Source organism: Amycolatopsis sp. FDAARGOS 1241 (genome assembly GCF_016889705.1).
Lineage (GTDB): Bacteria > Actinomycetota > Actinomycetes > Mycobacteriales > Pseudonocardiaceae > Amycolatopsis.
The window spans coordinates 4,908,267-4,965,937 of record NZ_CP069526.1; the positions used below are offsets into that span (position 1 = coordinate 4,908,267).

Annotated in this window: 50 protein-coding genes and 3 pseudogenes (1 of these 53 only partly in view); 26 read left to right on the top strand and 27 right to left on the bottom strand. The window is 68.5% G+C overall.

What is annotated here, in order from left to right:
* From I6J71_RS24165 to I6J71_RS24195, 7 genes are all read left to right on the top strand, one after another.
* On the top strand, positions 1-593 hold the end of the coding sequence (locus tag I6J71_RS24165; RefSeq protein WP_204088946.1) for an ABC transporter substrate-binding protein. Its footprint begins 952 nt before the window's first position; only the last 593 of its 1,545 coding nucleotides appear in the window; the start codon falls outside the window, past its left edge; it ends in the stop codon at positions 591-593.
* A gap of 5 nt (positions 594-598) precedes the next feature.
* Positions 599-1,552: an ABC transporter permease gene (locus I6J71_RS24170; protein ID WP_204088947.1), complete on the top strand. Its 954-nt coding sequence runs from the start codon at positions 599-601 to the stop codon at positions 1,550-1,552.
* Positions 1,549-2,400: an ABC transporter permease gene (locus tag I6J71_RS24175; RefSeq protein ID WP_204088948.1), complete on the top strand. Its 852-nt coding sequence runs from the start codon at positions 1,549-1,551 to the stop codon at positions 2,398-2,400. Before I6J71_RS24170 ends, I6J71_RS24175 begins: the two co-directional genes overlap by 4 nt.
* The gene (locus I6J71_RS24180) at positions 2,397-4,205 is read left to right on the top strand and encodes an ABC transporter ATP-binding protein (RefSeq protein WP_204088949.1); all 1,809 of its coding nucleotides are present in this window, start codon (positions 2,397-2,399) and stop codon (positions 4,203-4,205) included. Before I6J71_RS24175 ends, I6J71_RS24180 begins: the two co-directional genes overlap by 4 nt.
* On the top strand, positions 4,202-5,542 hold the full coding sequence (locus I6J71_RS24185; protein WP_204088950.1) for a sulfatase: 1,341 nt from the start codon (positions 4,202-4,204) through the stop codon (positions 5,540-5,542). Before I6J71_RS24180 ends, I6J71_RS24185 begins: the two co-directional genes overlap by 4 nt.
* On the top strand, positions 5,539-6,675 hold the full coding sequence (locus tag I6J71_RS24190) for an ROK family transcriptional regulator (RefSeq protein WP_204088951.1): 1,137 nt from the start codon (positions 5,539-5,541) through the stop codon (positions 6,673-6,675). The genes I6J71_RS24185 and I6J71_RS24190 overlap by 4 nt, the downstream gene beginning before the upstream one ends.
* A 325-nt stretch (positions 6,676-7,000) precedes the next feature.
* On the top strand, positions 7,001-7,435 hold the full coding sequence (locus I6J71_RS24195) for a hypothetical protein (RefSeq protein WP_204088952.1): 435 nt from the start codon (positions 7,001-7,003) through the stop codon (positions 7,433-7,435).
* Positions 7,436-8,227: 792 nt separating this feature from the next.
* Here I6J71_RS24195 and I6J71_RS24200 read toward each other — a convergent pair.
* The 3 genes from I6J71_RS24200 to I6J71_RS24210 form a co-directional block, all read right to left on the bottom strand.
* Entirely contained in the window at positions 8,228-8,605 is a 378-nt protein-coding gene (locus I6J71_RS24200) for an MmcQ/YjbR family DNA-binding protein (protein WP_204088953.1), read from the bottom strand.
* Between the two features lie 233 nt (positions 8,606-8,838).
* The gene (locus I6J71_RS24205; protein ID WP_239153875.1) at positions 8,839-10,041 is read right to left on the bottom strand and encodes a hypothetical protein; all 1,203 of its coding nucleotides are present in this window, start codon (positions 10,039-10,041) and stop codon (positions 8,839-8,841) included.
* A 436-nt stretch (positions 10,042-10,477) separates the two neighbouring features.
* Entirely contained in the window at positions 10,478-10,795 is a 318-nt protein-coding gene (locus I6J71_RS24210; protein WP_239153876.1) for a DUF305 domain-containing protein, read from the bottom strand.
* Between the two features lie 826 nt (positions 10,796-11,621).
* Here I6J71_RS24210 and I6J71_RS24215 point away from each other — a divergent pair.
* The 4 genes from I6J71_RS24215 (at position 11,622) to I6J71_RS24230 (ending at position 18,523) form a co-directional block, all read left to right on the top strand.
* Positions 11,622-14,687: a Pls/PosA family non-ribosomal peptide synthetase gene (locus I6J71_RS24215; RefSeq protein WP_204088954.1), complete on the top strand. Its 3,066-nt coding sequence runs from the start codon at positions 11,622-11,624 to the stop codon at positions 14,685-14,687.
* A gap of 337 nt (positions 14,688-15,024) precedes the next feature.
* Positions 15,025-16,029, top strand: coding sequence for a TauD/TfdA family dioxygenase (locus tag I6J71_RS24220; RefSeq protein WP_204088955.1), 1,005 nt, complete (start codon positions 15,025-15,027; stop codon positions 16,027-16,029).
* Positions 16,030-16,342: 313 nt separating this feature from the next.
* Positions 16,343-17,932: an acyl-CoA ligase (AMP-forming), exosortase A system-associated gene (locus I6J71_RS24225; RefSeq protein ID WP_204097217.1), complete on the top strand. Its 1,590-nt coding sequence runs from the start codon at positions 16,343-16,345 to the stop codon at positions 17,930-17,932.
* 291 nt (positions 17,933-18,223) lie between these two features.
* Positions 18,224-18,523 (top strand): acyl carrier protein, encoded by a 300-nt coding sequence (locus tag I6J71_RS24230; protein ID WP_204088956.1) that lies wholly within the window; start codon positions 18,224-18,226, stop codon positions 18,521-18,523.
* Between the two features lie 865 nt (positions 18,524-19,388).
* Here I6J71_RS24230 and I6J71_RS24235 read toward each other — a convergent pair.
* The 4 genes from I6J71_RS24235 to I6J71_RS48735 form a co-directional block, all read right to left on the bottom strand.
* On the bottom strand, positions 19,389-19,730 hold the full coding sequence (locus I6J71_RS24235; RefSeq protein ID WP_204088957.1) for a hypothetical protein: 342 nt from the start codon (positions 19,728-19,730) through the stop codon (positions 19,389-19,391).
* A gap of 285 nt (positions 19,731-20,015) precedes the next feature.
* On the bottom strand, positions 20,016-20,237 hold the full coding sequence (locus I6J71_RS24240; protein WP_204088958.1) for a hypothetical protein: 222 nt from the start codon (positions 20,235-20,237) through the stop codon (positions 20,016-20,018).
* A 556-nt stretch (positions 20,238-20,793) separates the two neighbouring features.
* Positions 20,794-21,141, bottom strand: coding sequence for a hypothetical protein (locus tag I6J71_RS51015; RefSeq protein WP_370541962.1), 348 nt, complete (start codon positions 21,139-21,141; stop codon positions 20,794-20,796).
* A 312-nt stretch (positions 21,142-21,453) separates the two neighbouring features.
* On the bottom strand, positions 21,454-22,248 hold the full coding sequence (locus I6J71_RS48735) for a SulP family inorganic anion transporter (RefSeq protein ID WP_370541963.1): 795 nt from the start codon (positions 22,246-22,248) through the stop codon (positions 21,454-21,456).
* A gap of 180 nt (positions 22,249-22,428) precedes the next feature.
* Between I6J71_RS48735 and I6J71_RS48740 the strand changes: the two genes are divergently transcribed.
* On the top strand, positions 22,429-22,515 hold the full coding sequence (locus I6J71_RS48740; protein WP_239155420.1) for a hypothetical protein: 87 nt from the start codon (positions 22,429-22,431) through the stop codon (positions 22,513-22,515).
* Positions 22,516-22,574: 59 nt separating this feature from the next.
* On the opposite strand, the gene I6J71_RS24260 is transcribed toward I6J71_RS48740, so the two are convergent.
* Positions 22,575-22,727, bottom strand: a complete 153-nt coding sequence (locus tag I6J71_RS24260) for a hypothetical protein (protein ID WP_204088960.1) — start codon at positions 22,725-22,727, stop codon at positions 22,575-22,577.
* A 1,031-nt stretch (positions 22,728-23,758) separates the two neighbouring features.
* On the opposite strand from I6J71_RS24260, the gene I6J71_RS24265 reads away from it, so the two are divergent.
* From I6J71_RS24265 to I6J71_RS24275, 3 genes are read left to right on the top strand one after another with little or no spacing between them, the layout of a single operon-like run.
* On the top strand, positions 23,759-24,556 hold the full coding sequence (locus tag I6J71_RS24265) for a helix-turn-helix transcriptional regulator (protein WP_204088961.1): 798 nt from the start codon (positions 23,759-23,761) through the stop codon (positions 24,554-24,556).
* A 31-nt stretch (positions 24,557-24,587) separates the two neighbouring features.
* Positions 24,588-25,703, top strand: a complete 1,116-nt coding sequence (locus I6J71_RS24270) for a sialidase family protein (protein ID WP_204088962.1) — start codon at positions 24,588-24,590, stop codon at positions 25,701-25,703.
* Entirely contained in the window at positions 25,700-26,005 is a 306-nt protein-coding gene (locus I6J71_RS24275) for a MoaD/ThiS family protein (RefSeq protein WP_204088963.1), read from the top strand. Before I6J71_RS24270 ends, I6J71_RS24275 begins: the two co-directional genes overlap by 4 nt.
* 828 nt (positions 26,006-26,833) lie before the next feature.
* Here the strand turns inward: I6J71_RS24275 and I6J71_RS24280 are convergent.
* Entirely contained in the window at positions 26,834-27,907 is a 1,074-nt protein-coding gene (locus tag I6J71_RS24280) for an IS630 family transposase (protein ID WP_204088964.1), read from the bottom strand.
* Between the two features lie 81 nt (positions 27,908-27,988).
* On the opposite strand from I6J71_RS24280, the gene I6J71_RS24285 reads away from it, so the two are divergent.
* Positions 27,989-28,411: a hypothetical protein gene (locus tag I6J71_RS24285; protein WP_204088965.1), complete on the top strand. Its 423-nt coding sequence runs from the start codon at positions 27,989-27,991 to the stop codon at positions 28,409-28,411.
* Between the two features lie 93 nt (positions 28,412-28,504).
* On the opposite strand, the gene I6J71_RS24290 is transcribed toward I6J71_RS24285, so the two are convergent.
* Positions 28,505-29,254: a LysR substrate-binding domain-containing protein gene (locus I6J71_RS24290; RefSeq protein ID WP_239153877.1), complete on the bottom strand. Its 750-nt coding sequence runs from the start codon at positions 29,252-29,254 to the stop codon at positions 28,505-28,507.
* A gap of 21 nt (positions 29,255-29,275) precedes the next feature.
* Positions 29,276-29,407, bottom strand: a pseudogene (locus I6J71_RS51020) (LysR family transcriptional regulator); the annotation flags it as partial.
* Between the two features lie 75 nt (positions 29,408-29,482).
* Between I6J71_RS51020 and I6J71_RS24295 the strand changes: the two are divergent.
* Entirely contained in the window at positions 29,483-30,547 is a 1,065-nt protein-coding gene (locus tag I6J71_RS24295) for a 1-aminocyclopropane-1-carboxylate deaminase/D-cysteine desulfhydrase (RefSeq protein ID WP_204088967.1), read from the top strand.
* Positions 30,548-30,988: 441 nt separating this feature from the next.
* Here I6J71_RS24295 and I6J71_RS24300 read toward each other — a convergent pair whose 3' ends face one another.
* Positions 30,989-31,342 carry a hypothetical protein gene (locus I6J71_RS24300; protein ID WP_204088968.1) on the bottom strand — a complete coding sequence of 118 codons (354 nt, stop codon included), beginning with the start codon at positions 31,340-31,342 and terminating at the stop codon, positions 30,989-30,991.
* A gap of 406 nt (positions 31,343-31,748) precedes the next feature.
* Between I6J71_RS24300 and I6J71_RS24305 the strand changes: the two genes are divergently transcribed.
* A complete protein-coding gene (locus I6J71_RS24305) occupies positions 31,749-32,957 on the top strand; it encodes a cytochrome P450 (RefSeq protein ID WP_204088969.1) in 1,209 nt (402 codons plus the stop codon).
* 322 nt (positions 32,958-33,279) lie between these two features.
* Here the strand turns inward: I6J71_RS24305 and I6J71_RS24310 are convergent, their stop codons facing one another.
* A complete protein-coding gene (locus tag I6J71_RS24310; protein ID WP_204088970.1) occupies positions 33,280-34,230 on the bottom strand; it encodes a LysR family transcriptional regulator in 951 nt (316 codons plus the stop codon).
* A 49-nt stretch (positions 34,231-34,279) separates the two neighbouring features.
* Between I6J71_RS24310 and I6J71_RS24315 the strand changes: the two genes are divergently transcribed.
* From I6J71_RS24315 to I6J71_RS24325, 3 genes are all read left to right on the top strand, one after another.
* A complete protein-coding gene (locus I6J71_RS24315; protein WP_239153878.1) occupies positions 34,280-35,074 on the top strand; it encodes a sulfite exporter TauE/SafE family protein in 795 nt (264 codons plus the stop codon).
* Positions 35,075-35,119: 45 nt separating this feature from the next.
* A complete protein-coding gene (locus tag I6J71_RS24320) occupies positions 35,120-35,683 on the top strand; it encodes a hypothetical protein (protein WP_204088971.1) in 564 nt (187 codons plus the stop codon).
* A 795-nt stretch (positions 35,684-36,478) separates the two neighbouring features.
* Positions 36,479-37,696, top strand: coding sequence for a PD40 domain-containing protein (locus tag I6J71_RS24325; protein ID WP_204088972.1), 1,218 nt, complete (start codon positions 36,479-36,481; stop codon positions 37,694-37,696).
* Between the two features lie 406 nt (positions 37,697-38,102).
* On the opposite strand, the gene I6J71_RS24330 is transcribed toward I6J71_RS24325, so the two are convergent.
* Both I6J71_RS24330 and I6J71_RS24335 read right to left on the bottom strand, forming a co-directional pair.
* Positions 38,103-38,465 (bottom strand): hypothetical protein, encoded by a 363-nt coding sequence (locus tag I6J71_RS24330; protein ID WP_204088973.1) that lies wholly within the window; start codon positions 38,463-38,465, stop codon positions 38,103-38,105.
* A gap of 65 nt (positions 38,466-38,530) precedes the next feature.
* Positions 38,531-39,405 (bottom strand): IS5 family transposase gene (locus tag I6J71_RS24335; protein ID WP_204088974.1). Its coding sequence is split into 2 segments (ribosomal slippage): positions 38,531-39,012 and positions 39,012-39,405, totalling 876 coding nucleotides; the frame shifts between segments, so codons are not numbered across the junction.
* 157 nt (positions 39,406-39,562) lie between these two features.
* On the opposite strand from I6J71_RS24335, the gene I6J71_RS49885 reads away from it, so the two are divergent.
* From I6J71_RS49885 to I6J71_RS24350, 4 genes are all read left to right on the top strand, one after another.
* Positions 39,563-39,688 carry a hypothetical protein gene (locus I6J71_RS49885; RefSeq protein ID WP_255569963.1) on the top strand — a complete coding sequence of 42 codons (126 nt, stop codon included), beginning with the start codon at positions 39,563-39,565 and terminating at the stop codon, positions 39,686-39,688.
* 24 nt (positions 39,689-39,712) lie between these two features.
* Positions 39,713-39,901 (top strand): universal stress protein, encoded by a 189-nt coding sequence (locus tag I6J71_RS48745; protein WP_239153879.1) that lies wholly within the window; start codon positions 39,713-39,715, stop codon positions 39,899-39,901.
* A 1,266-nt stretch (positions 39,902-41,167) separates the two neighbouring features.
* Complete coding sequence (locus I6J71_RS24345; protein ID WP_204088975.1) at positions 41,168-44,011, top strand: alkaline phosphatase family protein; 2,844 nt, start codon at positions 41,168-41,170, stop codon at positions 44,009-44,011.
* Positions 44,012-44,322: 311 nt separating this feature from the next.
* Positions 44,323-44,778 carry a hypothetical protein gene (locus tag I6J71_RS24350; RefSeq protein ID WP_204088976.1) on the top strand — a complete coding sequence of 152 codons (456 nt, stop codon included), beginning with the start codon at positions 44,323-44,325 and terminating at the stop codon, positions 44,776-44,778.
* 1,670 nt (positions 44,779-46,448) lie between these two features.
* Here I6J71_RS24350 and I6J71_RS24355 read toward each other — a convergent pair.
* Together I6J71_RS24355 and I6J71_RS24360 are read right to left on the bottom strand one after the other, a co-directional pair.
* Positions 46,449-46,922 (bottom strand): cupin domain-containing protein, encoded by a 474-nt coding sequence (locus tag I6J71_RS24355; RefSeq protein WP_204088977.1) that lies wholly within the window; start codon positions 46,920-46,922, stop codon positions 46,449-46,451.
* Between the two features lie 23 nt (positions 46,923-46,945).
* The gene (locus I6J71_RS24360; RefSeq protein ID WP_204088978.1) at positions 46,946-47,866 is read right to left on the bottom strand and encodes an NADP-dependent oxidoreductase; all 921 of its coding nucleotides are present in this window, start codon (positions 47,864-47,866) and stop codon (positions 46,946-46,948) included.
* Positions 47,867-48,221: 355 nt separating this feature from the next.
* On the opposite strand from I6J71_RS24360, the pseudogene I6J71_RS24365 reads away from it, so the two are divergent.
* Positions 48,222-48,968: pseudogene (locus tag I6J71_RS24365) on the top strand (transposase family protein).
* 346 nt (positions 48,969-49,314) lie between these two features.
* Here I6J71_RS24365 and I6J71_RS24370 read toward each other — a convergent pair.
* The 10 genes and pseudogenes from I6J71_RS24370 to I6J71_RS24410 all read right to left on the bottom strand — a co-directional run bounded on the left by I6J71_RS24370 (position 49,315) and on the right by I6J71_RS24410 (position 57,491).
* On the bottom strand, positions 49,315-49,674 hold the full coding sequence (locus tag I6J71_RS24370; protein ID WP_204088979.1) for an MmcQ/YjbR family DNA-binding protein: 360 nt from the start codon (positions 49,672-49,674) through the stop codon (positions 49,315-49,317).
* Between the two features lie 468 nt (positions 49,675-50,142).
* Positions 50,143-51,072: a polysaccharide deacetylase family protein gene (locus I6J71_RS24375; protein ID WP_204088980.1), complete on the bottom strand. Its 930-nt coding sequence runs from the start codon at positions 51,070-51,072 to the stop codon at positions 50,143-50,145.
* 89 nt (positions 51,073-51,161) lie between these two features.
* On the bottom strand, positions 51,162-52,592 hold the full coding sequence (locus tag I6J71_RS24380; protein ID WP_204088981.1) for an MFS transporter: 1,431 nt from the start codon (positions 52,590-52,592) through the stop codon (positions 51,162-51,164).
* A gap of 37 nt (positions 52,593-52,629) precedes the next feature.
* Positions 52,630-53,001, bottom strand: a complete 372-nt coding sequence (locus tag I6J71_RS24385) for a cupin domain-containing protein (RefSeq protein WP_204088982.1) — start codon at positions 52,999-53,001, stop codon at positions 52,630-52,632.
* 20 nt (positions 53,002-53,021) lie between these two features.
* Positions 53,022-53,756, bottom strand: a complete 735-nt coding sequence (locus tag I6J71_RS24390) for a FadR/GntR family transcriptional regulator (protein ID WP_204088983.1) — start codon at positions 53,754-53,756, stop codon at positions 53,022-53,024.
* A gap of 163 nt (positions 53,757-53,919) precedes the next feature.
* Complete coding sequence (locus tag I6J71_RS24395) at positions 53,920-54,165, bottom strand: hypothetical protein (RefSeq protein ID WP_204088984.1); 246 nt, start codon at positions 54,163-54,165, stop codon at positions 53,920-53,922.
* Positions 54,166-54,259: 94 nt separating this feature from the next.
* Positions 54,260-54,438 (bottom strand): annotated as a pseudogene (locus I6J71_RS48750) (leucine zipper domain-containing protein); the annotation flags it as partial.
* A gap of 125 nt (positions 54,439-54,563) precedes the next feature.
* Positions 54,564-55,022, bottom strand: a complete 459-nt coding sequence (locus I6J71_RS24400) for a carboxymuconolactone decarboxylase family protein (protein WP_204088985.1) — start codon at positions 55,020-55,022, stop codon at positions 54,564-54,566.
* Positions 55,023-55,101: 79 nt separating this feature from the next.
* Complete coding sequence (locus I6J71_RS24405; RefSeq protein ID WP_204088986.1) at positions 55,102-55,473, bottom strand: cupin domain-containing protein; 372 nt, start codon at positions 55,471-55,473, stop codon at positions 55,102-55,104.
* A gap of 1,379 nt (positions 55,474-56,852) precedes the next feature.
* Entirely contained in the window at positions 56,853-57,491 is a 639-nt protein-coding gene (locus I6J71_RS24410; RefSeq protein WP_204088987.1) for an HD domain-containing protein, read from the bottom strand.
* Positions 57,492-57,671 lie beyond the last annotated feature (180 nt).

The window sequence follows — 57,671 nt, forward strand, 5'->3', positions numbered from 1 at the left end:
CGGTCACCAGCCTGCCGTGGCCGGTGAGCTCGCCCGCCTACCGCGCCGACCTGGCCGCCCATTACGCCCACGACCCCGCCCGGGCCCGCGAACTCCTGGCAGCGGCCGGCGGACCGGGCGCCCGGCTGCAGCTGGCGTACAACTCGTCGCTGCCCGCCACGGGCTACATGGCCCAGCTGATCCAGTACGACCTCGGCGGGCTGGGTGTCGACATCGAGCTCCTCCCCTTGCTGGGCAACGACTTCGGCACGCGGCTCTCGTCGGGCGACCTCCCCGCGCTGTGGCTCAACTCGCACGGGTTCGCCCAGCTGAACCCCGCTTCGCTGGTCACCGGCGCTGCGCCATTCCGCTACACCAAGAACACCTCCGGGTTCACCGACCCGGCCTACGGTGCCGCCGCCGTCCAGGCCTGGACCACCACCGGAACCGCGGCGCGGCAGGCGTACGACGAGCTGTCGCGGATCCTGCTGGACCAACAGTTCGTGATTTCGATGGTCAACACGGGTGCGACCATGACGGCGACCACGCGGTTGCACGGGCTGACCTGGACCATGTTCGACTTCCTCGTCCTCGACCAGGCCCGGCTGGGGTGAAGCCGATGCTCCGCTACGCGCTGCGGCGCATACCGTCCATGCTCCTGACCCTGTTCCTCGCCTCGGTGGCGATCTTCGGCCTGACCCGCCTGGTGCCGGGCAGCACCGTGACGGCCATCGCGGGCTCCAACGCCACCCCCGCCACGATCCAGGCCATCACCCGCGACCTCGGACTCGACCGGCCGCTGCCGGAGCAGTACTGGCGCTGGCTGCACGGCCTGCTGACCGGCGACCTGCAACGGTCGGCGGTGCTCGGCCAGCCGATCGGGCAACTCATCGCAAGGGGGCTCGGCGCCACCGTGGAGCTCACCGTGGCAGCCGCCGTCCTCGCCGCGCTGCTCGCGTTCGTGCTCGGCGTGCTGGGTGCCACGAGCCGTCGGGCGTTCGTGCGAGGCGCCGCACGCTCGGTGATGACGTTCGCGCTGGCTGTGCCGCCGTACGTGTCGGGCACCGCGCTGATCGTGGTCTTCGGAGTGCTGGTGCCGGTGTTCCCGGTCGGCGGCCGGGTCTCCCTGCTGCAGGACCCGGAACTGGGCTGGCAGTACCTCGTGCTGCCGGCGCTGTGCCTGGCGCTGCCGGTGTCGGCCGTGCTCGGCCGGTTCCTGGCCGACGGGCTCGACCAGGCGTTCACCGAGGACTTCACCCGCACCGCGACCGCACTGGGCGTGCGGCGTGGGCGGCTGATCACGGTGCACGCGCTGCCGAACGCCTTACCGCCAGTGCTCACCGTCGCCGGGATCCAGCTGGGCAACCTGCTCGCCGGCTCGGCGATCGTCGAAGCACTGTTCGCGTGGCCCGGCGTCGGCCAGCTGCTGATCCAGGCCATCACCAACCACGACTACCTGCTCGTGCAGGACCTGCTCCTGATCGCCGTCACCGCGTTCCTGGTCCTGCAGCTGCTGACCGACCTCGGTCAGGCCGGGCTCGATCAGCGGACCAGGCTGGGAGGCCGATCATGACCGTACTCGCCGTGGCGGTCCCCGCGCAGCGCCGCACGGGGGTGCTGCATTCGGCTCGCGCCCGGGTGGCGCTGGGCGTGATCGTGGTGCTCGGGCTGGCCGGGGCCTTCGCCGGGCTGCTGTCCCCCGAGGACCCGCGCGCCCAGACTGCGCAGCTGCTCACCGGGCCGAGCGGCGCGCACTGGCTCGGCACCGACGAGCTCGGCCGCGACCTGCTTTCCCGGGTCCTGCACGGTATCCAGGTCGACCTGGTCGTGGGCGTCGCCGGGGTCGCCGTGGCCGGACTGCTCGGCGTGCTCGCCGCGGTGCTCTCGGCCCGCTGGGCGGCGGCCGACGTGGTGGCGCAACGGGTCATCGACGTGCTGCTGGCCTTCCCGTCGCTGATCCTGGCCGTCGCCGTGGCCGCCGTGCTCGGGACGGGCATGGTGTCGATCACGGTGGCGATCGTGCTGTCGCAGGCGCCGATCTGCTGCCGGGTGGTGCGCGCCGGCCTGCTGGCGCAACGCGATCGCGACTACGCCGTGGCCGCGCGGCTGTCGGGTGTCGGCCCGTGGCGGGTGTTGTTGCGCCACCTCCTGCCCACTGCGTTGGACGCGCTGGTGGTGCAGCTGGTGCTGTCGCTGTCGACGGCCGTGTTCCTCGAAGGCGGAATGAGTTTCGTCGGCATCGGCGTGCGCCCGCCGGACCCATCGCTGGGCAACATCCTGCAGGAATCCGTGCAGTACCTGACTGTGCGGCCGAGTTTCGTCGTCGGGCCGCTGGTCGCCATCACCGCGCTGGTGCTCGGGTTCACCGTGCTCGGCGACGCGCTCAACAACGCGGCACGACAAGGCGGGAGCCAGACATGAGCGACGCGGTGCTCGAGGTTCGCGACCTGCGGATCGGGTTCGGCGCCCGTACGGCGGTCGACGGGGTCGACTTCGCGGTGCGGCCGGGCGAAGTCCTCGGCATCATCGGCGAATCGGGCTCCGGCAAGTCCAGCGTCGCCCTCGCCGCGCTGCGGATGCTGCCGGCGACGGGCCGCGTGACCGGCGGGGCGGTGCTCCTTCGCGGCACGGACATCGCGGCGCTGAGCGAGAACGAGCTTCGTGAGTTGCGCGGCGGGGAGATCGGACTGGTGTTCCAGGATCCGATGTCCTCGCTCAACCCCATGCTCTCGATCGGCCGGCATCTCGACGAAGCGCTGCGTGCGCACGGCAAGGGTTCGGCGGCGCAGCGGCGGACGAGGGCGAAGGAACTGCTCGAGCTGGTGGGCATCCCCGACCCCGATCGGCGGCTGCGGGAGCGGCCGCACCGGATGTCCGGCGGGCAGCGGCAACGGGTGATGATCGCGCTCGCCCTCGCCGCCGAACCCGCGGTGCTCTTCGCGGACGAACCGACCACCGCCCTCGACGCGACCACCGCCGTCGGGGTGCTTGCGCTGCTGAAGCGGGTGGCGCGCGAGCTGGACACCGCGGTCGTGCTGATCACCCACGACATCGGGGTGGTCGCCGCGACGTGCGAACGCGTCGTGGTGATGCGCACCGGGCAGGTCGTGGAACACGGCGCAGTCGAGGACGTGCTGCTGCGGCCGCAGCACCCGTATACCCGGGCCTTGCTCGCGGCAGTGCCCCGCCTGGACACACCGCTGCCGAAACACTCCGGTGTGGACGGATCGGCCGAGCCGCTGCTGCAGGTCTCCGGCCTCACCAAGACCTACCGCGGCCGCCACGGACAGCGGTTCACGGTGCTCGACGACGTGAGCCTGAGTGTCCGACCGGGCGAGACACTGGGCATCGTCGGCGAGTCGGGCAGCGGGAAGTCGACGCTGGCGCGGGCCGTCGCGGGAGCGCACGCCCCCACTTCGGGTGCGCTCCGGTTCCGCGGCGAAGAGCTGACGGCGAAGCGTTCGGCACAGCTGCGCCGGGCAATCCAGCTCGTGTTCCAGGACCCCTACGCGTCACTGCACCCGCGGATGCGCATCGGCACCGCACTCGAGGAACCGTTGCGCGCGCACGGTCTTCGGGACCGGCGCGCACGAGCCGACCGCGTTGCCGAGCTGCTGCGCGAAGTCGGCCTGGATCCCGACGTCGCCCACCGGCGGCCCGCCGAGTTTTCCGGGGGACAGCGCCAGCGCATCGGCATCGCCCGCGCCCTCGCCACGGAGCCGGACCTGTTGATCTGCGACGAACCCGTGTCGTCGCTGGACGTCTCGGTGCAGGCGCGGATCCTGGACCTGCTCGTCGCATTGCGGGAGCGCCTCGGGCTGACGATGCTGTTCATCTCGCACGACCTCGCGGTGGTCCGGCAGGTGAGCCACCGGATCGCGGTGCTGTACTCGGGTTCGTTGATGGAGCTCGGCCCGGCCGGCCCCCTCACGGACCGGCCGCTGCACCCCTACACCGTCACGCTGCTGTCCGCCGCGCCGTCCCCGGACCCGTCAGCCGACCGGCGTCCCGAGGCGCTGCTGCTGCGCGGCGCGGCGAACGGGCAGCCCGTGCGCGCAACCGGCTGCCCGTTCGCGGACCGGTGCCCCATCGGCCCGGTCGTGCGCGACGGCCGCGGGATCTGCCGGGACCGGCGCCCGGAACTCAGCGAGCACGAACCCGGCCGGTTCGCCGCCTGCCATTTCGCCGGTACCCTGACCCGGCCGACGACCGAGGAGAGCGCATGACCGAACCCTCTCGGCCGAACATCTTGCTGGTGCACTGGCACGACCTGGGTCGCCACCTCGGTGCCTACGGCCATCCCGGTGTGCCAAGCCCGAACGTGGACCGCTTGGCGGAACAGGGACTGCGCTTCGACAACGCGTTCGCCACCGCTCCCCTGTGCTCCCCCGCGCGGGGCTCGCTCTTCACCGGGCGGTACCCGCACGACAACGGCCTGCTCGGCCTCGCGCACCTCGGCTGGGAATACCGCGCCGGCGTGCAAACCCTGCCGGCACTGCTCGGCGACGCCGGCTACCGCACCGCGCTCGCGGGCATGCAGCACGAGAGCAGCGATCCGTCGACACTGGGCTACCAGGAGTTCTTCGCGCTGCGCACCACCTACCTCGAACGCGAGTACTGCGACGGCGTCACGGACGCGGCGACGGCGTGGCTCGCCCGCGCGGCGCTGGAGGACCGGCCGTTCTTCCTCAGCGTGGGCTTCGAGGAGGTGCACCGCCCCTACCCCACCGACCGCTACGCGCCCGACGACCCGGCGAGGGTGGAAGTGCCGCCGTTCCTGCCGGACAACGCGTGGACGCGCGACGACCTGGCGTCCTTCCAGGGCTCGATCCGCGCGGCCGACGCCGCCGTCGGCCGGCTGCTGTCCGCTGTGGACGAGCTGCGCCTGACCGCCGACACCTGGGTCGTGTTCACCACCGACCACGGGGTGGCGTTCCCCCGCGCCAAGTCCACTTTGTACGATCCGGGCACCGGCGTGGCGCTGATCATGCGGCCACCGGCTGCCTGGCCGTCGCCGCGCGGGGCCACCGACCGCCTGTTCAGCCACGTCGACTTCGTGCCCACCGTCCTGGATGCGCTCGGCCTGCCCGTGCCGCCCGAGGTACAGGGCGTGAGCCACGCCCAGTGGTTGCGCGGCGGTGACCCGGCACCGTCGCGCGAGCACGTGTTCACGGAGAAGAACTTCCACGACATCTACGATCCGCTGCGCGCGGTTCGCGACGCGGAGTTCAAGTACCTCCGCAACTTCGAGCCCCGTCCACTCCTGCCGCTGCCAGGTGACCTCGAGTCGAGCCCGACGCGGTACGGCTACGGCGACGCGCACCTGGCGCACCGGCCCGCCGAAGAGCTCTACGACCTGCGTGACGACCCGTGGGAACAGCGCAACGTGGCCGCGGACCCGCGGTACGCCGAGGTGCGGGCGCGGCTGTCCTGCTCCCTCGAGTCGTGGCAGCAGGACAGCGGCGATCCGCTGCTCAAGGGACCGCTGCCGGCGCCGCCGTGGCCGCGGCAGCCGCGCTACGGCGCACTCGTGGCTGACGAAGGCGGCCCGTGGGCGAGATGAGCGAGCCGAACCCGGTGCGCGCGCGCAACACCGCTGTGGTGCTGGGCCTGCTGCGGGCGCACCGGACGATGTCGCGCACCGAACTGGCGCGCCGGTGCGGCCTGAGCCTGCCCACGGTGATGGAGATCGTCGAGCAGCTCTTGGCCGACGGCTACGTGCGGGCGGCCGGCAGCGGCCCGGCGACCGGCGGGCGGCCGTCGCGATTGTACGAGTTCGACCCGAGCGGACGCTTCGCGATCGGCGTCAGTCTGGGCACGCACACGGCATCGGCCGTGCTCACCGATCTCGACGCCGCCGTCGTCGACGAGGCGAGCGAACCGTCCGAGCTGCTCGTCGGCCCGGACGCGACCGTAGCCCAGACCCGGCGGCTGATCGACCGCGTGCTCCCGGCGCCACGGCGCGATCGTATCCAGGGCATCGGACTGGGCGTCGCGGCGCTCGTCCTCGACAGCGAAGACCGAGCACTGCGGCCGCACGCCGACTGGCCCGCCGTGCCGCTGCGCAGCCTGATCGCCCAGCACTACGGGCTCGGCGCGGAGATCGAGAACTACGCGAAGGCCGTCTCGGTGGGTGAGCACCGCTTCGGCGCCGGCCGCGGAAGGCGCAACATGCTGTGCGTCGTCCTGCAGGACGGGGTCGGCGCCGGGCTGATCTCCGACGGCGAGCTGTACCGGGGCGACGACGGCGCCGCGGGCCGCTTCGGCGCCACCCTCGTGCACCTGCCGGGGCGGCCGCGGGTGCCACTCGACGAGGTCGCCGGCGCCGCCGGGATCGAGGCGTTGGCCAACGCGCGGACGCCGGGCCGCAAGTGGCGCGCCGCCGAGGTGTTCGCCGCAGCCGAAGCCGGAGACCCCACCGCACGGGCGGTGGTCGGCGAGGTCGGCGCCGCGCTCGCCGAAGCCGTCTACAACGCGGTCGTACTGGCCGCCCCGGACCTCGTCGTCCTCTCCGGCAATGTCGCCTCGGCCGGCGGCGCGCTCCTTGCGGACCCGGTCCGAGACCTGCTCACCCGTGCCCACACCCGCGGCCGCACCCCCTCCGTCGTCCCGGGCACCCTCGGCGAGCAGGCGGGCGCCATCGGTGCGGCGGCGTTGCTGCTCCAGAACACGTTCGTCGACCCCGTGGTGCTTTAGCCACTCCCCCGTCACCCGCGGCGAACACCACGGGTCGCGCCGTTCTCATCAACGGTCAGGTGCACGCGTCTGTCAGTGCCGTTTTCTCCGGCCCTCATGGTGACCGCAAGGAACTGGTGGGCAACCTCGGCGAGCGCGACGCGAAATGGGGTGCGACTGTCCGCTTGCCTTCCGATTACTTGAGGCTTTCCGGGTAGGCCAGGTGAAATCCGGCGACGTCCGGCCGAAAATAGCGCAGGGGGCATGTTCGCAGCAGCGAATATTCGGTGACGAAGAGGAGGCAGAACGCCTCTAAGGCAAACATACACCTGCGAATACCACAACAGTGCAATCAACGCTCGGCGACCTGACGATCACGCCCACCGCGCCCTCCGCGCCCACCGCGCCCTCCGCGCCCACCGCGCCCTCCGTGACTCCGGAGCAGATCATTGCCGCGTGGCAGAAGCTGCCAGGTGCCCAGCCTGTCAGCAGCGTCGGAGACGCCGCGGTGTACGCCAGTCAGGGGCACGGCACCATCCCTGGGGCCGCCAAGCAAACCAGCGAAACCACCGTCGCCGTGACGTACACCGGCCCTAAAACGGCACAAGGCAAGCTGGCCACTCTGGTCCGCACCGCCATCAACGGCCGCTGCGCGCATCCCGCCACCCTCTGCTGGCGAAGCCTGTGCAACGCTCGTGCGAGCGGTCAGAAGATTTCCGCGCTGAGTGGCGATTGCACATGCACGTGCGGTCATCAGGAAGCATGTAAACGCGGGAAATGACCCCCGTACACCGGTCACAAGCTTGGCAGCCGGGTACGGGGCCATTCTCATGCGCTGTTGTGGGTATTGGCCACGGAAACTCCGATGTCAGGGACACGCCTGTCCGGTCGGAAAATACAAGGCTCTTCGGGGCGGAGGGGAAGCCGACCAAGCGAAGGGGTTGGCAGGGCCGCAGAAGGAATAGCCACCGATGGTTATTCGGTCGCCGCGGGGTACCCGCGTCTGCACGCGGCGCAGCAGGCTGCGGCACGCTGATAGTCAGCGGAGATGTCGATGGACACAGGCCCGTGCCGGAACTGCCGATAGGGCTCGTTGTGGTCGAGCTGGCCGTATCAACGCAGCGGCCGTCTACGACCTCACGGCAAGCCACTGCTTGAGCACGACGAGGGGCGCCACGGTCGCAGGCCACACTTGCACCCGTACCTGCTCCATGGTTGCGGGGTCTTCGTCGGAATCGATGTCCAAGCGGCTCGCAACTCCCAGGTTGGACTTTAGCGCGCGACACCATGCAATCGGGGACAGTCTTACTGATCCCAGGGGTGCAGGGCGCTCCAGGTGCCGTTGGCCGCCGTGAAGACCAAGTCCGAGCCTTCGAACACTTCCTCGGCGTTCTCCGGGTGCAGGCGCCCGAAGCGTTCGGCGCACAAGTCGACTGCAACGGCCCGTCGAAGCGGGCGAACTGCGGGGGATCGTAGAGCCAAGCGCGCCCAACACTCTCGTCGATGCGGAACCGGCGCACGTCGAGCAGGTCCACTGTCCTGGCGCTTCTCGCGCCGATGGGCATGACGAAGGTCAGTCGTGGTGGCCGTAGGTGCGCGGATCCACGGGCTGCTGGGACTTGGGAAGTCCGCCGACCACGAGACGGTAGGAGTCGAGCACGAGCTCCTTCACCAGCTTCTCGTCGACGGTGCCCCCGCCTTCCACCGTGATCCAGTGCCTTTTGTTCATGTGATAGCCGGGGGTGATGTCCGCGTACTGCTCACGCAGGGCTACGGCGTTGTCCGGATCAGCTTTCAGGACCACGACAGGGCGCCCCGGCAAGTCGGTCATGAGCATGAAGACCTTGCCACGCACCTTGTGGAGCTCCCAGTCGGGGCGATGCTCCAGGTCGGCGCCGGGCAGGCCCCCAGTGCAGTCGCCCGCGATCTTCTGCAGCTTCTCTCCGTCCAAGGTGATCAACTCCTCTATCGATTCGAGTGCCCTGACCACCCGGCCAGGGCCCAAGTCGGCGTCCCCTGCGTGGCCGCCACGAACGGCGGCGCACGCACGCCGCGTACGTCGAGGTCGCGCGCTTCGATCGCCACGTACTCAGCCGCGGCGACCGCCCCGGGTCTTACTGCTCGGAGGACGAAGTTCCCGAACAAAAGTGACGACCGCCCAGGCGCCGGACACCAGCACGGCGATCACCACCCGGCCCGGGCGGCGCCGAGAGCGCCGGCCAGCCCGCACTGCGCCGTACCCAGATGCCATGCCGCGGCCGCCCCATCTCGTAGGAGGTGTCCGGCAGCGCCGCCGGGTTCAGGAACAGGTGATGCAGATGGCCGCGACGTCGTGAGCTTCACCCCGACCGAGGCCGACCGGCTGCGCCGCGCCACAGGCGCCGAACGCCGTTCCAGTGTGGCCGGTAGGCCGCGGAATGCCCTGCCGAGCCAGCTGTGGCCGACTTCGGCGGTGGTCGCCGCGGTACGCCGGTTGATCAGCTGGTGCGGATTCGAGGCGGCACTGACCAGGTCGCGGCGGTGCGCAAGCCAGCCGTGCAGCGCGCGGTAGGTGAGGTCGTCGAGCGGGTGGACGCGCCCGGCGACGGTGATGCGCGGGTTGCCCAGGTCGACGTCCTCGGCGCCGAGCAGGCGACGAACACGAGCCAGAACGCCGCGCGGTCGGCCAGCCGCCGGCCCGGTGCCTTCGAAATTCCGCGCCGGATGCACGATCTTGGCCGGCGCGGTGACAGCGCCGACCTTGGTGGCGCGCACCCGCAAGACACCGTTGGCGTTGATGGTCGCTCCGATCACCGCGCTGCCCGGACCCTTGTGCACGGGCAGGCTCTTCCCGGTGACCATCAGCGCGCCCACCTCGCTCTCGCCGTGCTCGACGGCGCCGTCGACCGTGATCTTGGCGCGCGGCCGCACCAGCAGCAGGCCACCCACCACCTCCGTGGTCGGGATCTCGACCTCGGCACCGACACGCAGCACGACCGCCCGCGGTGGCGCCAAGCCCAGCAGCGCGCGGATCGCGTCGTTGGCCCCACCGCGGGGGTGCATCTCGACCCAGTACCCGAGGAGGACGAACGTGGCCGGCACCGTGGCCGCTTCGTAGAAGACTTCGCCGCCGATCAGTGTCACCAACGAACACAGCCGGCCCGCGCTCACCGCCACAGCGACGAGCACCATCATGTCCAGCACCCGGGCTCGCAGCGCGCGCACGGCGCCGTGGACGAAGATCGAATACGAGTAGCCGATCACCGGCAGCGTCCACACGTCTTCCCGCCACCCGAACGGCACCGGCAGGCTCAGCCCGAACACCGCCGACCCGATCGGCGACCACAGCACGATCGGAATCGAGCACACCAGCGCGACCAGGAACCGGTTGCGCGGCTCCGCGACCATCGACGCCACCCGGGATGTACCGAGCCGGATCGTCGCGCCGTCATCGTCGACGGGACCGGCGGTCCGCCCGGCGAACCACCCGCATCCGCTGGTCGGTCGCGCCACTCCGACGGCGAGCACGTACCAGGATTCGCGCAGCGCATCGGTGACCTGCTCGGCCGAAACCCGGCTGTTCGCCGGTCACGGTGAGCCGTCCGGTGGCGAGGTCGACGTCCAGTACCAGAGGAGTTGGTGGGGAGAGGTGTGATCGTCTCCTGCGCGTCCGCGCCTTGCCGGTGCGCGTGCGGATCAACGCCGGTATCGGCTGGGTGGGAACCGCGCGACGCGCGGGCGGCCCGTCGCACGCGGTTCGGCGGCCTGCGATCGCGGGCGGGCATCACGTCATCTCATGACCGCGCCGGATGGAGCCGGCGAGGGCAGTCGAGTGGCGCTGCCTTCAAGCGATCTCGGCTGTCGGGGAGTCGACAATGCGCTGCGCCAGCGCTTGGCTCACCAGCTCAGTCTTGGCCATCGGCACCGCGCCCTGATGATGGCTCACGATCATCTGCGGGAACATCCGGTCGAATGCGGTGCCGTGGGCCTGCAACAGCCCCCGCATGTCCGCGACGTGCGCAGCGTTTGCGCGTTTTCGATCTGCGAATTTGTTCATGCCAATTCGCACATCCTGAGTCACGACAATCTTGTCTGGTTTATGGGGTTTATTCGGTGAGTGAATCATTCGATGAGCCGACACGACACCCAGCGGAATCTTCAACGACCGCCCACAGCTCCGTGACGGCGGTCACGGAGCTGCCATACTTCTACGAAGTCGCCCACCCCATCCGCACCGATCCCGTGACACCGGCCCAGCAACCCGCGCACCCTCTGCGGCGCGTGCAGTTCCTGATGTTCCCGGGGTGCTCCTACCCCGTAGGCGGGAAATCCTAGATCCATTGGGAACGACTGGCACAAAAAATCTGCCCCGCAAATTTATCACTCCGGAAGCCTTGACAGCCGGGCGTCGCCCACCACTAGCCTGGGTCCCGGGTACCAAAATAGTGTTCTTGTGGAGCCGAGTTGGAGCGTTTCAAGAACGTCTTCGTGGGGTTTTTCGGGCGGGCGGGGGTTCAGTCGTATGAGACAGGGGTCGGCACCGCGAACGCTCAGGGGACGGAAGCTCCGCCCGGCGGCGCGCGGCACCTTTCGCGGTACGGCCCAGCACATATCGCCTGCCATCGAGTCCGAGCGCGCTAGCCGACACCCGGTGGCGCCCGCGTCTCGACTTCCAGCCACCCCTTCCACGATCTCGGCGCGAACACCGTGCCGCGGGCCCGGTTCGGCCTCTTGCGGGCGAACAGGCGTCTGCTACGAGTGTTGGTCGATGCCTACCGGCATCCGGCGATCACACCGCTGTGCTCATGACGCAAGGTCCGCAGTCGGAGGCTGCACCCATCCCTCCTGCTGCGAACCGCGCCGGTTTACGGCCGGCCGTAAACCGGCCCCAGCTCCGATAGCAGTCCAGGCAAGCGCGAATCTCTTTCATGAGTCGGGCCTGCTTGTCGTGCTGACCGCTCCAAGTTCTGATGCAAGAGGTTCATGAAATGGGAAACTCCCGCAGTGTCCTGGCCGCTGAGCCGGCTGACAATCTGACCACTGTCACCGAATACGAGCGACTTTTCGCCGAAGTGCTCACCGACATCGTGGACACCGACCACGTGCCGGTCGACAGCCACTTCTTCGACGACCTCGGCGCCGACTCCATGCTCATGGCCCGCTTCTGCGCACGCGTACGCAAACGACCCGACCTCCCCTCCATATCAATGCCCGACATCTACAAACACCCGACCATCCGCAGCCTCGCCGCAGCCCACACCACCACCACAACCACACCCACCCCCCCACCAACAACCACATCCACCGAAAACGAGCGACTCTTCACCGAAGTACTCACCGACATCGTGCACACCGACCACATCCCCGTCGACAGCCACTTCTTCGACGACCTCGGCGCCGACTCCATGCTCATGGCCCGCTTCTGCGCACGCGTACGCAAACGACCCGACCTCCCCTCCATATCAATGCCCGACATCTACAAACACCCGACCATCCGCAGCCTCGCCGCAGCCCACACCACCACCACAACCACACCCACCCCCCCACCAACAACCACATCCACCGAAAACGAGCGACTCTTCACCGAAGTACTCACCGACATCGTGCACACCGACCACATCCCCGTCGACAGCCACTTCTTCGACGACCTCGGCGCCGACTCCATGCTCATGGCCCGCTTCTGCGCACGCGTACGCAAACGACCCGAACTCCCCTCCATATCAATGCCCGACATCTACAAACACCCGACCATCCGCAGCCTCGCCGCAGCCCACACCACCACCGACAGCAAACCCACGTCGGCAACTCCGGCGGCTCTCACCGAGCCGCCGAGGCGAGCACGCGACAGTCACTATGTCCTCTGCGGGGCGTTGCAGCTCCTGTTCCTCCTCGGCTACCCCGCCCTGACCGCGGCCGCCTGGGTGACGGGCTTCAACTGGATCTCGACAAGCCCGAACCTCGTCGACGTCTACCTGCGTTCGGTCGCTTTCGGCGCTGCGATGTTGGTCACCCTGTGCGCCCTTCCGATCCTGGTCAAGTGGGTGTTCATCGGCCGGTGGAAGCCCCAGGAGATCCGCGTCTGGAGCATGGCGTACGTCCGCTTCTGGCTCGTCAAAACCCTGATCCAGCGGAATCCGATGATGTTGTTCGTCGGTTCCCCGCTCTACGCGCTCTACCTGCGGGGACTGGGTGCGAAGATCGGGCGCGGCGCCGTCATCTTCTCCAGGAACCTGCCCGTCTGCACCGACCTGCTCAGCGTCGGCGACGGCGCGGTGATCAGGAAAGACTCGTTCTTCAACGGCTACCGGGCTCACGATGGCGTCATCCAGACGGGCGCGGTGAGCATCGGCAAGGACGCCCTCGTCGGCGAGGCGACGGTGCTCGACATCGGGACTTCGCTGGGTGACGGGGCTCAGCTCGGGCACTCGTCCGCTCTGCACCGGGGTCAGGCAATACCGACCGGGCAGCGCTGGGTCGGCTCGCCTGCCCAGCGGGCCGAGAAGACGAACCAGATGGTGGTCGCAGCGCGCGACGTCGGGACACGACGACGGGTGCTCTTCTCGGCCGTGCAGCTGGTGAACCTGCTGCTGCTGGGTCTGCCGCTGACGTTCGGCATCGCGGACTTCGCGCTCCCGCGGCTCCCCGAGTTCGGTCCCCTGCTGGACTCGGCACCGGTGCCCCTCACGACCTGGACGTTCTTCCGTGACGCGCTGATCGTCTCCGCCGTGGTCTTCTTCGGCGCCTTGCTCGTCGGCCTCGTGCTCGTGGGAATCGTTCCGCGCGTGCTGAACCTCTTCATCAAGCCGGACAAGGTCTATCCGCTGTACGGCTTCCATTACTGGGTCCATCGCGCGATCACCCGCACGACCAACATCAGGTTCTTCACGACTCTCTTCGGTGGCACCTCCTACATCATCTACTACCTGCGTTGGTTGGGCTACAGCCTTCGCGGGGTGCGGCAGACCGGTTCGAACTTCGGCGAAATGGTCAAGCACGACAACCCATTCCTCAGCGCGGCCGGCAGCGGAACGATGGTCGCGGACGGGCTGTCGATCATCAATGCCGATTTCTCGAACACCTCCTTCCGCCTGTCCCACGCGTCGATCGGGCCGGACAACTTCCTGGGAAACATGATCGCCTACCCCCCACAGAGCAAGGCGGGCGACAACTGCCTCCTCGCGACGAAGGTCATGGTTCCTCTCAACGGACAGGTGCGGAAAGGCGTGGGCCTGCTCGGCGCGCCCAGCTTCGAGATCCCGCGATCGGTCAAGCGCGACAGGCAGCTGGACGTGACCAGCGCAGACGAGCTGCGCCGCGGCCTCCGGGCCAAGACCATCTACAACACCATCAGCATGGCGCTGTTCCTGCTGGTGCGCTGGACCTTCTTCTTGTCCGTCATCGTGGTTTACCTGGCTGCGATCAACCTCTTGAACCCCCTGGGCGCGCTCGCATTCGCGGTCGCGTCGGCCACCGCGGTGGTCATCGTTTTCACGGTCGTCTACAACGTCGTGGTCGACCGCCTGTTCCGGCCGCTGCAGGCCTTGGTGCCGCAGGGGTGCTCGATCTACGACCGCGCCTTCTGGCGGCACGAACGATTCTGGAAGGTCAGTTCCCTCACCTATGTCCTCGCCTTCAACGGCACCCCGCTCAAGAATCTGATCTGGCGGCTGCTGGGTATGCGGATCGGCCGCCGGGTCTTCGACGACGGCCTCCGCGTGCCCGAGCGGACGTTCACCGCGATCGGCGAGGGCTGCACCCTCAATGCGGACACCATCGTCCAGTGCCACTCGCAGGAGGACGGCGGATTCAAGTCGGACCGCATCGCGATCGGTGCCGGGTGCACCCTCGGTGTCGGCGCATTCGTCCACTATGGCGTAACGATGGGCGACGGCGCGGCGCTCGCCACCAGTTCCTTCCTCATGAAGGGCGAGGAAATGCCGCTGAACGCACTGTGGAGCGGCAACCCCGCCACGGAGACGCGTTCGGGCGACCCGCAGGGCCGAAAGATCAGCATCGATGACAACCGCGCCGCCGTACTCGTCCGCGGGGGCTGACACCCGGCAAAGTGGACGGTAGGGATGATTCGATGGACAAACGGGGTGAAACCGGCCGGGTGTTCTGGCGGGCTGCCCTGCTCGCGGCCGACGCGACCGCGATGCCGTGGCCGGCGCTTGACCCGGCACCTGGTGTCGCCGAGCACGCCGCGGCCCACGATGACGACCTCGCTGCAGCGCGACGCCGGCCGGCCCCCGCGCGAAGGTGCGATCCCGCGGTGCCCCTCAAGGACATCGCCGAGCACCCGGTCCTCGCCGGCCTGGCCGAGCTACCGCACCGCGAGCACGCCCGGAACCGCTGGCGTCCTCCTCTGGCCGGAACTGAAAGGAGATCGAGATGTCATCCTCATCACCATTGCTGTTGGACGTGGATCTGCAGCTCGGCAGGGTGCCGATGCTGCGAGCCGGCGCGACCGGTGACGCACCGAGCTGGGCGAGCGAGCACCGCGATGCCTTGCGTGCCGTCGTCGCCGAGCACGGGGCGGTCCTGATCCGCGGTCTCGGCCTGCGCGATGCGGCCGAGGTCGCCGCGGTGTTCCGCGGGCTGGCCACCGCGGGCCTGATGACCGAGAGGGAGGCGTTCGCGGAGCGGCAGACCTACGCCGAGGGTGTGTACTCCTCGTCGAAATGGCCACCGAACCAGCCGATGTGCATGCACCACGAACTGAGCTACCGGCTCGAGTTTCCCGGTCTGATGCTGTTCGCGTGCCTGTCCGCGCCCACCAAGGGAGGGGCAACCGGTGTGGCGGACTCGACGGCCGTGCTCGACGCGCTGCCCGGTGACCTCGTCGAACGGCTCGAGCGGGAAGGCTGGACGCTCGTCCGCAACTACAACGAGGAGATCGGCGCGACACTCGCCCAGGCATTCGGCACCGAGGACCGCGACGCGGTCGAGAGCTACTGCCGCGCAAATGCCATCGAGTTCGAGTGGCAACCCGATGGAGGGCTGCGCACCTGGCAGCGCCGCAGCGCGGTGGTGCGGCACCCGATCACCGGTCGGCGCTGCTGGTTCAATCAGATCGCTTTCCTCAACGAGTGGACGCTCGACCCCGAGGTGCGCGAGTTCCTGATCGACACCTACGGCGCCGAGGGGCTGCCGTTCACCACCCGCTTCGGCGGCGGCGATCCGATCGGCGATGACGTCGTGCAGCTGCTCAACGAGGTGTACGAGGCCAAAACCGTGCGGGAGCCCTGGCAGGCGGGCGATCTGATGCTCGTCGACAACATCCGCAGCGCACACAGCAGGGAGCCTTTCTCCGGACCGCGCGAAGTCCTGGTCGGGATGGCTGACCCGGTCCGCCTGACGGACTGCTCGCCGACCGTCGAGGTCGGCCTCGGATGACCACGTCGCCCGTGCGGCTGTTCGCGGTCATCTCCGGTGCCCACCACCGACATCCATCCACCGTCGCCCGTTATGTCCTCAACAGACGATTCGGTGTGCGTCGAGGAGGCGGGCACGGTCCGCGCCTGTCACCGGCTGGCCAGGCACGGTTCCTCTTCGGATCCGGCTGATGCGCAACGCGTCGTGGGCGACTTCCGGTGTCCGGAGCCAGGGCGATCCCGGCCCGGTCCTCTGAGCCCAGCCGGCGCAGGACAGGGGTGGGACTCCTCGGCTGCCAGGCGAAAGGAACAGAAAGGAATATTCCGAGATGATCATGAGGTTGCCGGACCTCGTTGCCAGGTCCGCCCAACGCGCCCCCGACGCGCCCGCCCTGACCGCGCGAACGACCACGATCTCCTACGCGGACCTGCACGAGCGGACGGAGCGAGCGGCCACCGGCCTGCGCGATCTCGGGCTCGACGCTGGTGAGCGCGTCGCGGTCTTCCTCGACAAGAGGATCGAGACAGTCGTGGCACTGTTCGCCTGCTCGCGGGCCGGTGGCGTGTTCATCCCGGTGAACCCCGTGCTGCGAGCGAGGCAAGTGAGGCACATCCTGGATGACTGCGCCGTGCGGGTCCTGGTGACGTCCACGGATCGGCTGCGGGCCCTGCGCACCGAGCTCGCCGCCTGCAAGTCACTCGCCCACGTCCTCGTGCTGGGCGATTCGCCCGGCGACGACAAGGAAACCCCTTACCGCATACATGCCTGGGCAGAGGTCGCCGAGCGCGCAACCCAGGCGGTGTGTCCTCCCACGGGTGGCGTCGACACGGATGTGGCCGCGATCCTCTACACGTCGGGGAGCACCGGGGCCCCGAAGGGCGTCGTGCTGTCGCACCGCAACCTGGTCGTCGGCGCGGAGAGCGTCAGCACCTACCTGAACAACACGGCGGAAGACCGGATCCTGGCGGTTCTCCCGCTGAGCTTCGACGCCGGCCTGAGCCAGTTGACGACTGGCTTTTACGTAGGTGCCAACGTGGTGCTCGCCGACTACCTGCTACCGGGAGATGTCGTCCGGCTGTGCGCGGAGCACCGCATCAGCGGGCTGGTCGGCGTACCGCCTTTGTGGATCCAGCTCGCGGCCCAGACGTGGCCGGCCGAGGCCGTAGCCGGGATGCGCTACTTCGCGAACACCGGAGGGCGCCTGCCGCGCGTCACCCTGCAACAACTGCGAACGATCTTCCCGGCCGCGGCGCCGTACCTGATGTACGGCCTCACAGAGGCGTTCCGCTCCACCTACCTCGATCCGACGGAGGTCGACCGGCGACCGGATTCGATCGGCCAGGCGATCCCGAACGCCGAGATCCTCGTAGTCCGGGAGGACGGCGGCCTGTGTGGTCCGGGTGAGCCGGGTGAACTGGTGCACCGAGGTCCGCTCGTCACCTTGGGCTATTGGAATGACGCGCAGCGAACGGCCGAGCGGTTCCGGCCGCCGCCGAACCGTCCGGTCGAGCTGTGTACGCCTGAGCTGGCGGTCTGGTCCGGCGACGTCGTCGTCCGCGACGAGGAGGGGTTCCTGTACTTCGTCGGACGGCGAGACGACATGATCAAGACATCGGGGTATCGGGTCAGCCCCCAAGAGATCGAAGAAGTGGCCTACGAGACTGGACTGGTCCACGATGCCGTAGCGGTCGGTCTCGAGGACGAGACACTCGGCCACCGGGTTGTCCTCGTCGTGACCCCCCGCGAGCCCGCCGGGTTCGATCCGGCCGCGGTGACCGCGCGCCTGCGGCAGGAACTGCCCGGCTACATGGTGCCCGCCGAGGTGATGGTGCGCAGCGCCCTGCCCCAATCGCCGAACGGCAAGTTCGACCGGGCAATCCTTCGCCGTGAGCTCGCCGCCGCCCGCCGTCAGGAGCCCACATGACCGCAGTCACCCACGCGCGCCCAACGCCGACGGCATGCTCCACAGTGGCAGCCACCCGCTCGAGTTGCTCGCTGAGCGCGCCGGTGCCATCGGGTGCTTGCATCGACTGGACCCGCTCGCACTTGATGTCTGATCTCCCGCGTGCCGAGATCGGCGACCTCATGGCGGTCTTTCCGGCCGGCGCCTACCGAATTACGCCATTCCCACAGCGTTCCTCGGCCATCCGACATCGAGGGAACCGTTGGCAGCTCGCAGGCCGCCGGGCCTGTACGACCGATGAGGAGAATCCGCATGCCTCGCTCGCCAGAGATCTCGCACGCGATTTTCGAGGATGTCAAGGCCGTCGTGGTGGTCACCCTGGACCTCGAAGACCAGGCCGATGACCTCGGGCCGGAGACGGGCCTCTACGGCAATCTTCCTGAGCTCGATTCGCTCACCGTCGTCAAGCTCATCGTCGCCTTGAAGAAACGGTTCGCGATCGAGATCGAGCTCGACGAGATCGGCGGCGACATCTTCGACACACTCGGGCGGCTCGCGGCCTTTGTGGAGTCCAAAGTGTACATTGAGCCGCTCGGCGGAGTCAGCCACTAGAGACGCGCCCGGGCCTGACGTCCACCGACCCGCCTCTCGCGGCGGTTCATCGAGCCTTGGTCGAGAAGGGGAGAAGGCATGCCCACCAAGACCGTCGAGACCGTCCAGAAGCTAGAGGAGTCCCGGACGGTGAGACTGCCGGCCTGGCTCCCCGAGTTCCGCGCAGCCGACGTGCGGCTGCTACCGCGGTCCCGAAGCAGGCGCGCCACGAGGTGAGCACGGCGCTGGACCCCGCCCATTCAGATCTGCCGCCGCCGCGGCAGATCATTTACTTCGCGGCGTGGGGCTGACCGCGGTGGAGCTGATCGAGCGACCGGTGGCCGTCGCGATCGGCGTGGGACGGCGGTGGCCGGGCGCTGCGGTGAGGCCTGGCCCGCAAGCCAGAAGAGCGGAGCGCGCCGGAGAAACCGGCCGCAAAGCAGCACGCGCCCGGTCTGGGTTGAGCTTGCCGGCCGGCCCGAGACCGCCGGAGCACGCCGCCCGACCAAGCGCGCCGCAGAGAGACCGGTCGACGGTATCCGGGCAGCCCGAGGTAGCGGGGCGCACCGCCTGCCGGCCGAGCGCACCCCAACACAGCCACCTCAGGTGCCGAAGCCCGAGGTCGCGGCCAAGCACGAACCCGCGCCCGTGGACCGGGAAGCGCCGGCGAAGCCGGAACCTCGCCTGTGCAACGAGAATCGCCGGCGGAGCCCACACCGGCGACGTTGCAGCCGGCGGCACCGACCACTCAACGCAGGACCGTGTGAGTCAAAATAGTGGCCAAGACGCCAACTCGCGCACCTGCCTCGAGTGCGGTGCCACGCATGGACCTCGTCCAGATTGATCCGCCAGAGTCAGCCGCCGATGCGATGGACCGGGGACCGGTTCAGTCGCGCCGGTGCCGTCCGGTGCGGAAGAGCTGCCGCGGCGGATGGACGGGCCGGCCCTCGGCCAGATGCCGGGGCACGCCGGGATCGGTCAGCTCGCCGATGAGATCGGCGACCGCCACGTATCGGGTCGTTGTGGGCTCAGGCGACCCGGCGTCCACGAGCGGAACCCAAGCGCGCTCCGGATCTGCGGCGTCCACGCAGGACCCCGCGACCACGCCAGTGCGGACCACCACCCCGTCGCCGTCTGCCTCCCGTTCGAGGTACGCCAGGTGCCGTCCCACCGGGTAGTCCACCACTCTCACCTTGACCGCGGCTCGCAGTTCGACGTCGTCGGCCATCGCCGCCCCTCCTGATGAACTCCGGGAGAACGACCGCCGGGTCCGGGGCGGCACAAGACTCGGCAGGCGACTCTACCGGGAAACCTGACGAAAACACCCGGATTCCCCCGAACAGCGGACAGACCATCGTCCGAAGTAGAGGGTGCGCGACACCGGAATCCCTAGCCGGCGGGCCAGGCCTCCGGCGGATCGCCGAACGCCCCGGCGCCGAAACCGGCGAATCCACTGTGGCAGGCCGATCGCACGACAGGGCCACCCGGATTCGCCTCATCGCGGGTTCGGGCGTCAGCCACCGGGTGGTGCGGCATAGAGGATGTCGGTGGCGCGGACCAGGTTCACGGGTGCGTCCGGCGCCGTGTCACGTTGCCGGACCGGTACCCAGGTGGTGCTGGTGTGCTCGTCGCGCAGGCTGCGGCCCGCGATCGTGCCGGTGCGCTCCTGCCACTCTGGAAATGCTCCCGCCCGGCGCCCACCGGCCGGCCCGCGAACGCGACAGAGGTAGCGCACCTGCCACCCCGGTGGATAACCACCGGCGTGACGGGTGGGCCACTCGGCCTTCGTGCTGTGGCTGTCCGGGCCTCGACGAGCCCGATCGTGTACCGGCTGATCGTGCGGACCATCGTCCATCGCCACGAATCGTCACCCCGATCGCATGCGGGATTCACCGAACGACCGCCGCGGTCCAGGGCGGAAGTGAACAGCGTACACTCGCTCGCGGCCCGCGGTCGTTCCTCCGCTCGGGTGTTCTCAGGCACCAATGGGCTCGATTCCATGACGAACGGAACCCGCTTCGCGTCCTCGCCGACGGCCGACCGGTGACATCCGTCCCCTTCCCAGACGGCACCACGGGTGAGGCGTTCTCAGCGACGAACCTCGCCGCGGCGCACCCGGCTGGGTCCGCACCGCCAGGTTGCCGAGCCGCAGGTCCCGCGGCTGCGACCCGGGCACGATCACCTACTCGCTGATCGAAGACCGGCCCAGCCTGGTCTGGGCTGCCAACCTCGAGCTGCGCGTCCGTCGCTGGACCGTCGGTCCCGGACTGAGCTGGCCCATAACTGCAGGCTCAAGTTCGCCCATGGCCTGCGGCTCCGGTACCGAATTCGGTGGCAAACGCCCGCGCACCGCCGCGGGGAGCTGTGGAACGGTCCGCGATCTCGTCGCGGGTACATCGGACGAGAGGGGGCCGGGCAACCGCCGATCCAGCCGCACCTGTCGAGCGAATGCGTCGCAGGCACCTGGAGAAGCCGTGGGGCCGACTTCCGGGCGGCGACGAGCTGCCGGCCTCGGTTCGCGCGTACGGCAGCCCGCACCGGCCCGCCCTGGGGTGCCTCCGCACCTCAGGCCTTACCGAGCGCACCACCACCGGGCAGTTCGCGTGGTGCGGCAGATCCCGGCTCGTGGACCCGAGCACCAGCCCGGCGAAACCACGGCGGCCGCGGCGCCGACGACGAGCAGCTGCGCGCTGTGGCCCAACGCGAGCAGGCCGGTGGCGGCTTGTCGTGTTTCGACTTGGCTTCGACGTGGACGTCGGGGTGCATGCCCGTCAGGCCCGGCACGCTGCCGAGGACACCGCCGTGCAGCGGGGCGATCCGTCGCAGGATGTCCAAGGTGGACAGTCCGCCTGCGACGAGCACGCCACAGATCACGCGCAGACCGCAGTGGTCAGCAGAGCGAGCAGGAGCTCGCTGCGCCGGAACCGGCGGAACTCGGGGACATCGACGAGCTACGTGGCCGCGAAGACCACGAGAGCGCCGAGGGCCGCCTTCGGGAACTCCGCCAGCAGTGGCCGTGCGAACAGGACGATGACCACCGCTGTGCCCAAGGCGAACGATGAGTACAGCCGAGTTCGCCTGCCCGCAGCCGAGCCGAGCGCGTTCCGGCTGCCGCTGCTGCTAACGGCGAAGCCCTGCAGGAGCCCGGAGGACACGGTTAGGGGGCGACCGCACGCAGTTCCTGGTCCGCGTCGATCTCTTCGCCTCCCCCGGGCGCGAACGCGCGCGGTGAGGACGTTGTCCGACAACGCGACGATAGCGATGCCGAGTGCCGGGGGAACCAACTGCCCGACCTCAACGGGGACCCCCGGCAACGCTGGTGGCAGCCCGGCGGGCACCGCTCCCACCACCCCGATGCCCTGCAACCCGGCCGCCGCAACGACCCGGTGGCCCCCACCATCGCCCCAACGGTCCCGGCAGCCACGGCGCGATCCGTTGCAGCACGAACGGCACGACCAAGCCACCGCCGGCCAGTGCACGAGTCCGAGGTGGCTGACGAACGACTCGAGTTCGCCGGCGAACCCATCGCCGCGTACGGGAGACCGGTGACGTTGCCGAGCTGACCCACGACCATGAGCACGGCGATCCCGCCGTGCAGCCGGTGAGGACCAGGCTCGACAGCGGCTCGGCGAGCAGCACTCCCCACCGCGCGGGCGAGGCCACCTGCAAAGCACCGCGAGCGGGGCGGCCAGCATCGCGTAGCAGGCTGGATCGCCGGCGACGAACAGCGCGAGCACCGCGGTCATCGGCGCGATCGTCGACTCCGGCCCGACCGACGACCGGCTCGACGAACCGAAAACGGCGTACCCGGCCGGGCCGATCGCCGCCCGCAGGCCGGTCGCCGGGGCAGGGGGTCCACTTCTGCGCAGGCCATCACCTTCGGCACGGCCGGCCCGGCCGTCACCATCGCAGCGGACGACGACGTGGTGCGGGCCGCGCAGCTGATGGAGTCCCACCACGTGCACCGCCTACCGGTCGTGAGGGACCCATGTCATTGTATTCATCATGCATGACGGCGCCAAGTCCACAAAGGAACGGATGGCTTCGTGACTCGGGTTCCAGGTCGTCCCACCTAGTTCGCCGGGTTGACCACGCGCGCCACCGCCGGCAACTCCCACCACCGAGCCACGACGTCCACCGTGTCACCTTCGGACTCGCACAGCTCTCGCTCGATGAGCACGCCGCGCGTGGCCGACCCGGATTTCGGCGGAAGAGGAGTCTGCACCGATTCGAGTTCCGGTCATGACACCACCATCGCCCGGCGCACATCCAGACGGCCGGAGAACAACGGGTCCGGCGCGGGAAGCAGGATGTCGCAGCGCCGCAACGTCCGGCCGGCGTTCCGGCGCGTCCGTTCGCCCTGACGACGAAGCCGGTTCGGCTCTCATCACGCGGCGGCGTCCGGCGAAGGCTGGGACGGAGGGCGGCACAAGGAGGTCGTGATGGAGCTGGTCCGCATCCGGCCCGTCCTCGTTCTGCCGGCCCTGCGCGTACTGGGTCTCCTGGACACCGCCGGCGTCGCGGAGTTCGGCGCCGCGGCCGGGCGGTGGCGGCCACTCCCGGTCATCGGGCTGGGACTCACGGCGATGTGGTCGCAGCGACGGTCTCCTTCGGCCAGGTCACCCTCCTCGGGCTCGTGCTGCTCGCACGGCAGCTGCTTGGACCCCACAAGACGTTGTCCTGGCCTGCGCAGCTGCTCGTCGCGGGCGTGGTGGTCCTCGCCGGCCCTGTGACCACACCGAACCCAGCCGCAGCCGCGCATCGAATCCCTCGCTCTGCTCGGCGGGGCCAAGACCGGAGACCGCTCCGAACACTGCGCCCACGCCGTCGTCTCCGCCGGCCCCGGCGACTAGACCCCCGACCTGCGCGGCGTCGAGGTGCTGGTGCCCGAAGACCGGCGCGTCCAGGTCGGCGGACTGCCGATCATGAGCGAAATTCCCGGCCCGGCGGGACGGCAAGCCGCGGGTTGGACGTTTCCGAATCCCCGGTGACCGAGCGCGATCGCGGTACGCAGCAAAGCGATCCAGGAGTGTTGCTCTGAAAGTTCGCGGCGGATGCGAGTAGCGATGTTCCGAACGGGAGGTTCACGACTGCGCGGCTCCGGGCGGTGGGCTTCCGCGCGAAGTCGCGATGAACCGGCCGAACTCCCTCACGATCAGCGATCGTGGGCTGACCTGGAAGACAACTGCGCGGCGCGGTCGCCGGAATTGTCGGGGCCGGAACCTACCATGGCGGCACATCCGAGGGAGGTGTGCGATGCGGGACGCGGTGCTCGAAGCAGCGAGGTTCCTCGCGGCCGGACGCATGCGGCGGCTCACGCTCGAGGACGTGGCCGACCACGTCCGGTACAGCCCGTTTCACCTGGCGCGCGCGTTCGAGCGGCAGGTCGGCCTGCCGCCGGGCAAGTTCCTCGCCGCGCAACGGTTCCAGCTCGCCAAGGAGCTGCTACTGGACACCGGCGAAAAGGTCGTCGACATCTGCCACGAGGTCGGGTTCTCCGCGCCCGGCACGTTCACGACGCGGTTCACCGCGGCGGTCGGGGTGAGCCCGCACCGGTTCCGGCGGCTGCCCGACCTGCTCGCCGACTACCCACCGGCCCCGGTCCGGGTGCCCGGTCCGGACTGCGCGGGCGGAGCGGTCACCGGCCGCGCGCTGCTGAGCCCGGCCGCGCTCGCCGCACTGGACGGTGGCCCCGCGGTCTACGTCGGGCTGTTCGCCAAATCGGCGGCGCGCGGTCTCCCGGTCAGCGGCGCGCTTCTCGGGCCTGACCTGGAGTTCGCGCTCACCGACGTGCCGGCCGGCACTTACCGGCTGCTCGCGTGCGCCCTGCCGGCGGCCGCCGATCCGCGCGGGCAGCTCGCGCCGAGCGTGCAGGCGGTCGGCTCGGCTCCGCGGCCGGTGCGGATCCGGCCTGGCCCGGTGCCGCTGCGCCAGGACGTCCAGCTGGACCTTGCACCGTCGTGGTCGCCTCCGGTGCTGGTCGCACTGCCTCCGTTGGCCTCGGCAGGAGCGCAAGAATGGAGAAGCGGCTCCCGTCCCGCACGGATACGTTGAGCGGGTCAGGGGACGTCGGCAGGGAGCAGGCATGCCTGGAGTTCGAGTACTGGTCGGCACACGCAAGGGCGCATTCATCCTCACCTCGGACGAGGACCGCACGCACTGGGAGGTGGACGGCCCGCACTTCGGCGGATGGGAGGTCTACCACGTCGCGGGTTCGCCCGCGGACCCCGACCGGCTGTACGCGTCGCAGTCCACGTCGTGGTTCGGGCAGCTGATGCAGCGCTCCGACGACGGCGGCAAGACCTGGCACCAGGTCGACCACGACTTCGCCTACGAGGGCGGTGCCGGCGAGCACCTCTGGTACGACGGCACGCCCAAGCCGTGGGAGTTCACCCGGATCTGGCACCTGGAACCTTCGCTCACCGATCCGGACACGGTGTACGCGGGAGCGCAAGACGCTGCCCTGTACCGCAGCACTGACGGCGGGAAGAGCTGGCGGGAGCTCACCGGGCTGCGCACGCACACGTCCGCACCGGGCTGGCAGCCGGGCGCGGGCGGTTTGTGCCTGCACACGATCATCCTCGACCCGCGGAACTCGGAACGGATGTTCGCCGCGATCTCCGCGGCCGGCACATTCCGCAGCGATGACAGCGGCGAAACCTGGCAGCCGATCAACCGCGGGCTGCACTCCGACGGCATCCCGGACCCGGACGCCGAGGTCGGGCATTGCGTGCACCGGATCGCACTGCACCCGTCGCGGCCGGACGTGCTGTTCATGCAGAAACACTGGGACGTGATGCGCTCGGACGACGCGGGCGAGCACTGGCGGGAGATCAGCGGCAACCTGCCGAGCGACTTCGGGTTCCCGATCGCGGTGCACCCACACGAACCGGAAACGGTGTACGTGGTCCCGATCCACAGCGATTCCGAGCACTACCCACCCGAGGGCAAGCTGCGCGTGTATCGCAGCCGCACCGGCGGTGACGAATGGGAGCCACTCACCAACGGCCTGCCGCAGCAGGACTGCTACGTGAACGTCCTGCGCGAGGCGATGGCTGTCGACTCCCTCGACGACGCAGGCATCTACTTCGGCACCACAGGCGGGCAGGTCTACGCGTCCCGCAACGCGGGCGAGAACTGGACCCCGATCGTGCGCGACCTGCCCGCGGTGTACTCGGTCGAGGTGCAGACCCTGCGATGACGACCGTCGTCCGCGTCAAACTGCCCACGCACCTGCGCCGCCTGGCGAAGGTCGAGGGCGAAATCCAGCTGCCGGTCGACGACCCGCCGACGCGCGAGACCCTGCTGGACGCGTTGGAACGCGCCTACCCCCAACTGCGCGGCACCGTCCGCGACACGACCACCGGCAAGCGCCGCGCGTTCGTCCGGTTCTTCGCCTGCGAGGAAGACCTGTCCAACACTGCCCCGGACACCGAACTGCCCGCGCCGGTGCAGTCAGGAGCCGAACCGTTCCTGATCATCGGTGCCATGGCGGGCGGCTGACCACGAACCACCACGACGGGGAGAGTCTCCTGGCCTCGGTGCGACCCGGGGGCGCACCGAGGCCAGGGCTCTTTCGAGTTCTCTCCAGCACGGTGTGCGCATACATCCGCGCATGCGGTTCCGGGCACCGCGGCGGCCGAAGTCCACTCCGGACGCGCCGGTGCCCGAATACGCGCAACGATCCGCTGATCCTCCGCGCCGTTGAACTCGACGGCAACCGGGGACGTGGTGACGATGCGGCGCAGTCCGGAGGATCAGGTCGCATCCGCAAAGCCGAACGAGCCCGGACTGGCCTTCCGATCAACGGCCGTGGAGCAGATCTGGAGCACCACCACGGATTCGGCGACAGCCCACACATCGAACCTCACCCCATTGCCACCAACCGCACCCGGCGACCGGCGGTTCTCCTTGACCGCAGGGCAGATCGTTGATCTGACCTCACTGCAATGAGGGCGTCAAAGACGCTTGACTTTGCATATCCATGAGCACCAGCAATAGGGCGCTGTACACGTACGTGGAGCCTCTCTACTGCTGCGCTGCTCGGGCGAACGTCACCGAGGTCACCGTCGTGCGGCCGTGACAGGCGCATCCGTTCAGCATGGCTCCACCCCCGCCGCGCCTACCTCCGGCGTCGCCGTCAACCGGGTCTGCGAGGCTACCCACATGCCGTTGCTGGTCAAGCTGATGACGGCGGGCTTGGCATCACCATCGTCGCGCACCCGGTTGCCGAGAAGTCCGGTCTGCCGTTCGCTCGGATCGAGCAACCGGGGTCCAGCCGGGACGGCGGCCGGGTTACGCCGGCCGACGGTGGGCTGCGGGAAACATTGACTAGTGGTCTGTGTTTGAAGTGGTCTGACGGTTGGACTTCTTGAGGATCTCGTCGGCGGTTTTGGTCCAGATGAAGGGGTGGCAGCGTTCGTTCCAGCCGTCGATGAAGGCGCGGATCTTGGCGTTGAGGTCGTGGACGGAGCGGAAGCTGCCGCGGCGGATGGTTTGGCGTTCGATGATGCCGAACCAGACCTCGACCAGGTTGAGCCAGGAGCCTGAGGTTGGTGTGAAATGGACGTGGATTCGCGGGTTCGCCGCGAGCCAGTCGCGGATCTCGGGACGCTTGTGCGTGGCGTAGTTGTCCATCACCAGGTGTAGCTCGTCGTCGGGGTAGGCGCGGGCGAGCTGTTTGAGGAATACCAGGAACTCCTGGTGCCGGTGCCGCGGTTTGACTGCGCCAGTGACCTTGCCGGTGGCGATTTCCAGCGCGGCGAACAGGGTGGTGGTGCCGTGCCGGACATAGTCGTGGGTGCGCCGCTCGACCTGTCCAGGTTGCATCGGCAGCATTGGCTGGGTCCGGTCCAACGCTTGGACCTGGGACTTCTCGTCGACACAGAGCACGATCGCGTTCTCCGGCGGCGCCAGATACAACCCCACCACGTCGGTGACCTTGGCGACCAGCTCTGGGTCGGTGGAGAACTTGAACGTCTCGCTCCGCCAAGGCTGCACCCCGTAGTCCCGCCACGCGCGGGCCACCGTGCCGTTGCTGATCCGCAGCCGGGCGGCCAGCAGCCGGCTCGACCAGTGCGTCACGCCGAGCTTCTTCGGCGGCGGCTTCAGCGTGGCCGCAACGATCTCTCGATGGTCCACCAGCCGGGGCCGCCCCGAGCGCGCCTCGTCGTGCAGGCCGTCGATCCCACCACCCTCATAACGTTCCCGCCAGCCGATCACGGTCGGCCGCGACACCCCGACCCGTTCGGCGATCACACTGTTCGCCACACCCTCGGCGGCCAGCAGCACGATCCGCGCCCGCTGCGCCAGGCCCGCCCGCACCGACGAACTCCTGGTCAACGACAGCAACCGCTCACGATCACCATCACGACGAGACAGCGCGGCAGCCGGTCGATTCGCCATACCGCATTCTGACACCCACCCAACCGTCAAACAACTAACGACACGCGACACTAGTGGGCCGCGCTGCGGTCGCTGGACGCGGTGTGGACGGTGGACGAGAACTATCTGGTGAGCCGCGAGAACTGGCTGGACGAGCTGCCAGACGTGGGCTGGGCGCGATTCGCCGGGCGCCGCATCAACGAGGATCCGCTGATGACCCATCTCGGTCGTCTCGGGCGGTCCTGCCAGCGTCCGCGCCGTGAAACGGGACTGGAGCTGATCGCGCAGTGGACGCTGGTCGAGGACGGCTGGCGGCTACTGGGCACCAAGACCGGATTCACTCTGGTGCTCAAGTACTTCGAGATCGAGGGTGAGTTCCCGCGCGACGGCGAACAGTTCCCACCGGCCGCGGTGGAGTTCGCGGCCGATTCGGTGAAGCTGGACCAGTTCCGGGAGCAGGCCGACGAAGTGGCCCGGTTGACGCGGGCTGTTCGCCGGGTGGTGTCGGTAGGGCACCACAACTGAGCGGATGGCTGCCGGGTGTGCCCACCTAGGGGACGTTTGCCGCGTGCCCCTGGCTACATCCGCGGCCTCTTGGCGGGCGTTCGGCGCGTCGGGTCAGAGTTCCGTCGCGGCTTCCCGCAGGTACGCCTCGAGCCGGCTGATCGGCGCGGTCACGCCTCTGGTATCGAGCCGGCAGGTGTAGAGACGACGGACGACCGTGGGCTCCCGCATCGGGAGAACCACCACGCTCGGAGGAGCGTCCAACAGCAACAACCGCGGCAGCAACGCGACGCCGAGGCCCGCCGCGACGAGATTGAGTGCGGTGCGGAAATCCATGCCATCGAAGTCCAGACGATGTCCGCTCCCCCGGACGCCGGCGACGGGTGACGCTGCCAAGTCGCGGACGTCGACCGCGGTGTTGATCCACGCGTCCGACGGCAGGTCAGCCGGGGTGACACTGTCGGCCCCCGCCAAGGGATGACCGGCGGGAAGGACGACCATGATCGGATCGTCCATGAGGTGCTCTTGCCTGAGCCCGGCGGGCACCGGCTCGGGAGCGTGTTCGTAGTCGAACGTGATGGCCAGGTCGATCTCGCCCCGGAACAGCAGCGCATGCGTTTCGCGCTGCTCAAGTTCACGCAGTGCGATGTGAACTTCCGGACGGGCCGCGTGCAGGCGTGCGAGGGCAGGAGGGACGATCGAGGCTGCCGCCGAGATGAACGCGCCGAGCCGGACCTCGCCGACGGTGCCCTCCGCGAGCGCCGCGAGCTCGGTGGCGGCGCGACTCATCGACACGCTGATCGCGGCCTCGGTGTCGAGAAGGACCTGCCCGGCCTCGGTCGCACGGACGGGCCGCCGGACCACGACTCGCGCACCGACCCGCCGTTCCAGTTCCGCAACCTGCTGCGAGACCGCGGACTGGGTGTAGCCCAGCTCCTCCGCGGCAGCGGCGAACGAGCCGAGCCGGACGACGGCCGCAAGGGTCACCAGGTGCCGCGGATCGAACAGCCAAGTCATGAAGTTAAGATTAGCTTATCGGCCAAGAAGAGATCATTGCTTGTGCTAATCCTGAGGCGGGGTGACGCTGAACGCATGGACTTCACGCACTTCGACACCACCATCGACAAACTCCCCCGACGTCGGGTCGGGTTCTACCCCACTCCGTTCCACGCCTTGCCCAATCTGTCGGCGGCCTACGGGATCAACGTCTTCATGAAGCGCGAGGACCTGGCAGGACCCAGTGCGATCAGCGGAAGCAAGATGCGCCTGGCCGAGTTCATCCTCGGGCGGGCCATCGAGGACGGGGTGACGCACGTGATCACCCAGGGCGCGTACCTGACCAACTCGGGGCTGCAGTTCGCCGCTGCCTGCCGGAGCGCACGGATCACGCCGATTCTGGTTCTGACGCGGAACGTGTCCCGGCATGGTGAACTCGGCGAGTTCCGCGGCAACTACCTGCTCAACAAGACAATGGGAGTGGAGACCCACGTCGTCAACGTCAGCGGCAGCCCGGAGGAGGCCGCGCGGATCACCGACACCATCGCGAACCGGAAGGCCGAACTCGAAGCGCAGGGGCACAAGGTCCTCGTCGTCGGCGCCGGCGGTGCGCACCCCGACGGCTTCATCGCGCACGCCCTGACGTTCCGGGAGATGCTGGAGCAGTCCGACGCCGCGGGAGCCGACCTCGACTTCGTCTACCACACGATCGGTACCGGAACCGCGCTGCCGGGGATGCTGGCAGCCAAGCTGAGCCTGGGCCACCCGGTGAAGTTCCGGTCGATCTCCATCCTGAAGTACAACGACGAAGACTGGATGAACCCCGGCGTGATCGTCGAACGGACCAAGGCCGTTCTGGCCACCTTGGGCGCGCCCGTGCCCGACGACGCGACGATCCGCGCGGAGATCGACGTCGACCAGCGCTTCATCGGTGAGGACTACGCCGTCGCGTCTCCCGAAAGCTCGGCAGCCATCTGCGAGCTGGCCCGAGCAGAGGGCGTCTTCGTCGGCCCCGTCTACACCGGCAAGGGACTCGCGGGATTGCTCGACCACGCCCGCAGCGGGCGGATCCCCGCCGGCAGCAACGTCGCCTTCCTGCACACCGGAGACACCGGCAACCTGTTCGAAATCCCCCAAGTCGTCGGCCACATCACCGATTGAACCGGCAGCTCATCAGCACGATCACCCCGAGCGGCAAGGAAAACCCAGCCGGGCAACCACCTCTCGCCGGCTACACGCTGGGGCTACACACCAGCGACGAACACCTCGCCCTGGTGGTGCGAGTCCGGCGAAGGTCATTCAAGCCAAGCGACTGGCATTCGACCGGTACAGCACGGCTACGGGCTGATCCGGGCAGACTCTGGGCCCGCCCCACGATCTCCCGCACCGACAGGTCCGCCCGCGAGTGCGTGGGCTGCCTCCGGGTCGGAAGTGTCGGCGCAGGGTGGATGAGCTGCCGGCCGCGCGGGCGAAGCCCGCGGAGCACAAGCTGCGGCTGCTGGAGTGGATCCCGGTGGTGGCCACCGCCGAGTCGATCGCGGTCGGCGAAGTCGGTGGCCGGCGGCGCCGCGGGATGGGCATGGACGGGTCGCGCGCAGCCGATCACCAGCGCCAGGAATACTGCGGCCCACCCTCACCAACGGAGTGGCCACCACAGCACGAGGCTGAGAGCCCTGGCGACGGCCGCGTCGGCCGGCTGGGGAAGGCTGTCGTGCCGGGCCGTGCGACGTCGCCGAGGAGTGCGATGCCGAACACGACCAGCGAGCCCACGCTCAGCCGGGCCAGCCAGTGCACGGGCACGAGGCGCAGGAGCGGCGGCTCGGCGAGCGCGAAGACCAGCCCGGGTACGCCGAGCCTGACGCGGAACACCGGCTGCGCGGACCGCAGCTGTGCGGCCGGCTGCGGCGGTGAGATCGCGGTCGGCAGCAGCGTGGACTGGTCCACCCGTTGGCGCACTGGGTGCACGGTGTCCGGCGGGTGCGGGCCGCACGCCACGCACGACACGGCACCGGATACACCCGAACCACCGCGCTGCTCGGAGACTCCCGCCGGCGCGCGGGTTCGCCGGATGGCTCCCGCTGCCGCGGGTGGGGGAACCGCGCTATTGCCGGGGCATGCTCGACGCCGCCGCGCGCCTCGCGCCGGAGGACGGCCGGTTACTGCGCGAAAGGCGGGACGCGCAGTAACCGGCCTCTCACGAGATCTTGTCGAGGCGGGGACGGGATAGGCATTGAACACCCCGTGTCCATGCCGATGGTTCAGGGCTGAGCTGCCCGATATCACCTTCGCCTGCTGTCTGACCGGGCCACTGTCCCGCTCCGTGGTGGCTGATCACGTGGTGCGCGGGCTTACGGTGGGGCGCATGCGGGTGGTCGTGGATGGTGAAGCGATGCAGGACGCGCACGGCTTCATGGCGAAGCTGCGCGAGTCAGCGCCGGTGTGCCCGGCTTCGGAGGCCCGCCAGGCGGCGGCTGTCCTCGTCACCCGTTACGAGGACGTGCGCGCCCTCGTCGGCGACGGCCGCGTCCGCCACGACGTCCGATCGAAGGCCGAGCGGGAGGCCGCGGCCGAGCGGCGAGAGCTCACGCCCCGCGAAGAGCTGATGCACCGGGCACTGGGCATCAGCATGATCTACCGCGACCCGCCCGACCACACGCGGCTGCGCAGGCTGGTCAACCGGGCCTTCACCCCGCGCGCGGTCGAACGGCTCCGCCCGCGGCTCTCCGCGGTGATCGACGAGCTGATCGACGCGTTCGCCCCAGGCCTGCCGGTGGATCTGGTGGCCGAGTTCGCTGTGCCGCTGACCACCTTTGCGATCTGCGAGTTGCTCGGCATCCCGCAGGACGAACGCGGCGCGTTCTGGGGCTGGGCGCAGGAGATCAACGACGCCGAGCTTGGCGACGGGTACTACGAGGCGCTCACCGAAGCCGTCGAGTACCTCAGCGCGCTGATCGAACGCAAGCGGGCGAACTCCGGGGACGACTTGCTCTCCGAACTCATCGCTGTGTCCGATGAGGACGGTGATCGGCTGAGCGCGGACGAGCTGGTCGCCACTTCGCTGCTGCTGTTGATCGCCGGGCACGACACGTCGGTGCATCTGATCGCCAACGCAGTGCTGTGCCTGCTGACCGCGCCCGACCAGCTCGCTGCGTTGCGCGCCGATCCTTCGTTGGTGGACAACGCCGTCGAAGAGGTGCTGCGGTACGAGTCCCCGGTGAACATCCTGCCGTCGCGGTTCGCGGGCTCGGCGATCGAGCTGGCCGGTGGGACCATTCCGGAGGGTGAGATGGTGCTGCTGTCGGTGCTGTCGGCCAACCGCGACGAGTCGGTGTTCCCGGACCCGGACCGGTTCGACATCACCCGGTCGGCCGCCGGTCACCTGGCCTTCGGGCACGGCATCCACTACTGCCCGGGCGCGCCACTGGCCCGGATGGAAGGTCGGCTCGCCGTGGCCGCCTTGATCACGCGGTTTCCGCACCTGCGGCTCGCCGTCCCGGCCGACGAGGTCCGGTGGCGCGACAGCACGTTGATGCACGGCCCGGAAAGCCTGCCCGTCCACACCGGGAAGTGATGGCTCTGCTGTGAGTCCCGCGCAATTCGGCAGAGTCCCGTGCGCTCCCGGCCACTCACCCAGCCCGGGGTCATACCCTGGCGCCGGCGAATGACTGATGAGGCGAGCCGGCCGTGGCCCACGTAGTAGGTCGTGATGCTCCCGCCGCCGGCGTCAGCGGCGCGTGGCTGAGTGCGGCGACGTGAAGCATGATCTACGGCTACCTCCACAAGCAAACCCCGCTCGGTAGCCGCTGATCAAAGCTCGGCGTTGTTTTCGGCGCGTACTACCGGGATGCCACGTCGGCATCTCGCACGCCAGCGGGCCCGTGTCCGGTGTTCGGTCAGCCGTCGTAGAAGGGTTTTCGGCCAACGGGTTCTGCGTGTGCGTTGCGGAAGGATGGCTCGGACAAGGCCGCGCGGCGCAGGTGTTCGGCGAGTGCGTCGGCCGCCGTCGACGCGGCACCGTCCGTGTCAGCCCAGGCCAGTAAGTGGTGGCGGCGGGACCAGGGGTCCTGCAGTTCGCACACGTCGAGGGACTGGCCGGGGTCGATGGCGCGACGTGGCACGACGGCAAGCCCGACGCCGGCGGCCACGAGGGAGACGAGGACGCTCAGGTTGGCGACGGTGGTGCGGTGGCGCACCACCGGGGCGTGGGGCCCCAGGTGCTTCTCGATCCAGCGCCGCAGCGAGGAGCCGGCGTCGAGGCCGACGAGCGGGTGCTCGGCAACCTCGCTGTAGGTGAGCGCAGTCCGTCCGGCAAGAATTCCTCCGGCCTGGCCGATCACGACGAGGGAGTCGTCGCCGAGGGGCTCCACGCGCAGTCCGCAGCCGCCGGCCTCGTCATCGAGGACGACCCCCAAATCGGCCTCGCCGTCGGCGAGCATCCGCACTGTCCGCGGAGTTCGGCTCTCGGACACGGTGACATCGATGTCCGGGTGGGCGCCGAGGAACGAGATCAGGGCTTGCGGCACGAGCCGGTGCATCGCGGAGCCCCCGCCCAGCAGGACCAGTGGAGCGGTCGGAGACCGGGTGTAGCTCGCGACGGCGTTTTCGAGCCGGACGGTCTGGTCGAGTACGTCGCGTGCGTGGCGGGCCAGGGTCGTCCCCGCCGGCGTGGGACGCACGCCCCGCCGACCGCGGACCAACAGTGCCACGCCGGCGTGGTGTTCCAGCGAGCGCACTCTGGCGCTGGCCGAGGGCAGGCTCAGGTGCATGCGCTGGGCGCCCGCCGTGATCGACCCCTCCGTGACGATATGGAGGAAGAGCCGCAGGTCGTCCAAGTCATAACGCATCCCCTCAGCCTAAGCCATAGCCTTAGGCTAGGTACGTTGACTCCGCATTGTGGAATCGCTGATCCGTGGCGATGCTCGGCGGGTGAGTGAGTCGTTTCTGATCTTGCTGGCCGGCGTCGCCGCCGGAGCTCTGAACGCCATCGGGGGCGGAGGAACCTTCGTCGCGCTGCCCGCGCTCGTCGCCGCCGGGATGCCGCCGGTGATGGCCAACGCGGTGTCGCGGATCGCCCTCGCACCCGGCGCCGTGGCCAGCGTGTGGGTGTACCGACGCGAGCTCACCCCCGTGGGCGCCACGTCCACGAAGGCGCTGACGGCAGTCAGCGTCATCGGCAGTGGAGTCGGTGCCGGCCTGGTGCTGGTGCTGCCTGGCGCGTCGTTCGACGCCGCGTCGCCGTGGCTGCTCGCTTTCGCCACGGCGACCCTCGCCTTCGGTCGCCACGTCTCCAGGGCCTTGAGCAGCGCGCTGGGCCGCTCGATTCGCATGAGTTCGCGAGCTGTCCTGCTCGCGCAGTTCTTCCTCGCTGTGTACGGCGGATACTTCGGCGGAGCCGTAGGCATCCTGACGGTGGCCCTCTGGAGCATCGGCCTCGCCCTTGACACGGCGGCCAGCAACCCGATGCGGGTCACCCAACTCGCGGCCATCTTTCTCACCTCGAGCGTGCTGTTCCTCATCGCCTCGGACGCACTGAGCGCTCCGCTCGCGCTCGCCGCCATGGTGGTCGGTGCGGTGGCCGGAGGCTTTGCCGGCGCCTACCTGGCCCGCCGTTTTCCCGCCTGGCTGCTGCGAGGCGTCCTGCTGGCCACCGCCGTGACCACGACCGTCCTGTATTTCCTGCGTGGCTGACGATTCGGGAATCCGCAGCGATCATCAGCACGCGCGGGAATTGAGGTGGACATGACCGAAAGTGGCTCAGGAGCCGCACCCTACGCGGACGCGGCGCGAGCGAGGCTGGTGATGGCCTATGAAGCATGCGAACTGGCCGACTTCGCGCGTTTCGCCGTCCCGATCGGCGAGCATGAGCTGAACCCCGACGGCACCACGCGTGCGCCAGGCCCGGAGCTGGCCCACGCCGCCCGAGTGCTCACCCTCGCCGTGCGGTTCTTCGAAGCCGCCGTCGTGTTCGAGCGTGTGGGCGGCGCCGATTGGCAGGTCATCGGCGACGTGCTGGAGGTGTCACCCGAGGCCGCTCGAGTGCGCTACGCGATGTCCGAGGCCAGCTTCTGGGAACTGCTCTCCCCCGAAGGGGCTCGCTCGACCGGGCCCGCCGGCGAGGTGACCAGCCTGCGGGCCCACATGGTCAGGGAACCGCTGGAATTTGCCCTCGACCTCGACGACTGGGTGCTGCGCCACAGGGATGAGAACGACCTCGGCACCACGCCAGTCTCCGGTGGCGTGGTCCGGAGGGATACTCAACGACGTACCGAGAAGCCTCCGGACTCACTGAGAAACTGAGGCGAGAGGCCTTCGGGCGGCACGTCGCCGCTGAGATTCCCTCCATGCGCAGCGGGCAACTGCCCGGGCCCATTGCCCCGCCCAGCTCACCGGTTCGTCCGGGGACACGCAATCTTCGCGGCCAAGATCCGCAGCCATACCTCACAACGGCCTGGCCCTGAGCACTCTCTCTGACGCGAACACCGCCCAGAACCGCCTGGTGTCAACAAAAGTGACAGTAACCCCGGTCCCCTGTTCCGCTCTTGCTGGACCCCGCTCTCCTCCCCGTTCGGGCGTGTCGAAAATGTCGCTACCAGCTGCGGCCATCTTCTCCGAGCCGGGCAGCGCTGCAGCCTCACCGGCAACGACCTCGCCACCGGAGCCAGCCTGGTCGAGGTCGGGGCGATCACCCCGACCGGCTTCAGCTTCGCGTCCCTGCCCGGGCACGCTGAAGGAGCCGGCCGGCTGATCACCTTCTCCTTCCGCACCAACCTGGCGACGCACCGGCTCTGCCTCACCGTCGCCGGTGCCGGCACCTGGACTCCGCCGATCTCTGGCAGGAGTACGCCATCAACCTGCTCCGCGGCATCCGCACCACGACTACCAGCCCCAGCACGCGGGTTTTCGTGCCCGCCGCCGGTGCGCCGGGTGAAGGCACCTCGAGAGCGCGGCGCCCGGCCCCGGCATCCGCCGCAGCTAGCCGGTGTCTGCACTCGAATCGGGCGGAACCGCCCGTGCCGCGACGGCCTCTAACTCCCCACCGCTCCACCATCGTCGCGCCGTCGTACACCCACCGAAAGAAGGCCCGTTATGTTCATGACCAGGGCACGTCTGCGTCTCACGCTCGGGATCGGCGTCGTCGCCGTACTGCCCGCGTGCGCCGCCACCCCGGGGCCGTCACCGGACAACCCGCAGGCGCCCGGATCGGCAGGACCTGCCGCGACCGCCGCCCCCGCCCCAACGGACAACTTCCAGGGCCACCTGGTGATCATCGCGTCCTGCGAGGACGGCACCACAGATCATCACGAGATCACCCTCACTGGATACGACCCGGCCACCTGGGCCGAGCGCGCGAGGCAGGTCTTCCGGATCCCGGCGGACGCCGCGCTCTCCGAAGGCCAGGACTCCGACATCTGCACCCGCTACGGCAGCGACGAGAACCTGTGGATGCGCGATCCCATCCCCGCACGGCAAGCCTTCAACACGGACTTCTCCCGGATGGCCGTACAGATTTACGACTCGGGTTCGACCCATGTGGGCTACGTCGACGGCGACGGCCACCTCGTCGACCTCACCGGGCCGGCGCAACAGGCCTACAGCTCCAGCGTGGAGGAGGACTCCCCGGTGTTCGACCCGAACGGGGGCACGCAGATCTGGTTCACGACGACGGCAGGGACAGACGGGTCGGCGGTCGTTTCCAGCCGTCCGGTCACCGGCGGCCCGGCCACCCGACGGGGCACGATCTCCACCAAAGGCGGTGGGCTGGTGCTCATCGGCTCCCCGGCCCAGCCGGTCGCCGCGGGCGACCACGCCGTGCTCAGTCCCGACGGCACACGATTCGCGCAGGCCGCAATGGCCTACAACTCGAGGGAAACGAGCCAGCCCGGCGGACTGGTGGTGTGGCGGCTGCCCACCGACCCGCCCCTCGACGGCCGCGGCGGCGCCGGCATCTACACCACCGCTCCCGCGGCACCCGAAGGCCTGCTCGGCTCCTGCACCCCGATCGGCTGGGCCGACACCAGCACGGTGATCTGCGACAACAGTGGCGAGTTCTACCGGGTCGCGCTGCCGGCAACGCCGGCCAACACCGTCGCCTTCAACCAGTCGGCGCTGTCGATCGCCAAGATACTGCCCGACACCGACCGCACCAACCAGGTCGGCGCCCTGTCCCCCGACGGCAAGACGATCATCTTCGAGTCCGGCGGCGACGATCAAGCTTTTCAGGTCGCCGCCGCGCCCGGCTCGCCCGTCCAGCAGCTTCCCGCCGCGGCGGCCGAGGCACTCGCGAAGGGCAACGTCATCGCCTGGCAATAAGGCACAGCGTCGCCTGGCCTCAGCGTGCGGTTCGCGGGAGACCCAGGCGCGGCGCTCGTCTGCGGCCGACTTTGTGAGAGTCCGCGCAATGACGTGGTTCTTCGCGGGCGAGACCGACGAGGATGCATATTCGGAGCTGCCCGGTCCTGCGTGGACGTTCATCGCCGTGTTGCGCGAGCGAGCCCGCACGTGGGGCTGGGCGAGCCCAACTACACCTTCGTGCGCTGTCCTGAGGAGACCGGTCCCCGCCCCTACCTGATGAGACTCGTGTTCGCGCGGCGCGCGAACACGGACGCCGAGTCGCGATCTCGTCCGGCGCGGACGCTGACCGGGCGACCGGCCCGCGCTGTGCTGCTGTTCGCGACCATGCCGCCGCTCACTGCGGCGCTCTCGGTGGACAACTCGCTCACGATGACCACTGAACTAGTGGCCTGTTTCGGAAGTCCTTTCGGTCAGGTTGGGCTGGTTGGCGGGGAGGGAACCGGCTGGCCAGCCAGGTGGTGAGGTCGCTGGCGATCTGATTGCGGTCGGTGTTGGTGGTTCGTGTGTTTTCCCGCTGGTCAGGGTGGTGGAGTTCGACCTCGTAGGTGCCGTCGTCGAGCAGCGACACGGAGGCGTACCAGCCCGCGTTCATGTCGGCGGGATTGACAGTGAGGAAGGTGTTGTCGGTGCGGGTGAGGTCGGCGATGAGCATGAAGAGGGCGTCTTCGGAGGGGTCGTCGATGTGGTCGCCGTTCTCGGTGTCGGCGATGTAGTAGTCGGCGGTCATTCCCGGGGCTCCCTCGGTGTGCGGATCAACGCGAGGCCAGGATCGCATGCCGATGGGGGTGCTGGTCAGAGCCACTCATTGATCGCGGCGACGGTGACCGTGACTTCGTAGCGAACGGCGAGTTTTTCGTAGCGGGTGGCCACGGCCCGGTTTCGTTTGAGCCGGTTGATGCCGCACTCCACCGCGTGGCGTTGCTTGTAGATCTCCTGGTCGAACACAGGACGACGACCACCGCGCCGACCCTGGTTCTTGCGGTTGCGGATCTGGTCGGCCTTCTCCGGGATCGTGCATCGAATCCCGCGTCGACGCAGGTAAGCACGGTTTGCGCGGGAGCCGTAGGCCTTGTCGGCCAACACACGATCCGGGCGAGTCCTCGGCCTGCCCGGACCGAACCGCAGCACGCTGATCCGGTCCAGTACCTGCTGGAAGTGCGGCGAGTCGCCTCGTTGCCCACCTGTGACCACCAGCGACAACGGCTTTTGTCCCTGTTCGGTGGCCAGGTGCAGCTTCGTGGTCCACCCACCGCGTGACCGACCGATCCCGTGATCGGCCGGCTCGATGTCGACTCCACCCGGCGATTCCCGCTGCAGATCCCCCTTTTCCGCGCGCCAGCCGCATGCTGGTGCGCGCGCATCACCGTGGAGTCCACGCTGACGTCCCAGGTGATCAACCCGCCCGCGTCGGCCAGGGCCTGCAGCCGGGCCAGGATCTGCTTCCATGTTCCGTCTCGCTGCCAACGCCGGAACAGTCCGTACACCGTTTGCCAGGGGCCGTACCGAGCTGGCAGGTCGCGCCACTGGATACCGGTACGCACCCGAAACCGGATCCCGTCGATGAGCTGCCGTTTCGAGTGCTTGGGTGGCCGCCCGAGCCCGCTGCCCTGAGGCAGCACCGCTTCCAGCCTCGCCCACTGCTCATCGGTCATATCGCCACGACCCACACAGAGATCGTTTCAAACCGAGATCAACTTCCAAACAGGCGCTAGTGGCCGAAACCGCCGCAGCTGTCCTGGTCCGTCTGTCGCGCGCGGCACGGATGGTCGTAGCGGCCTGGGCGCCGTCGGCCGAAAGCTCGTCGGCTCGACGGTGACCACGGTCATGAACCAGGCTCAGTGGCCAGTGACGATCGTGCGGGACCGCGACGGGACGGTGCCGACGGTCGGGTCGGTGGTCGTCGGCGTCGACGACAGCCCGATGCGCAGCGCCTGCCGGCCCAGCGGCTGACAGGAACCACACTCCGACCGCGAGGTGTTGCCGCCTGGTGCGCAACAACCCCGGGACGCGCTGCTCGAGGAGTCCGCGCACGCCCCACTGGTCGTCGTCGGCAGCCGCGGCCGAGGCGGATTCACGGGACTGCTGCTCGGATCGACCAGCCCGGCACTGGTCCGCCGCGCGGAGTGCCCCGTACTGGTCGTCCGCCCAGAACCCGCGGCATGACACGTGGCGATCCCGGATGGCGATCCGCCCGTGCGCGCTGGAGTCGAGCACCACGTGAGTAGCGGCTCGCGTCTTCGGCTGGCAACCACTTCCATTTGTTGCCAGCACGAGTAGCTGACGCTTGCGGAACATTTTCCTGTCGAGAACCCAGTGCCAATCGAGCCCCATATGGTTCCGCTGGGCGCCAAGGGGAAACCGGCCAGTCCCGCTGCGCAGCCCAGGACGCCTGCGACGCTGGACCCTCCGTTCGGCGTTCCGTGCCGGAAACGAGGCCGCCGCGCAAGCTGGGTTTGCCGACTCCAAGACAGACAGAGTTTCCACACTTGTGGTTTGTGCCACACGAACCCGCGCACCCAAGGCAGATGTAGTAGCCGGCCTGGATTTAAGCACCGACGGATCCTGCTCCACTGGAGTCCCTCTGACTTGGCGGTGAGGCCGCCAGGACAGCGGGGCGGTTCATACCGACGAAGAACGTCAAGGTGCCAACGGCGGCGTCGGACATGAAGGGCGACGAGCAGGATCACGGGAGCAAACTTTCCTTCCCAGTTTCGACACCGGCGTAACCCGCGTGACGGCGACCGTGATCGCCACATTTCGGGCATTAGGCCAGCTTCCGAACCCTTGACTTTATTATGATCACTTGATCAGTGCTTTACAATACCTTTGGCTATTTCGATTGTTCTTCTTACCACTCGAGCCAATGCGGGCAGCGTCGTAATCCGTTTCTGCCGGTGATCCGATGAACACACGAACCGCGTTCATTCCATGTCATTCGCGCGTTACCCAAAGGTTCACCTGGTACGCCCTGCTGATTCCATGGAGCGTAGTTAGGTTTCTTCAAGCCGCAGATCACATCAGAGGTTCAAATGCACGAATCCGCTCATGATACGCGGAGATCAACACCTGTTTCAACGACGCCGTCGCCTGCGACGGGCTGGACCTCGATGTCGCGGAATGCCACGTACCCGGTCTGGTCAAGGGGGACGAGACCGGTCCGACGGCACCGCGACGAGTGTGCTGCTCGGTTGCCGAGGCCGATCGTGGCGACCTGGAGACCTCCAGTCGGTGTGCTCTGACCGGCTGGGTGTGCCGGCTCAACGGCACCCCGGGTGGGCGGCAGGTCGCCGATGGTCGCGGACTTCAGGAGGACGGCAGCTTTCACGGTCCGTGTCACCGCGGGTGATGCGCCCGACCCTCTGTGGGAGTTCCGAATGTGCCAGTTCGGCGCTCTGGACGATCTGCCGGCTCCGGTGGAAAGGGATAGGTATGCAAGTTACGAGACAACGCAGAGAACGCTCGGGCGCCCGGTTCGGGCTCTCGCGCCGGAACGGCCAACGGCTCCGCATCGTGGTGGCCGGTCTGGCCGGTGTTCTCACGATCGGCACGGGAGTGGCTGCCGCCACCACTGTGCCACTGGGCGACAACCAGGTCGGCACGCAGTACCGCGACGGGCTGCAGGTCTCCGACGACCAGCTCATCAACCCGATCGGCGCCCGGTTGATGACTCAGTTCGGCAAGTTCATGGGCTCGACGGTCAGCCCCGACGGACGGTTCCTCGCGGCGAGCAGCACCGACAAGTCGGTGGCTCTGCAGGTCTTCGACCTGAAGAGCTACAAGCTGATCTGGACGGTCGGCACCGCGTCCGCGGTCAACCAGAAGCTCTCCGACGGCTCCGTCGGGCAGGAGGGGCCGACCTACTCGCCGGATGGCAAGTTCCTCTGGCTGCCCGAGCAGGACGCCATCACCCGGTTCCCGGTCAACGCCGACGGCACCCTCGGCACGCCGACCCGCTTTCCGATCCCGACGTCGGGCACCCACCTTTCGGGTAACGACCGCAGCACGGTGGCCAACTCCGCGCTGGTCGGCCAGCTCAAGTACGCGCCGGACGGCTCCACCCTGTACGCCGCGCTCAACGGGCAGAACACGGTCGTGGCGCTCAACCCCACCACCGGTGCAGTCGAGCGGACCTGGAAGGTCGGTATCGCGCCCCGCGAGCTCGCGTTCGTCGGCAACCAGCTCTACGTCAGCAACGAGGGTGGCCGCCAGGCCCAGGCCGGCGACACGACCATGGACTCGTACGGCACCCAGGTGCCCGCCAATGGCTACACCGGCGCCTCGACGACCGGCACCGTCAGCGTCATCAACACGGCGGACCCGGGAGCGGCGGCCGGATCGATCGCGGTCGGGCTGCACCCCACCGCGATGTATGTCAAGAACAACGCGTTGTTCGTCGCCAACACCAACAGCGACACCGTCTCGGTCGTCGACACCACCAAGGGTCAGGTCGTGCAGACGATCGACACGAAGCCGTGGCCGTCGTCCAATGTCGGCTATGAGCCCACCGGCATCGCGCTGACCGCCGACGGGCACCTGCTGGTGACCCTCGGCCGGGCGAACGCCGTCGCGGTCTACCGCTACGACGGCGCGCCGCAGCAGCCGGTGAGCTACATCGGCCTGCTGCCGACGGACTACTACCCGTCGGACGTGGCGACGGTCGGTGGCCAGATCGTGGTCACCAACACCCGTGGTGTCGACGCGCTCGGCCCGGCCATCACGACGTCCAAGGGACAGGGCACCGTCCCGGTGACCGGCCACGACACGCACAGCACCACCGCGTCGCTGACCCGTTTCACCATGCCGAGCGACAAGGACGTCGCCGGCAAGTACACCGACACGGTTTTCGCCCAGAACGGCTGGGGCAAGAACGACGTCCAGCAGTCCAACGGCGGCAAAGCGGCGGCCGTGCCGGTGCCGTCCCGGATCGGCGATCCGTCGACGATCAAGCACGTCTTCCTGCTCATCAACGAGAACCGCACCTACGACCAGATCCTCGGCGACATGAAACAGGGCAACGGTGATCCGACCCTGACGCAGTTCGGTGCGAAGACCACGCCGAACCAGCACGCGCTGGCCACGCAGTTCGGCCTCTACGACAACACCTACGACCCCGCGACGAACTCCGCCGAGGGCCACAACTGGCTCATGGAGGGTGACAACCCCGAGTACACCGAATCCTCGGCCGGCGAGTACCAGCGCAGCTACGACACCGAAGAGGATGTCCTCGGTCACCAGCGTGCCGGTTTCCTGTGGACCGGGGTCGAGGACGCCGGCAAGACGGCCAGGAACTACGGCGAGTTCGAGTACATGGAGGGCAAGCCCTCCGGCAGCTGGCAGCAGTACTACTGCGCGGCCACGAGTGTCCAGAACGGTGGCGATGCCGGCCAGCTGACCACCCCCGCGCTGAAGGGCAACTACGGCTCGGCGATCCCGTCGCTGAACGCGATCGCCGACCCGCAGTCCCCGCCGTTCGACCTGTCGATCCCGGACGTCTACCGCTACCAGACGTGGAAGCAGGACTTCGAGAAGAACGGCCCGGCCAACTTGAACATGGTGTGGCTGTCCAGCGACCACACCGGCGGACCGACCACACCGGAGTCGGGCGTGGCCGACGGCGACCTCGCCATCGGCCAGATCGTCGACACGATCTCGCACAGCCAGTACTGGAAGGACTCGGCCATCTTCGTGGTCGACGACGACAGTCAGGACGGTGCCGACCACGTCGACGGACACCGCGCCCCGGTCCAGGTGATCAGCCCGTACGCGGTGCACGGCAAGACCGTGAGTACCTACTACTCGCAGATCAGCATGGTCCGCACCATCGAGCAGATGCTCGGCGCGCAGCCGCTCAACGAGAAGCTCGCGGCGGCCACGCCGATGTTCGACGCGTTCACCAACAAGCCCGACTACACGCCGTTCACCGCGGTGCGGAACCAGGTTCCCCTCACCGAGGGCATCGCCACCGCGCCGTCATGCGGTCTCGACACCCTGGGCCAGACGGGCGCCGCGGCGAACGCGCTGAACAAGGCCGAGGCTCAGAAGGTCGCGGTACCGGCGGACATGCAGGCCACCGCCGCCGCGTGGCAGACCTGGCTCGCCGGCCAGCACACCACCGGCAACGGGGCGATCCCGGACTACTCGAACCCCGAGCAGATGAACCGCTACACCTGGTACCAGACGCACCAATGGAAGACGCCCTACCCGGGCGACACGAAGATCTACCCACCGAACGAGGTGCCCGGCGCCTACCTCCCCGGCCCGGACACCAACTGACGAGTCAGCAGTAACAACTCGACAGCAGCACGACGCGACTGCCCGCCGGACATCCGGCGGGCCGTCCACGTTCCGCCCGGTCTGCCCGCTGATCCTCGACCGGCTCGACGAACACGGCAACCCCAGCCTCCGATCGGACGCTCTCACCGCGATCCAGGTCGGCAGCGCCGTCGCGATCTCCGCGCCCGCTGGTCGGGAGAGCCTCCGACCCCGACGCGGCGACCTGCGCCCGACGCGGGCCGCCGCCGCGCACGTGGCCTGCGTGCCAGCACCCACCACGTCGGCATCAACACCGATTTGCACGTGCACCCATGACCGCTCAGATCATCGACGAGCGCAAGACGGCCCACGCCCTCAGGGCCGAGGGGTGGCCGAAGTCGTCGTCTTTACGGACTCCGGCGTCTCGTACCGCCTCGCCACGGTCTTCGGCGACGACGACGGCGCCCCTGACTACCTGCGTCCGGCCGAGCGGCCGGATCGCCGAGGAGCTCGACGTCGCCTACGAGCAGGCGCTCCTGCCCGCGACTACGCCCCGGCGCACGCGGCCGGCCACCATCGACCGGCAGCATCGGGACGCCGCCGTGAGCGGCGTCCCGATGCTGCGGCCTCTGCCCGCGCAGATCTCCGAGGTGAAGGTCTCTGATCAAGCCGGTCCGGACACCGAGTGCCCGGCGCTGGCGCGCGCCGTGCTCCAGCGCACGCAGAACCCGGGTGCGCCCCGACGGCCACAAGACGGTCATCTGCTCGTGACCGGCGCCTTCCCATGAGCGAGCCGCCGGCCTGGCCCGACGGCCTCACCGGCTACGAGTACACGGACCGGGCCGCCCGCCCACGGCCGCCGCCACAGCGCTGCCGCACGACACAGGCGACTCACAGCGGCGCTACCGCGTCCGGCACCTCACCGGCACCAACGGCAAGGGCAGCACCACCGGCAGGGCCTCGGCCCCGCTCCGCCACGCCCGCCTGCGCGTGGGCACCTACCCCAGCCGACACCTCGTCGCGGTCGGCGAGCGGGTCCTGATCGACGGGCGGCCATCAGACCACCTCGACGAGGGCCTGCGGTGCGCAGCGACCGCCGCACAGCGCTGTGGGCTCCGCCCCAGCTGGCGAGGCGCTCACGGCGGCCGTCTGTGGTGCTCCGCGGTCGAGCAGGTCGACACGGCCGTGGTCGAGCTCGGCACGCTAGGCAGCCGGGACACCACCAACGTCGTCGACGGGGCCGTAGCCACCGCGACCACTGTGGAACTCGACCACACCGACGTCACCGCTCCGACCCGTGCCCACGCCGCCGCGGAGAAGGCCGAAATCGTCCGACCCGGCGCCACGCTCGTGCCAGGCGAGCACGATCCCCCGCGGCGAGAGATCGTCGAGACCCGCGGCCGGGCCGCACCCCTGGTGGCCGGGCGTGACCCGCTCCTGCAGCACCACACCGCGACCGCGGCCGGCGCCACGGTGGACCTGCGCACACCCTGGTCCTGTGCACACCCTGGGCGCACCACACCGCGCCGGAAATCGCCGCAACCGGTCCGCACGCATGCGAGAACACCCTGCTTCACCTTGCGCGCCACCGAGGCCCTGCGCGGCGCCCTGCTCGGCGCCCTCTGCCGCGTCCGGTCGTGCAATCAGCACTCGCCGAGCCCGGGCCCGCCCGCACATGCCGAATTCCCAGGCACCGATCCCGCGCTGGTGCCGGACGTGGCCCACAACCCGGCCTGCGCCGCCGCGCCGCGGGCCACAGCGCCGAACACTGGTCGCCGGGCCCGCGGACGGCGCTGTGCGCAATACTCGGCCGGCGTACCCCCATGGCTTCCTCGCAGGCCCTGTGGGCCTCATGGTGGCCGCGGCCCTGCCCGGCACCCGCGCGCTGCCGCCCGAGGCCGACACCGCGCGCACTCGGCGCCCGCACGATCTTCGGTCGCCCACCGGTCGACGCACTCGCGCCGGCGGAGCAGAACACCGGCCCCGACGGCACCGTCCTGCGTACCGCGTCCTTCCAGCTCACCGGGCCAGTACGGCCAGCCCGGATGGGCCCGCCCTCGCTCGTGGTGCAATAACCGTAGTCCAAGACGTTCTGCAGCACCGCGTCCCCGCCCAGCACGTGGCCGAAACACCGGTCGTGGTCGACGGGGTGGTCGGCAGCCGCAGCTCGGCGGCCGCCGGCCAGGCAGCGTAGACGGGGCGCCCTTCTTACCGCCCTCCGCCAGCTGCGGCTGCGGCTGCGGCTGCGGCTGCGGCTGCGGATACGGATACGGATACGAGATCACCCCGCACAGCCGCCAGTAGCCCTCGACCTGCCTTGAGGTCTGCCGGCTCCGGAGGGCGGCAGACCGGTGCGAGCGAGTCAGGCGGCGACGTGGCACCGGCAGGTGATCCTTCTGTGTGGCCTGGTCGGCCGGAGGCGTTTTTCCGGGTGCATTGCCCGCCGTAGCGGTTCGGGCTACGAGTGGGGGTCGTCGACCTTGAGCTGGGCTCCGGGGTCGGCGACAAAGGCGACCAGGAGCTTGGCCTGTGCCGTCGAGCTGGTGTTTTCGGTGAGGACGTGGTGCGCGCCGGGCGGCTCGATCCAGTTCTGGCCCTGGCGGAAAGTGGTGACGGGTTGGCCTTCCAGTTGACTGCGCACGGTGCCTTCGAGGACGTAGGCGTAGACGAACGCGTCGCCGTGCCGGTGCGACGCCGCACGTGCGCCGGGCGGGAAGGTGACGATCACTGAGGTGAAGGTCTTGCCTTGCACATTCGGCAGGGCCTGCTGCAGCAGCGGGGTCAGGGTTTCCGTGGGTGGCTGCGATGCCGTGGCGGGCGGCGGAGCCGTGGCGGCGGTCGGGGTCGTCCCCGGGGCGGGCTGGTCCGAGGCGGCGCAAGCCGTGGCGCCGGCCAGTGTGGCGACGGCCAGGAGGCCGCCGGCGATCCGCATTCCGATCATGAGAGGTCTCCTGTTCAGCTTTCCGCGACGCGGATGATCGTCTTGCCGGGGGTGCGCTTGCCAGGGGCCAGCGCGGCCGGTGCTTCGGCGAGTGGCGCTACAGCACCGACCGCCGGTTCGAGCCGTCCGTCCCTCAGCCGCGTGGCGAGGTCGGCGAGCCGGGCACGGTCGGGTTCGACGACGAAGAAGACGGCCCGCCCGTCCGTGGGCTGGACTTTGGGCGGCATGGCGATGGTGACGAGCGTGCCGCCGGCGCGCACCAGGGCGGCGGAGCGATCGAGGATCTCTCCGCCGATCACGTCGAACACGACGTCGACTTCGCCGGCGACCTCCAGCTTCTCGGTCTGGAGGTCGATAAAGGTGCCGACGCCGAGCGCGAGCGCCCGGTCCCGGTCAGCGGTCCGGCCGGTACCGATAACGCGGGCACCGACTTCGCGGGCGAGCTGTACCGCGATCGACCCCACGCCGCCGGCAGCGCCGTGGATCAGGACGGTCTGGCCGGTGGCCAGGCGGCCGTGGTCGAACAGGCCTTGCCAGGCGGTCAGTCCGGAGATCGGCAGCGCGGCCGCCACGGTGTGGTCGACATCCGCCGGCAGCGGTGCGAGATTGCGGGCCTCCACCGCGGTGTACTCGGCAAGCGAGCCGTCGCGGAACCAGTCGGCCATGCCGAACACCCGCTGGCCAACACTCAGGCCAGTGGTGCCGAAACCCACTTCGACCACGACACCCGACAGCTCGTGGCCGGGCACGCTCGGCGTCCTGTCCCGACCCGCGCGATCGGTCCACGTGGCCGACCAGTCGAGTTCCCCGCGGGTGAAACCCGCGGCGTGCACCCGCACGACGACGTCGTTCTGGGCCGCGCGGGGGTCGGGCAGGTCCGTCAGTGAGAGCCCTGCGATACCGGCGTCCTGGTCCCGAACAGTGATGGCTTGCATGTCAGTCCTTACTGGAAGGGTGATCGATCGAGCGCACCTGCCCGCGAGCGTTTCCTCGTCGTCACGTCGTGCGTTCTCAGCAGGAAGACGAGGTAGCCCTCCGGGCGTGACAGCTCAAAGGAAATTGAGTTTGTCAGGGTCGATGACCCCGCTGTACGCGGTGCTGAGACCGTCTCGGATCTGCACCGTGTCGACGGACTATACGCGGCCCTGCCGATGGAACACGAGAGCGAGCTCGCCACCCACCTCGACGAAAACGACGTGCTCGGACGCCGACTGGACCTGATCCACCTGCCCGCTGAGCGATATCTCGTAAGCCGCTGTGGGTTGGTTGCCGGTGATCGTCGATCATGGTGTGGCCCAGGTGATTTCGGCATTGCGGTCGGCGTGGATTGCCCCGTTCACGGGGTCGGAACCCGGTCGGTTCCGCAAGCTGGTGCGGGTCATGGCGAAACGTGGCGGTGACGAGACCGGTGGGCGACGGGGCGTCAGCGGCGTTTGACCTGGCCGATCGTGCGCTGCTGGTCGCGACGTACTGGCGGACGAACCTGACGGTGCGCCAGATCGGCCCGCTGTTCGGGGTGTCGCGTTCCGCGCACACCGGGGAAGCGACACGATCGCACCGCTGCGGGCGCCGGCGGCGGTCGGCAAGCGGCGAATCGACGCGGTCGCGATCGTGGAGGGCACGCGCGATCACCGGTGTGCGGCACCGTCGAAGAACTACGGGTAGTCGGTGAATGTTCAGATTGCGATCGACGCCGACACCCGGCTGGTGATCGCCACCGGCGACGCACATCGGGGCAATCGCGACGACCGCACCGTCTACCGCGACTGCGGAATCGAGCACGAGCCGGCGGGCGTCCGGTGATGGCCGACGGCGGCTACCAAGGCAACCCGGCCGTGATCATGCTCTACCGCACATCTGGTGACAGCAGCGATCTGCCCGACCGGCAAGCAGACCTCAACGCCGGTCACCGCAAGACCCGTGCCCGCATCGAGCACCCGCTGGCGCGGATGAATTGCTGGAAGATCCTGCGCCAGCACGCTCAACGACGCCGTGCCCGGCATCGCGCACCCGCACAACATCCTCCTCACCGGCTGATCCGCAACACCAACCCCACCAAACACAAACCAGTCACCAGACTTCCCCAGAGCGCGGCGCGAGCGGGTCGGTGGACCTGATCGAGCCGTCGGGGCTGGACAAGCCGGGCTCGACTGTCACGCTCTACCTGCTGCCGGCTGTGCCTCGCCGATGACGGCGACGCACCCGCGGCGGTTGGTGACTCCGACCGCGAGTGCGGGGTGTCGCAGACTTCGCGGGCGCTGGCGGCGCTGATGCACAGCACCCTTGCCCAGCACCGCTCGTCCCCAGCGCGGAAGCCGGATGGCGGTGATGTCCCGCTCCGCCGCGCCGAAGACGCTCACTTCCCCTAGCCGGTTGGGCCCCGTCATCCCGGACCATCGGGATGGGCGAGGTCGTAGGCACGGGAGACCTTCCGGGGGACCACCATCCGCCACGCATCCACGACGAACTCGCGAGCCTCGGCCGGGTCCAGCGCAGCCAGCTCCGCGTCGACCCAGTTGAACCGCATGTCCGACTCCGACGGCAGCCGGAACTTCCCCGGCTCACCGGCGACGAGCGCGGCCCGCTCCTCCTTCGGGAACGCGAAACCCATCACCGCCTCGTCAAGGGAGAACGCGACATAAACGATCTGCTTGACCCGGAACTTCAACCGGCCACGCACGTACACCGGGTAGGAGCGCTCAAGTTCTGAGCCCAGGGCACGGACATCCTCGATCACCGCCATGACACACCTCCTCACCCCGACGACGAGACTGCCAGATCGGCGCAGTGCACGGGGTCGCCCGCATCACCAGGGTGCCCCGATCATCAGGTACAGAGTGCCCACCGCGGCAACAGTTCGGACCCGCAACGTCGCACTCGGCGGCCAGCTATTGATGAGACGGGCTCGATTCAAGTGACTCAGCCGGAGTCCGCCGCGGCCGCATCGCAACTTCGGCGTGTCGCTCCGTAGTTCGACCAGCAGAGACCTCGCCCTTGGTGTCCCCGTTCGGGGACAGGGGTGTGTTCGCAGACCGCGAAAGGCGCGAGGATCGGTCGGCCGACCTACACGGTGCCCGCGCTGAAGCGGAAGCCGCGCGGATCACCGGCCAGGTTCGTCCGGCGGCCAGGCCCACATGGACCACTCGGGCCGAGAAGGAACCCGAAGGGCTTGGTCAGGCTCCCGCCGCCCGACGACAACACCAAGCCCGCATTAGCTGTCGTTGTTTGCTCGCCCACTGGCAAACTCGTCCGAATGCTCAGCCCACCAGCGGGCAATATCTACCCTGCGGGCAAACCAGACGCCCCCCTTGGCCTGGGCATACTCGATGAACTCCCGCAACGCTCCCGTACGTGCCGCCTGTCCCACCAGCCGGGGGTGGAGGCCGATGGACATCATCTTGGGACGACCCCGGGAGCCTTCCAGCCACAGTTCGTCAAAGCCGCGCTTCAGGTAATCGAGGAACAGGTTCGGTGAGCGGGTTCCCTGAATGTCGTTGTAGGTCAACGAGTAGGGCACCACGAGATGCCGAACACCGTTCACCTCGACGTAGTACGGCAAATCGTCGTTGTACGCGTCCGAGTCATACAGAAATCCCCCGTGCTCCACGACCAACTCTCGCGTGTTGATCGAGGGGCCGTAGCGGCAGTACCAGCCACTCGGGGCTTCGCCCCACGTCTCCTTGAAAGACTCAACAGCCTTCTTGATCCGGCCGGCTTCTTCCTCGCGCGTCAAGCGCCAGTGCTCTTCCCAGCGCCACCCGTGCCCGAGTAGGTCATGCCCGGCCTCCCGGGCAACGGACGCGACCTCCGGATTGCGTTCGAAGGCCACTGCGCAGCCGAAGAACGTGGCTTTGATGTCGTACTCATCGAAGAGGCGAAGCAATCGCCAGACGCCGACCCGGCTGCCGTACTCGTACATCGACTCTTTGGCCAGGTCCCTCATATGGGCGGGAAAGGCGTAATCCACTTCGGCCAGGCTGTCATTCTCGCCGTCTCCCATCTCGTGGGAGTATTCGGACCCCTCCTCGTAGTTCACCACGATATTGACGGCCACATTGGCACCATGGGGCCACTGCACCGCCGGTGCTTCTTTGCCGTATCCGATCAGATCTCGGCTCAGGTTGCTGGAAATATCTTTCATCGACCTCGTATCCTCACTGACGAAATCACGGTCGGCTCACCACGTGACGGGCGCAGCACTGTCCTCGATCGAACGGCGGAAACGCCTGTTCATTTGCCGGATCCGTGAAGCACCTCCAGGGGGACGCGATGGGTTTCCGGCACGAACAGCGCCGCCAGCGCCAAGCCCAGGTACATCACAGCCACGATGGCGAACACCCAAAACTCACCGACACCTTGCAGGAGAGAGCTGGCGACCAACGGAAGCAGCGCGCCGCCCACAAAGCCGGTGTTTACGACGACGGCCGTTCCGAAACCACGGACTCGGGTCGGGAACAGCTCTGGCGCCCAAGTCCAGATGGTGGTGTTGACGAGCAGTACGAAGATCTGGAACAAGAAGCCGAGCACCAGGATGAGCGTGTCACCTTGAGCGAACAGAGCGAAGGCGAGAACGCCGGCCGCGCCGCAGACCGAACCCAGACAAACTACGGTCCGGCGAGAAATCGCAAATCCGCCGTACGAGGCGATCGCGCATCCGATGAGGCCGCCGAGGTTCTGCACCATCGTGAAGGCCACGCTGCCCTGCACCGAATACCCTCGGTTGACCAGCATGATGGGCATGAGCAGGACGACGCTGAACTCGGCACCCCACGCCAGGAATGCCGCGATCCCCAGGGCGATGGTGCGCCGGCGAAGTGGCCTGGTGAGCACACTCTTCAACGCCTGAAATGCGGAACGCTCGTGCTGCGCGCTCTCCGAGACGGCGACGGTCTGGCTGTCGACGTAGTGGTGGATGTCGCCACTTCGGAGGCGCAGCCTTCCGGTCGCCAGTCGCGTGAGAGCTTCGTTCGTCTTCTCGATCTTGCCCCGGCTCAGGAGGTAAGCCGGTGTCTCGGGTAGGTACCGCCTGAAGAAGAAAATCAGGACAGCCGGAAGGCCCAGCAAACCGAAGGCCCACCGCCAGGCGTTGTCGCCGGCGCCGACAGCGGAGGCGAGCGGGCCGATCACAAGCAACGTGTAGGCGTAGGCGAGGAACAACCCGACGCCCGCTGAGATCGTGTTGAACAGAGAAACGAATACACCCCGGACCTTGGTCGGGGTCAACTCCGAGAGGTAGGTGAGCCCAACGGCGATCTCGCCGCCGACCCCGAGGCCGGTCACGATCCGCGTGAGGCCAAGAACGGCCGAGTTCGGAGCCATCGCCGACAGTACCGAGCCCACGCAGTAGACCCCAAGACTGACGGCCAGCAGGCTCCTGCGACCCAGCATGTCGGCGATCACTCCGCCGCTGATGCCACCGACGACAATCGCGATGAGACTTACGGTCGAGAGCAACGCCAAAGTGGAGGCATCGATCCCGAGGCTCTTTTCAAGGGAGGGTCCCAGCGCCGAGAGAATGAGCTGTTCGAACACCTCGAAGAGCCCGCCCAGCACCACGAGGGCGAGCGCAAGATAATGGGTCCTGGTGAGTCCCATGTCGTCGATGATCTCACCGAGCGACCTGGGCTTTTGGCTCATGGCGGGCTTGGCGTCGAATGCCATGATTCAACTTCCTGTTTCGAGGGTTGCCGATTGTTCCTCAAGACACCCTTTTGGCTTGCGTTGACGGCCGCGAAGGCGAGGGGAAGGAGAACACGGAGACGAGGTCCTCGGTTCCGGTGTTCTCCAGCGCGTGCCAGGAAGCCGCCGGGATGAAGATGGCCTGACCTCGCTCGAAGTCCAGGACTCCCTGGTCGGTGTGCAGTCGACCCACCCCTTGGGCAACGTACATGACCTCGGAAGTGGCGTGCGCGATGGTTTCCGTCCGGGGCGCCCCTGGTGGGATCGTCGCCACTCCGAGGCAATTTTGAATCTCGGGGACGTTGGTTCCACTCAACAACAGTCCGTCAGCCGGAGGGTTCGCGGGATCCACGGTGACCTGAACGTACTTTCCCGTGACACTGTCGGTCATGCTTCCCCTTCGAGATATTGTCAGAGTCCTGGCCACTCGATCCCGGCTTGCCCGGGGAAGAGCTGTTCCTTGTTCAGGCGCAAATGATCCCGCATGGCATCCTCAGCACCCTGGGGACCATCGCTGCGAATTGCGTCGAGGATGCGCTGATGGTCGGTGATCAGCTGGACACGATTTTTGTGGTCCTGAAGCACGATCTGGTTGATCAAGACCCACAAGGGCTGCCGGTCGATCTCGACCAGCTCCGACGCGAAGTGACTGAGAAGGTGATTCGGGCACATTGCGGCCAGGTCGGCGTGGAAAGCCATCGAGTGATTGACGAAGTCGGGAAGCTGCGCCGGCTCGTCGATCAAGCCGATAGCCAGGTCAAGCTCGCGTTGCACCTTGTCCAGGTCAAGATCACCGGGACTTGCCGCAAGCAGACGGGAAACCGGTGGCTCGACCACCAGCCGAGCTGCGATGACGTGCTCGGGCGTTGAACCGATCTCACGCCCGGAGCGCTGGGACAGGCCCCGGCGCAGGTCCGCCACGTAGGTGCCGTCCCCGTGCCGCACCGTGATGGCACCGCTCAATTCCAGTGCAAAGAGCGCCTCACGAACGCTTGCTCTCGATACCTCGAACTTCGTGGCGAGTTCGCGGTCCGACGGCAGTCGAGCCCCCGCAGCCAGGCCCCCTTGCTGTATCTCACTCAGAAGCGCCTGAGCTACGCGCAAATACCGCCGCTGCGGCAGAGCTGACTGGTCTGACGACTGCATCCTGAGAGGTTAGACCAGTGCCTCCAGGCGCACAAGGGCCCTGTCGCCGGCTTGGCCAGGACGATTTGCCCGGCTGTATCAGCGAGCAGGCACTGGTAATGAAAGCTCCAAACACGAGGGCTGTCGGGGTACGGACCGTTCGTCCCAGCCCACCCGGCCGCGTTCACAGGCGACGTAGGTGGCGCCCAGACCGGCGGATGGCTGAATCCGGTCGGCGGGGATCGTCGGTATCCCACTTCGCCGGTTCCGCCTCGACACCGCGGACGCGGGCGACGGCGCCGTCCACGACCTGGACGATCACCTCCAGCCGTGGCCAGCGAGCGGGAGCGATCGGGAACCACTTGCGGTCGGCCTCCAGCTGCACCTTCTCGCCGGCGCAGGTCTCGCCGAGGTTCTTCTCGAAGATCACCTGGCCGTCCGCCAGCGCGCGAAGGTGAGCGGACGGCCATGCATGCGCTGGTGGAGAACGGTTTTGGTGCGCCGGCGAGGCTGCGAGCGGCAGGGCGGTCGGTCATGCCGGCCTCTCCCCCGGCACGGTGCCGTGCCGAGGGCGTGCCTGCGGTGCAGCGGGGCGACCATGAACATCCGCGCCGCTGTGGCGACAGTCCAGCTGTCCTCGACGACCAACCGGGCAAGACGCAACCGCGCCAGGCGGCGTCAACGCAGCGTTAAGGTGGGACACGAAGGCCTCCAGGTGGTGAAGCTGTTCCCCGACAGCTCCACTTCACAACCGGAAGCCTTCGCCGGCCTGCACGACAGACCGCCTCGCCTCAAGCGAGAACAGCGTCCCTGGACATCACGTCGAGGTCAGCCGGCGACGTCGTAGCGGCTGGTGATCGCGACGCGGTTGAAAGCGTTCATCACGACGACGATCCAGGCGACGGCCGAGATCTGGTCTTCGGTCAGTGCGGTGGCAGCGGCGTTGTAGTTCTCGTCGCTGACGTGTCCGTCGGAGACTTTGGTGATCGCTTCCACCAGACGGAGGGCGGCACGGTCGGTTTCGGAGAAGTATCCGGTTTCCTCCCAGGCAGGCAGCACGGCGATCCGGTCGGGGTTTTCGCCCTTTTCGAGCGCGTCGCGGGTGTGCATGCGCAGGCAGAACGCGCAGCCGTTGATCTGGGAGGTGCGGATTCGCACCAGTTCGATCAGGAGCGGGTCGAGTCCCGCTGCGGCGGCGCTGTTGTCCGCTTCGGCGGAGAGGGCGATGAGGGCCTTGTAGGCGGCCGGGTGCTGCTTGTCGATGCGGACGCGCTGCGTGTTCGTCACTGTTGCTCCGATTCGTTGTGCGTGGCCTTGTCGGCCAACGGGGTTGTTCCTCGAGAATCCCGCCGTGGGCGGTGCGGGGTTACGAGTGCGGGTCGTCGACCTTGAGCTGGGCTCCAGGGTCGGCGACGAAGACCACCAGGAGCCTGGCCTGTTCCGTGGAGCTGGTGTTCTCCGTGAGGACGTGGTGCGCACCCGGCTGCTCGAACCAGTTCTGGCCCTGGTGGAAGGTGGTGACGGGTTGGCCTTCGAGCTGGCTACGCACGGTGCCTTCAAGGACGTAGGCGTAGACGAACGCGTCGCCGTGCCGGTGCGCGGCTGCGCGTGCGCCGGGTGGGAAAGTGACGATCGCCGACGTGAAGGTCTTGCCCTGCACATTCGGCAGGGCCTGCTGCAGCAGCGGAGTCAGGGATTCGGTGGGTGGCTGCGATGCCCCCGCGGACATGGTGGACATGGCAGGCATCGGCGCTGTGGTGGCCGTCGGCGCCGGAGCGGCGGCGGGCTGGTCCGAGGCAGCGCACGCCGTGGCGCCGGCCAGCGTGGCAACGGCAAGGACGCCACCGGCAATCCGCATTCCGATCATGAGGGATCTCCTGTTCAGCTCTGGGTAACGCGGGTGATTCGTCTTACTGGGGACGCTCGCCGGGGCGGAGAAGGCGCGCGTTCGTGGGCTGGACCTCGGGCGCGCGGCGATAGCGACGAGCGCGCCGCCGTCGCCCACCGGGGCTTGATCTGACGTTCGAGGAAGGGGCTGACGCGGCCGGTCAGTCCGAACACCGCGCCGGCCGACACTCAGGTCGGCAGCGCCGTACCCCGGTGCCACGACAACACCAGCCCCGCCGCGTGGAGGGCAGGTTCGCGAACGCCGGCTCCGCGACACCGACGGTTCGGCCTCGAACAGCAATGAAGCATGAAAGTCCTTACTGGGAGGGCGCTCGATCGAGCAGACCTGCTCGCGACATTCCCTCGTCGTCTCGTTGTGCGTGCTCATCAGGGAGACGAGTCAGCCCCTCAAGGTGTGACAGCTCAGACGTGGCGACAGTTTGTCCGGGTTGATCACCCCGCGGTACACGCTGCCCCGCCAGTGGGCCGCCGGGAGCAGGGCGGCAGATTCGGGCAGTGCGAGCACCGATGATCTCCGGCCTGTGGTGGCGGTCGGCCATACGACGGCCAGCTCGACGGTGTCCCTGCCAAGGCGGCTGTCTGTCCTGTTGCCCGCCTCGCCAAGTCGGCGGGAACGAGGTGAACGGCAGCCCCACTGGTGCCGGGCGTCTGCCACCGGGCGCTACTGCTTGACGGCCCAAACCCCACACGGCCCGCGCCACAATTTCACTTCCTGTCGAATATCCGGTTGAAGCCGAAGGCGAACATGCCGACGGGCGAGAGGGCCAGCAGCAGACCTCGTTCCCCCGACCGCGGCCGGCGGTCGGTTCACCGACCCCGCGGCCCGAGACATCCCGCCGAATGCGCGGAGGTCAGGGCACCGACCACTTCGACGACATCGCCGGAATCTGGCCCACTCGCCGCTACCCTGCGTTACCGCGGGGCCGCCGGGACACGCGCGGCACGAGCGTCCGGATGTGGAGCGGGCCCGAGACAAACCGCACGTCAACCAGGCTCTTCCCCGCTCCCCCAGGAATCCGGCTACCCGTCGTGGCCGAATACACCGTAGGCGCGGACTGGCCCCGCGAAGCGGGCGCACTCGTTGGCCGGCCGGGCGGGCCGACGTGATCGACCAGGCGCGCACGGTCGTGGGCCTCGTGCTGCAAGCCCCGCCCCGCAGCGCCAGTGTGCTCGTGGTGGGCGGTGGTCGTGCTGAAGACGGTGGCCGCTTCAGTTTGGCCAGGGGTTGCCGAGCATGAGCTCGACCGTGGTCGGCCGCCGGAAGCCTGGGACGAAGTGCTCGAGCACATCGGCGTTCACGGTGCCGTGCGTGGTGTCGGGGCGATCCTTGTTCCCGTCGACGTAGGCTTTCAGGAACTCGGACTTGAAGTCTTCCCGCGGGTGGACGCCGACGATCTCCTTGATCTGATCCTGGTCGATCCAATCCAAACCTACGCCGAGAACATCGGTCAGCACGCCAAGATTGGTGGTCGCGATTTCCGCGCCCATCTTACTGGGAATGCCCGGCGTCGTGTGCAGCGCGATCGCCGCCCACACCGTGTCGGTAGCGGCGGTCGAAAAACCGCGCTCGAGCAAGAACTTGCGGGCGTGGTCGGCGCCATCGACCTCGAAACGCTGTTCGACCTCGGAGAAGGGCTTCAGCAGGCCGGTGTCGTGGAACATCGCGGCCAGGTACAGCAGCTCCGGGTCCGGCTCCACGCCGAGCTTCTGCGCGTGAATCAGGCTGAAGAAGAAGACCCGCCGGGAGTGGTGGTAAATGAGAGGGTTCGTCGTTTCCTGGATGAGCTGGGTCGCTTCGGCGACTGCCGCCGTTTCAGGAACCTCCAACCCTGCGATGACTTGTGACATGACCTTTATGCCTTTCCGGACGGAGTGTGTGTGCATCCGCCCATCATGCTGACGACTGCCCGCGTTCGGCGCCGCTCTCGTCCGGCCGGCAACCACTCAAATCAAGACATGGCGAAATTCCAGCCCGCCGGCCCGTCTGCCACGGATTCGACCCGGTCATGGCCGTTGCCGGGAGAGCGG

Excerpts from the sequence above, each read along its gene's own strand:
- I6J71_RS24170 (WP_204088947.1), top strand. The coding sequence starts at position 599 with ATGCTCCGCTACGCGCTGCGGCGCATACCGTCCATGCTCCTGACCCTG.
- I6J71_RS24175 (WP_204088948.1), top strand. The coding sequence starts at position 1,549 with ATGACCGTACTCGCCGTGGCGGTCCCCGCGCAGCGCCGCACGGGGGTG.
- I6J71_RS24180 (WP_204088949.1), top strand. The coding sequence starts at position 2,397 with ATGAGCGACGCGGTGCTCGAGGTTCGCGACCTGCGGATCGGGTTCGGC.
- I6J71_RS24185 (WP_204088950.1), top strand. The coding sequence starts at position 4,202 with ATGACCGAACCCTCTCGGCCGAACATCTTGCTGGTGCACTGGCACGAC.
- I6J71_RS24190 (WP_204088951.1), top strand. The coding sequence starts at position 5,539 with ATGAGCGAGCCGAACCCGGTGCGCGCGCGCAACACCGCTGTGGTGCTG.
- I6J71_RS24205 (WP_239153875.1), bottom strand. The coding sequence starts at position 10,041 with ATGGTCGCGGAGCCGCGCAACCGGTTCCTGGTCGCGCTGGTGTGCTCG.
- I6J71_RS24215 (WP_204088954.1), top strand. The coding sequence starts at position 11,622 with ATGGGAAACTCCCGCAGTGTCCTGGCCGCTGAGCCGGCTGACAATCTG.
- I6J71_RS24220 (WP_204088955.1), top strand. The coding sequence starts at position 15,025 with ATGTCATCCTCATCACCATTGCTGTTGGACGTGGATCTGCAGCTCGGC.
- I6J71_RS24225 (WP_204097217.1), top strand. The coding sequence starts at position 16,343 with ATGAGGTTGCCGGACCTCGTTGCCAGGTCCGCCCAACGCGCCCCCGAC.
- I6J71_RS24230 (WP_204088956.1), top strand. The coding sequence starts at position 18,224 with ATGCCTCGCTCGCCAGAGATCTCGCACGCGATTTTCGAGGATGTCAAG.
- I6J71_RS24235 (WP_204088957.1), bottom strand. The coding sequence starts at position 19,730 with ATGGCCGACGACGTCGAACTGCGAGCCGCGGTCAAGGTGAGAGTGGTG.
- I6J71_RS48735 (WP_370541963.1), bottom strand. The coding sequence starts at position 22,248 with ATGACCGCGGTGCTCGCGCTGTTCGTCGCCGGCGATCCAGCCTGCTAC.
- I6J71_RS24265 (WP_204088961.1), top strand. The coding sequence starts at position 23,759 with ATGCGGGACGCGGTGCTCGAAGCAGCGAGGTTCCTCGCGGCCGGACGC.
- I6J71_RS24270 (WP_204088962.1), top strand. The coding sequence starts at position 24,588 with ATGCCTGGAGTTCGAGTACTGGTCGGCACACGCAAGGGCGCATTCATC.
- I6J71_RS24275 (WP_204088963.1), top strand. The coding sequence starts at position 25,700 with ATGACGACCGTCGTCCGCGTCAAACTGCCCACGCACCTGCGCCGCCTG.
- I6J71_RS24280 (WP_204088964.1), bottom strand. The coding sequence starts at position 27,907 with ATGGCGAATCGACCGGCTGCCGCGCTGTCTCGTCGTGATGGTGATCGT.
- I6J71_RS24295 (WP_204088967.1), top strand. The coding sequence starts at position 29,483 with ATGGACTTCACGCACTTCGACACCACCATCGACAAACTCCCCCGACGT.
- I6J71_RS24305 (WP_204088969.1), top strand. The coding sequence starts at position 31,749 with ATGCGGGTGGTCGTGGATGGTGAAGCGATGCAGGACGCGCACGGCTTC.
- I6J71_RS24310 (WP_204088970.1), bottom strand. The coding sequence starts at position 34,230 with ATGCGTTATGACTTGGACGACCTGCGGCTCTTCCTCCATATCGTCACG.
- I6J71_RS24325 (WP_204088972.1), top strand. The coding sequence starts at position 36,479 with ATGACCAGGGCACGTCTGCGTCTCACGCTCGGGATCGGCGTCGTCGCC.
- I6J71_RS24330 (WP_204088973.1), bottom strand. The coding sequence starts at position 38,465 with ATGACCGCCGACTACTACATCGCCGACACCGAGAACGGCGACCACATC.
- I6J71_RS49885 (WP_255569963.1), top strand. The coding sequence starts at position 39,563 with ATGAACCAGGCTCAGTGGCCAGTGACGATCGTGCGGGACCGCGACGGG.
- I6J71_RS24345 (WP_204088975.1), top strand. The coding sequence starts at position 41,168 with ATGCAAGTTACGAGACAACGCAGAGAACGCTCGGGCGCCCGGTTCGGG.
- I6J71_RS24350 (WP_204088976.1), top strand. The coding sequence starts at position 44,323 with ATGACCGCTCAGATCATCGACGAGCGCAAGACGGCCCACGCCCTCAGG.
- I6J71_RS24355 (WP_204088977.1), bottom strand. The coding sequence starts at position 46,922 with ATGCGGATCGCCGGCGGCCTCCTGGCCGTCGCCACACTGGCCGGCGCC.
- I6J71_RS24360 (WP_204088978.1), bottom strand. The coding sequence starts at position 47,866 with ATGCAAGCCATCACTGTTCGGGACCAGGACGCCGGTATCGCAGGGCTC.
- I6J71_RS24370 (WP_204088979.1), bottom strand. The coding sequence starts at position 49,674 with ATGGCGGTGATCGAGGATGTCCGTGCCCTGGGCTCAGAACTTGAGCGC.
- I6J71_RS24375 (WP_204088980.1), bottom strand. The coding sequence starts at position 51,072 with ATGAAAGATATTTCCAGCAACCTGAGCCGAGATCTGATCGGATACGGC.
- I6J71_RS24380 (WP_204088981.1), bottom strand. The coding sequence starts at position 52,592 with ATGGCATTCGACGCCAAGCCCGCCATGAGCCAAAAGCCCAGGTCGCTC.
- I6J71_RS24385 (WP_204088982.1), bottom strand. The coding sequence starts at position 53,001 with ATGACCGACAGTGTCACGGGAAAGTACGTTCAGGTCACCGTGGATCCC.
- I6J71_RS24390 (WP_204088983.1), bottom strand. The coding sequence starts at position 53,756 with ATGCAGTCGTCAGACCAGTCAGCTCTGCCGCAGCGGCGGTATTTGCGC.
- I6J71_RS24405 (WP_204088986.1), bottom strand. The coding sequence starts at position 55,473 with ATGTCCACCATGTCCGCGGGGGCATCGCAGCCACCCACCGAATCCCTG.
- I6J71_RS24410 (WP_204088987.1), bottom strand. The coding sequence starts at position 57,491 with ATGTCACAAGTCATCGCAGGGTTGGAGGTTCCTGAAACGGCGGCAGTC.